General features: G+C 69.0%; 58 protein-coding genes and 2 riboswitches (2 of these 60 running past the window's edge). Of the genes, 22 read left to right on the top strand and 36 right to left on the bottom strand.

The window, feature by feature from the left end; translation table 11 throughout:
* Positions 1–967 carry the 3' portion of a beta-ketoacyl-ACP synthase III gene (locus tag ASC65_RS07505; protein WP_056451264.1) on the top strand. Its footprint begins 176 nt before the window's first position, so the window shows 967 of its 1,143 coding nt (coding positions 177–1,143); the start codon falls outside the window, past its left edge; its stop codon occupies positions 965–967.
* Positions 968–1,015: 48 nt separating this feature from the next.
* On the opposite strand, the gene ASC65_RS07500 is transcribed toward ASC65_RS07505, so the two are convergent.
* A complete protein-coding gene (locus tag ASC65_RS07500) occupies positions 1,016–2,236 on the bottom strand; it encodes a M48 family metallopeptidase (protein WP_056451262.1) in 1,221 nt (406 codons plus the stop codon).
* Positions 2,237–2,406: 170 nt separating this feature from the next.
* Between ASC65_RS07500 and ASC65_RS07495 the strand changes: the two genes are divergently transcribed.
* Positions 2,407–4,692, top strand: coding sequence for a TonB-dependent hemoglobin/transferrin/lactoferrin family receptor (locus ASC65_RS07495; protein WP_056451259.1), 2,286 nt, complete (start codon positions 2,407–2,409; stop codon positions 4,690–4,692).
* 48 nt (positions 4,693–4,740) lie between these two features.
* The gene (locus tag ASC65_RS07490) at positions 4,741–5,736 is read left to right on the top strand and encodes a DUF6607 family protein (RefSeq protein WP_056451255.1); all 996 of its coding nucleotides are present in this window, start codon (positions 4,741–4,743) and stop codon (positions 5,734–5,736) included.
* A 46-nt stretch (positions 5,737–5,782) separates the two neighbouring features.
* Here ASC65_RS07490 and ASC65_RS07485 read toward each other — a convergent pair whose 3' ends face one another.
* From ASC65_RS07485 to petA, 9 genes are all read right to left on the bottom strand, one after another.
* Positions 5,783–7,423, bottom strand: coding sequence for an SDR family oxidoreductase (locus ASC65_RS07485; protein WP_056451252.1), 1,641 nt, complete (start codon positions 7,421–7,423; stop codon positions 5,783–5,785).
* On the bottom strand, positions 7,420–7,848 hold the full coding sequence (locus ASC65_RS07480) for a thiol-disulfide oxidoreductase DCC family protein (protein WP_056451249.1): 429 nt from the start codon (positions 7,846–7,848) through the stop codon (positions 7,420–7,422). Before ASC65_RS07480 ends, ASC65_RS07485 begins: the two co-directional genes overlap by 4 nt.
* A 78-nt stretch (positions 7,849–7,926) precedes the next feature.
* Positions 7,927–8,313: a RidA family protein gene (locus tag ASC65_RS07475; protein ID WP_056451247.1), complete on the bottom strand. Its 387-nt coding sequence runs from the start codon at positions 8,311–8,313 to the stop codon at positions 7,927–7,929.
* On the bottom strand, positions 8,313–9,938 hold the full coding sequence (locus tag ASC65_RS07470) for a M28 family peptidase (RefSeq protein ID WP_056451244.1): 1,626 nt from the start codon (positions 9,936–9,938) through the stop codon (positions 8,313–8,315). Before ASC65_RS07470 ends, ASC65_RS07475 begins: the two co-directional genes overlap by 1 nt.
* Before the next feature lie 92 nt (positions 9,939–10,030).
* Complete coding sequence (locus ASC65_RS07465; RefSeq protein WP_056451451.1) at positions 10,031–11,704, bottom strand: M28 family metallopeptidase; 1,674 nt, start codon at positions 11,702–11,704, stop codon at positions 10,031–10,033.
* A gap of 86 nt (positions 11,705–11,790) precedes the next feature.
* Positions 11,791–12,372, bottom strand: a complete 582-nt coding sequence (locus tag ASC65_RS07460; protein WP_056451241.1) for a hypothetical protein — start codon at positions 12,370–12,372, stop codon at positions 11,791–11,793.
* A gap of 120 nt (positions 12,373–12,492) precedes the next feature.
* Complete coding sequence (locus ASC65_RS07455) at positions 12,493–13,365, bottom strand: cytochrome c1 (RefSeq protein ID WP_235561429.1); 873 nt, start codon at positions 13,363–13,365, stop codon at positions 12,493–12,495.
* Positions 13,366–13,373: 8 nt separating this feature from the next.
* Positions 13,374–14,702 (bottom strand): cytochrome b, encoded by a 1,329-nt coding sequence (locus tag ASC65_RS07450; protein ID WP_056451240.1) that lies wholly within the window; start codon positions 14,700–14,702, stop codon positions 13,374–13,376.
* 17 nt (positions 14,703–14,719) lie between these two features.
* Positions 14,720–15,262: a ubiquinol-cytochrome c reductase iron-sulfur subunit gene (petA, locus tag ASC65_RS07445; protein WP_056451238.1), complete on the bottom strand. Its 543-nt coding sequence runs from the start codon at positions 15,260–15,262 to the stop codon at positions 14,720–14,722.
* A gap of 195 nt (positions 15,263–15,457) precedes the next feature.
* Between petA and ASC65_RS07440 the strand changes: the two genes are divergently transcribed.
* The 3 genes from ASC65_RS07440 to ASC65_RS07430 are packed head-to-tail and all read left to right on the top strand — an operon-like array spanning position 15,458 to position 17,697.
* Complete coding sequence (locus ASC65_RS07440; protein WP_056451236.1) at positions 15,458–15,898, top strand: tRNA (cytidine(34)-2'-O)-methyltransferase; 441 nt, start codon at positions 15,458–15,460, stop codon at positions 15,896–15,898.
* Between the two features lie 57 nt (positions 15,899–15,955).
* Positions 15,956–16,750 carry an aspartyl/asparaginyl beta-hydroxylase domain-containing protein gene (locus tag ASC65_RS07435; protein ID WP_082525920.1) on the top strand — a complete coding sequence of 265 codons (795 nt, stop codon included), beginning with the start codon at positions 15,956–15,958 and terminating at the stop codon, positions 16,748–16,750.
* On the top strand, positions 16,738–17,697 hold the full coding sequence (locus ASC65_RS07430) for a hypothetical protein (protein ID WP_056451233.1): 960 nt from the start codon (positions 16,738–16,740) through the stop codon (positions 17,695–17,697). Before ASC65_RS07435 ends, ASC65_RS07430 begins: the two co-directional genes overlap by 13 nt.
* Before the next feature lie 3 nt (positions 17,698–17,700).
* Here ASC65_RS07430 and ASC65_RS07425 read toward each other — a convergent pair whose 3' ends face one another.
* A complete protein-coding gene (locus tag ASC65_RS07425) occupies positions 17,701–18,966 on the bottom strand; it encodes a dipeptidase (protein ID WP_056451447.1) in 1,266 nt (421 codons plus the stop codon).
* A 173-nt stretch (positions 18,967–19,139) separates the two neighbouring features.
* Here ASC65_RS07425 and ASC65_RS07420 point away from each other — a divergent pair, with 173 nt between their 5' ends.
* Positions 19,140–19,967 carry an outer membrane beta-barrel protein gene (locus ASC65_RS07420; protein WP_056451231.1) on the top strand — a complete coding sequence of 276 codons (828 nt, stop codon included), beginning with the start codon at positions 19,140–19,142 and terminating at the stop codon, positions 19,965–19,967.
* 70 nt (positions 19,968–20,037) lie between these two features.
* A complete protein-coding gene (gene hemF / locus ASC65_RS07415; protein ID WP_056451228.1) occupies positions 20,038–20,910 on the top strand; it encodes an oxygen-dependent coproporphyrinogen oxidase in 873 nt (290 codons plus the stop codon).
* Position 20,911: 1 nt separating this feature from the next.
* Here hemF and ASC65_RS07410 read toward each other — a convergent pair whose 3' ends face one another.
* Together ASC65_RS07410 and ASC65_RS07405 are read right to left on the bottom strand one after the other, a co-directional pair.
* Positions 20,912–23,419 (bottom strand): hybrid sensor histidine kinase/response regulator, encoded by a 2,508-nt coding sequence (locus tag ASC65_RS07410; protein ID WP_056451222.1) that lies wholly within the window; start codon positions 23,417–23,419, stop codon positions 20,912–20,914.
* A gap of 62 nt (positions 23,420–23,481) precedes the next feature.
* Positions 23,482–24,177 carry a type 1 glutamine amidotransferase gene (locus ASC65_RS07405; RefSeq protein ID WP_056451221.1) on the bottom strand — a complete coding sequence of 232 codons (696 nt, stop codon included), beginning with the start codon at positions 24,175–24,177 and terminating at the stop codon, positions 23,482–23,484.
* A 75-nt stretch (positions 24,178–24,252) separates the two neighbouring features.
* On the opposite strand from ASC65_RS07405, the gene ASC65_RS07400 reads away from it, so the two are divergent.
* Complete coding sequence (locus ASC65_RS07400) at positions 24,253–24,561, top strand: antibiotic biosynthesis monooxygenase family protein (RefSeq protein ID WP_056451220.1); 309 nt, start codon at positions 24,253–24,255, stop codon at positions 24,559–24,561.
* 10 nt (positions 24,562–24,571) lie between these two features.
* On the opposite strand, the gene rlmJ is transcribed toward ASC65_RS07400, so the two are convergent.
* Complete coding sequence (rlmJ, locus tag ASC65_RS07395) at positions 24,572–25,393, bottom strand: 23S rRNA (adenine(2030)-N(6))-methyltransferase RlmJ (protein ID WP_056451217.1); 822 nt, start codon at positions 25,391–25,393, stop codon at positions 24,572–24,574.
* 87 nt (positions 25,394–25,480) lie between these two features.
* Between rlmJ and ASC65_RS07390 the strand changes: the two genes are divergently transcribed.
* The 3 genes from ASC65_RS07390 (at position 25,481) to ASC65_RS07380 (ending at position 27,288) form a co-directional block, all read left to right on the top strand.
* The gene (locus ASC65_RS07390; RefSeq protein ID WP_056451213.1) at positions 25,481–25,825 is read left to right on the top strand and encodes a hypothetical protein; all 345 of its coding nucleotides are present in this window, start codon (positions 25,481–25,483) and stop codon (positions 25,823–25,825) included.
* Positions 25,822–26,823: a DNA topoisomerase IB gene (locus ASC65_RS07385; protein WP_327019505.1), complete on the top strand. Its 1,002-nt coding sequence runs from the start codon at positions 25,822–25,824 to the stop codon at positions 26,821–26,823. Before ASC65_RS07390 ends, ASC65_RS07385 begins: the two co-directional genes overlap by 4 nt.
* A 72-nt stretch (positions 26,824–26,895) precedes the next feature.
* Positions 26,896–27,288, top strand: coding sequence for a hypothetical protein (locus ASC65_RS07380; protein WP_056451206.1), 393 nt, complete (start codon positions 26,896–26,898; stop codon positions 27,286–27,288).
* Here the strand turns inward: ASC65_RS07380 and ASC65_RS07375 are convergent.
* The 6 genes from ASC65_RS07375 to ispH are packed head-to-tail and all read right to left on the bottom strand — an operon-like array spanning position 27,285 to position 32,238.
* Positions 27,285–27,740 carry an opioid growth factor receptor-related protein gene (locus tag ASC65_RS07375; protein ID WP_056451204.1) on the bottom strand — a complete coding sequence of 152 codons (456 nt, stop codon included), beginning with the start codon at positions 27,738–27,740 and terminating at the stop codon, positions 27,285–27,287. The two genes, ASC65_RS07380 and ASC65_RS07375, sit on opposite strands and share 4 nt — an antisense overlap.
* A gap of 11 nt (positions 27,741–27,751) precedes the next feature.
* Complete coding sequence (gene tdh, locus ASC65_RS07370; protein ID WP_056451202.1) at positions 27,752–28,804, bottom strand: L-threonine 3-dehydrogenase; 1,053 nt, start codon at positions 28,802–28,804, stop codon at positions 27,752–27,754.
* On the bottom strand, positions 28,804–29,055 hold the full coding sequence (locus tag ASC65_RS07365) for a hypothetical protein (protein WP_056451200.1): 252 nt from the start codon (positions 29,053–29,055) through the stop codon (positions 28,804–28,806). Before ASC65_RS07365 ends, tdh begins: the two co-directional genes overlap by 1 nt.
* Before the next feature lie 23 nt (positions 29,056–29,078).
* Positions 29,079–30,272 carry a glycine C-acetyltransferase gene (locus tag ASC65_RS07360; RefSeq protein WP_056451197.1) on the bottom strand — a complete coding sequence of 398 codons (1,194 nt, stop codon included), beginning with the start codon at positions 30,270–30,272 and terminating at the stop codon, positions 29,079–29,081.
* Between the two features lie 49 nt (positions 30,273–30,321).
* Complete coding sequence (locus ASC65_RS07355) at positions 30,322–31,212, bottom strand: DUF4232 domain-containing protein (protein WP_056451445.1); 891 nt, start codon at positions 31,210–31,212, stop codon at positions 30,322–30,324.
* 54 nt (positions 31,213–31,266) lie between these two features.
* Complete coding sequence (gene ispH / locus ASC65_RS07350) at positions 31,267–32,238, bottom strand: 4-hydroxy-3-methylbut-2-enyl diphosphate reductase (RefSeq protein ID WP_056451194.1); 972 nt, start codon at positions 32,236–32,238, stop codon at positions 31,267–31,269.
* Between the two features lie 163 nt (positions 32,239–32,401).
* Here ispH and ASC65_RS07345 point away from each other — a divergent pair, with 163 nt between their 5' ends.
* Positions 32,402–33,097: a hypothetical protein gene (locus ASC65_RS07345; RefSeq protein ID WP_056451191.1), complete on the top strand. Its 696-nt coding sequence runs from the start codon at positions 32,402–32,404 to the stop codon at positions 33,095–33,097.
* On the top strand, positions 33,097–34,899 hold the full coding sequence (gene argS, locus ASC65_RS07340; RefSeq protein WP_056451188.1) for an arginine--tRNA ligase: 1,803 nt from the start codon (positions 33,097–33,099) through the stop codon (positions 34,897–34,899). The genes ASC65_RS07345 and argS overlap by 1 nt, the downstream gene beginning before the upstream one ends.
* A gap of 15 nt (positions 34,900–34,914) precedes the next feature.
* Here argS and ASC65_RS07335 read toward each other — a convergent pair whose 3' ends face one another.
* On the bottom strand, positions 34,915–35,598 hold the full coding sequence (locus ASC65_RS07335) for a hypothetical protein (protein ID WP_056451185.1): 684 nt from the start codon (positions 35,596–35,598) through the stop codon (positions 34,915–34,917).
* Positions 35,599–35,645: 47 nt separating this feature from the next.
* Entirely contained in the window at positions 35,646–36,284 is a 639-nt protein-coding gene (locus tag ASC65_RS07330) for a hypothetical protein (RefSeq protein WP_056451182.1), read from the bottom strand.
* A 107-nt stretch (positions 36,285–36,391) separates the two neighbouring features.
* Here ASC65_RS07330 and ASC65_RS07325 point away from each other — a divergent pair, with 107 nt between their 5' ends.
* The 7 genes from ASC65_RS07325 (at position 36,392) to ASC65_RS07295 (ending at position 43,436) form a co-directional block, all read left to right on the top strand.
* Entirely contained in the window at positions 36,392–37,015 is a 624-nt protein-coding gene (locus ASC65_RS07325; RefSeq protein ID WP_156459583.1) for a TetR/AcrR family transcriptional regulator, read from the top strand.
* Positions 37,005–38,018, top strand: a complete 1,014-nt coding sequence (locus tag ASC65_RS07320; protein WP_056451175.1) for an adenosine deaminase — start codon at positions 37,005–37,007, stop codon at positions 38,016–38,018. The genes ASC65_RS07325 and ASC65_RS07320 overlap by 11 nt, the downstream gene beginning before the upstream one ends.
* 29 nt (positions 38,019–38,047) lie before the next feature.
* Positions 38,048–38,145: riboswitch (glycine riboswitch) on the top strand.
* Positions 38,146–38,149: 4 nt separating this feature from the next.
* A riboswitch (glycine riboswitch) is annotated at positions 38,150–38,244 on the top strand.
* 55 nt (positions 38,245–38,299) lie between these two features.
* Positions 38,300–39,415, top strand: a complete 1,116-nt coding sequence (gene gcvT, locus ASC65_RS07315) for a glycine cleavage system aminomethyltransferase GcvT (RefSeq protein WP_056451172.1) — start codon at positions 38,300–38,302, stop codon at positions 39,413–39,415.
* 9 nt (positions 39,416–39,424) lie between these two features.
* Positions 39,425–39,790, top strand: a complete 366-nt coding sequence (gene gcvH / locus ASC65_RS07310) for a glycine cleavage system protein GcvH (protein WP_056451169.1) — start codon at positions 39,425–39,427, stop codon at positions 39,788–39,790.
* Positions 39,791–39,817: 27 nt separating this feature from the next.
* Entirely contained in the window at positions 39,818–41,161 is a 1,344-nt protein-coding gene (gene gcvPA / locus ASC65_RS07305; protein WP_056451166.1) for an aminomethyl-transferring glycine dehydrogenase subunit GcvPA, read from the top strand.
* Between the two features lie 12 nt (positions 41,162–41,173).
* On the top strand, positions 41,174–42,757 hold the full coding sequence (gene gcvPB, locus ASC65_RS07300; RefSeq protein ID WP_056451163.1) for an aminomethyl-transferring glycine dehydrogenase subunit GcvPB: 1,584 nt from the start codon (positions 41,174–41,176) through the stop codon (positions 42,755–42,757).
* 199 nt (positions 42,758–42,956) lie between these two features.
* Complete coding sequence (locus ASC65_RS07295; protein ID WP_200939806.1) at positions 42,957–43,436, top strand: DUF6789 family protein; 480 nt, start codon at positions 42,957–42,959, stop codon at positions 43,434–43,436.
* 75 nt (positions 43,437–43,511) lie between these two features.
* Here ASC65_RS07295 and ASC65_RS07290 read toward each other — a convergent pair whose 3' ends face one another.
* From ASC65_RS07290 to ASC65_RS07225, 14 genes are all read right to left on the bottom strand, one after another.
* Entirely contained in the window at positions 43,512–44,024 is a 513-nt protein-coding gene (locus ASC65_RS07290) for a F0F1 ATP synthase subunit B (protein ID WP_056451161.1), read from the bottom strand.
* Positions 44,024–44,617 carry a F0F1 ATP synthase subunit B family protein gene (locus ASC65_RS07285; protein WP_056451158.1) on the bottom strand — a complete coding sequence of 198 codons (594 nt, stop codon included), beginning with the start codon at positions 44,615–44,617 and terminating at the stop codon, positions 44,024–44,026. Before ASC65_RS07285 ends, ASC65_RS07290 begins: the two co-directional genes overlap by 1 nt.
* A 72-nt stretch (positions 44,618–44,689) precedes the next feature.
* Positions 44,690–44,914, bottom strand: coding sequence for a F0F1 ATP synthase subunit C (locus ASC65_RS07280; protein ID WP_056451155.1), 225 nt, complete (start codon positions 44,912–44,914; stop codon positions 44,690–44,692).
* Positions 44,915–44,965: 51 nt separating this feature from the next.
* Entirely contained in the window at positions 44,966–45,745 is a 780-nt protein-coding gene (locus tag ASC65_RS07275) for a F0F1 ATP synthase subunit A (protein WP_056451152.1), read from the bottom strand.
* A gap of 7 nt (positions 45,746–45,752) precedes the next feature.
* Positions 45,753–46,013: an AtpZ/AtpI family protein gene (locus ASC65_RS07270; protein WP_235561428.1), complete on the bottom strand. Its 261-nt coding sequence runs from the start codon at positions 46,011–46,013 to the stop codon at positions 45,753–45,755.
* Between the two features lie 337 nt (positions 46,014–46,350).
* On the bottom strand, positions 46,351–46,833 hold the full coding sequence (locus ASC65_RS07265; RefSeq protein WP_056451147.1) for a hypothetical protein: 483 nt from the start codon (positions 46,831–46,833) through the stop codon (positions 46,351–46,353).
* Between the two features lie 78 nt (positions 46,834–46,911).
* On the bottom strand, positions 46,912–48,822 hold the full coding sequence (gene dxs / locus ASC65_RS07260) for a 1-deoxy-D-xylulose-5-phosphate synthase (protein WP_056451144.1): 1,911 nt from the start codon (positions 48,820–48,822) through the stop codon (positions 46,912–46,914).
* Positions 48,823–48,986: 164 nt separating this feature from the next.
* Positions 48,987–49,541: a demethoxyubiquinone hydroxylase family protein gene (locus ASC65_RS07255; protein ID WP_200939805.1), complete on the bottom strand. Its 555-nt coding sequence runs from the start codon at positions 49,539–49,541 to the stop codon at positions 48,987–48,989.
* Between the two features lie 2 nt (positions 49,542–49,543).
* A complete protein-coding gene (locus ASC65_RS07250) occupies positions 49,544–50,413 on the bottom strand; it encodes a polyprenyl synthetase family protein (protein WP_056451443.1) in 870 nt (289 codons plus the stop codon).
* A gap of 35 nt (positions 50,414–50,448) precedes the next feature.
* A complete protein-coding gene (locus tag ASC65_RS07245; RefSeq protein ID WP_056451138.1) occupies positions 50,449–50,814 on the bottom strand; it encodes a tRNA-binding protein in 366 nt (121 codons plus the stop codon).
* A complete protein-coding gene (locus tag ASC65_RS07240; protein ID WP_056451135.1) occupies positions 50,814–51,065 on the bottom strand; it encodes an exodeoxyribonuclease VII small subunit in 252 nt (83 codons plus the stop codon). Before ASC65_RS07240 ends, ASC65_RS07245 begins: the two co-directional genes overlap by 1 nt.
* Before the next feature lie 46 nt (positions 51,066–51,111).
* A complete protein-coding gene (locus ASC65_RS07235; protein ID WP_082525918.1) occupies positions 51,112–51,765 on the bottom strand; it encodes a histidine phosphatase family protein in 654 nt (217 codons plus the stop codon).
* A gap of 34 nt (positions 51,766–51,799) precedes the next feature.
* Positions 51,800–52,720 (bottom strand): histone deacetylase family protein, encoded by a 921-nt coding sequence (locus ASC65_RS07230; protein WP_056451132.1) that lies wholly within the window; start codon positions 52,718–52,720, stop codon positions 51,800–51,802.
* A complete protein-coding gene (locus ASC65_RS07225; RefSeq protein ID WP_056451129.1) occupies positions 52,717–53,094 on the bottom strand; it encodes a winged helix-turn-helix transcriptional regulator in 378 nt (125 codons plus the stop codon). The genes ASC65_RS07230 and ASC65_RS07225 overlap by 4 nt, the downstream gene beginning before the upstream one ends.
* A gap of 84 nt (positions 53,095–53,178) precedes the next feature.
* Here ASC65_RS07225 and ASC65_RS07220 point away from each other — a divergent pair, with 84 nt between their 5' ends.
* Positions 53,179–53,977 carry the 5' portion of a zinc-binding alcohol dehydrogenase family protein gene (locus ASC65_RS07220; protein WP_056451126.1) on the top strand. The gene runs 206 nt beyond the window's last position, so 799 of the gene's 1,005 nt are visible here — the first part of the coding sequence; the start codon lies at positions 53,179–53,181; its stop codon lies off the right edge, out of view.

The following is a 53,977-nucleotide window of genomic DNA, read 5'->3' as shown; positions in this document are numbered from 1 at the left end:
GAAGGCCTCGGGCATCAAGTCCCGGTTCGTCCTCGAGAAAACGGGCATCCTCGACCCCGAGCGCATGGTCCCGCACCTGCCCGAGCGCTCCAACGACGAGCTGTCGATCCTGGCCGAGATGGCCGTGAAGGCCGCCGAACAGGCGATCAAGGCCTGGGGCAAGCCGGTGTCGGAGATCGGCGCCGTGCTGTGCGCCGCCTCGAACATGCAGCGCCCCTACCCGGCCATGGCCATCGAGATCCAGCAGGCCCTGGGCATCGAGGGCTTCGCCTTCGACATGAACGTGGCCTGCTCCTCGGCCACCTTCGGCATCAAGACGGCGGCCGACTTCATCGCCTCGGGCTCGGTCAAGGCCGTGCTGATGGTCAATCCCGAGGTCTGCTCGGCCCATCTGAACTTCAAGGATCGCGACAGCCACTTCATCTTCGGCGACGTGGCCACGGCCGTGATCGTCGAGGCCGAGGATCAGGCCGCGCCGGGCGGCTGGGAGATCCTGGGCACGCGGCTGAAGACCGTGATGTCGAACAACATCCGCAACAATTTCGGCTTCCTGAACAAGGCCGCCCTGCCGACCGACGCGGTCGAACCGCTTCAGTCCAACGGGCTGACCGACAAGATGTTCGTCCAGCAGGGCCGCAAGGTGTTCAAGGACGTGGTGCCGATGGTCGCGGACATGATCGTCGACCACGCCGGCGAACTGGGCCTCGATCCGACGAGCCTGAAGCGGATGTGGCTGCACCAGGCCAACATCAACATGAACCAGTTCATCGGCCGCAAGGTGCTGGGCCGCGAGCCCGAGCCGCACGAGAACGTCATCATCCTGGACGAGTACGCCAACACCTCCTCGGCCGGCTCGATCATCGCCTTCCATCTGCACCACGACGGCTTCCAGCCGGGCGAGGTCGGCCTGATCTGCAGCTTCGGCGCGGGCTATTCGGCGGGTACGGTGTTCGTCAGGAAGCGCTAGCCGCCAGGCCCCTCCCCATCGCGAACCGCGACGGGGAGGATGCGACGATTACTTCGCGGGCGGCTGGGCCGCCTCAGGCGCCGGGGCCGGGGTCCCCGCGGGCGGATGCGCCGCTTTCCACTCCATGGCGCGGCGGATGCGGTTCTCCACCGACGGATGGTCGTAGAACAGGATCTCCTCGATTGCGGAGGGCGACGGAGCCCGGTACTCGGCCGTCTTGATCAGCGCCTTTGACAGGCCGTCCGGCTCGTTGGCGTGAACCAGCGAGAAGTGGTCGGCGTCGGCCTCGACGGTGCGGACCATGGTGTTGACGACCGGCGCGCCCAGCAGACCCAGGACCGAGAAGATCGCCGCCAGCACCGGCAAGCCGGCGGGATCGGCGATCTCGCCGACCCGGTTCGCGCCCAGCAGCCGGCGCGCGACCGGATAGAGCCGGTCGACCAGGAAGAAGCCTATAGCGCTGAGGATGATGATGATGCCGGTCATCCACAGCGAGTGCATGTGGACGTAGTGGCCCATCTCGTGGCCGACGACGCCGCGCACCTCGGCGATGTCGGCGCCCTTGGCGAACATGACGTCGCTCATGGCCACCCGGGCCGAACCGCCCAGGCCCGAGACGTTGGCCGTGTAGCGGTCCGACTGTTTGGAGCCGTCGTAGATATAGATCTTGTCGTCCGGGGTGCCGGTCTTGTGGGCCAGGTCGACGACGGCGTCACGCACCGGGCCGTTGGGCGCCGGGGTGTAGGTGTTGAACAGCGGCTCGATCAGGATCGGCGAGATCAGCAGGCCGAAGATGACGAACAGGGCGGTCAGGCCGGACGCCCAAGCCCACCACAGCCGCCGCGCCCGCCGGATCAGGAAGTAGATGCCGACGATCAGCAGGCCGGTGAAGGCGATCGAGATCGCCCCGCTCAGCACCGCCTCGCCCAGCCATCCGGTCAGCGGCTGCTCGGTCAGACCGTACTGTTTCTCGCGCCACCAGCTCTCGTAGATCGACCACGGCAGGGTCAGGACGAAGCTGAGCGCGAGGTAGACCACGCCCACGATCAGCGAGACCAGCTTGGGCCGGGGTCGATTGGCCTCCAACCGGTCGCGAATGGCGCTCAGCCACCCCAGCCGGATGATGATCCACGACACGACGACGCCGACCACGGCGCCCCACAGCAGTAGCCAGTGGCCGCCCCGGGTGTAGGCGACGGCCCGCGCCGTGTCTTCGGGCGACAGCGTCGCCAGCCAGCGTGCGGTCTCGGCCGCGACATCGATGGTCATTGGGGTCCCTCCCTTTAAGCTGCCAAGCTGGACCGGGCCCTGAACCCTGTCAGCTAAAATCGATGACAGGATGCCGCTCCCGCCGAACGGCGTTGCCTCTAGTTGCAGTTGATTCTGATAATCGTTCGCAGTAATTGCCCCCGCGACTCTCCAAGCGGGGCTATAAGCACATGCGTCTTCTCCTCCTCTCGGCCAGCCTGTCGGCGCTGGCCGCCGCCAACCCGGCCCTGGCCGAAGATCCGGCCGGCGCCCCTTCGATCGCCCCCGCGACCCAGCTCCCGCCGGTCAGCGTTCTGACGACCCGGACCCGGACTCCCGTCGACGAGGTTCCGGCCACGGTCACTGTCTTCACCGACGAACAGATCGAGGAGCTCCTGGTCACCGACATCAAGGACCTGATCCGCTTCGAACCGGGCGTCAGCGTCGTCAGCCAGCCCGCCCGCTTCGGCGCCGCCCTGGGCACGGCGGGCCGGGCCGGGAACGAGGGCTTCACCATTCGCGGCCTCGGCGGCGACCGGGTGCTGATGGTCATCGACGGCACGCGCATCCCGGACGGCTTCGTTTTCGGCGCCCAAAGCGTCGGCCGCGGCGGCTACGCCGATCTGGATCTGATGAAATCCGTCGAGATCCTGCGCGGCCCGTCATCGGCCCTCTACGGCTCGGACGGCGTCGCCGGCGCGGTCAGCTTCACGACCAAGGATCCGGCCGAACTGATCGGGGCGGGCGAGACCTTCGGCGCCCGCGCCCGTGTCGGCTACAATTCCGCCGACGACGGCCTGACCAAGTCGGCGGTCATCGCCGGTCGAACCCGCGATATCTCGGCCATGCTGGCCTGGACCGCCCGCGACGCATCGGAGACCGAGACCCAGGGCGACGTTTCGGGCCTGGAGGTCCGTCCGGTCGCCATCGGCGGGGTCACCGCTCCCGGCTACAACTACGCCCTGCGCACCGAGGCCAATCCGCAGGAGATCAGCTCCGACGCCTGGCTCGCCAAGCTGATGTGGGACTTCGCGCCCGGTCAGAGCCTGCGTCTGAGCTACGACCTCTATGAAATGGACATGCAGGCCAATGTCATCAGCGGCCGCGCGTCCCACTTCGTGGGCTCGCCGCCGCCTTCGGCCACGAGCGTGCTCAATCTGGTCGCCACTGACTCCACCGAACGCGAGCGGATCGGCCTCGACTGGCGCCTGGGCGACGCCCTCGGCCTGGACAGCGCGCAGGTGTCGGTGTTCCGCCAGGATGCGACCACCCGCCAGCACACCTTCGAGGATCGCGTCGGGACCGACCGCATCCGCGACAACCAGTTCAACAACGAGGTCTTCGGCGTCGCGGCCTTTGCCGTGAAGACCCTCGGCGACCATCGCCTGACCTTCGGCGGCGACTGGTCCGAGACGACCCAGGAAGGCATCCGCGACGGCACGGCGCCGCCCTTCGGCGAGACCTTCCCGACCAGCCCCTTCCCGCGCACCGACTACACCCTCGCCGGCGCCTTCATCCAGGACGAGATCAGCCTGCTGGACGGCGCCCTGAAGATCGTCCCGGCGGCCCGCTGGGACGCCTATGAGCTGTCGACCGCCAACGACCCGCTCTACGTCGGCGCCCGGGCCGACCAGAAGGACGACCGCTTCTCGCCCAAGGTGGGCGTGGTCTGGTGGGGTTCGGAGCAGGTCGGCGTGTTCGCCAACTGGGCTGAGGGCTTCAAGGCCCCGACGCCGAGCCAGGTGAACAACGGCTTCTCCAACATCGCCTCCGGCTACCTTTCGATCCCCAACCCGGACCTGCGGCCGGAGACCAGCGAGAGCTTCGAACTGGGCCTGCGCGTGCGCGAGGTCCCGCTGCTGGGCGGCCGCCTCGCCGGCCAACTGGTCGGCTTCCAGTCCGACTACTCCGACTTCATCAGCCAGCAGCAGGTCGCCGGCGACTTCACCCCGACCGACCCGGCCGTGTTCCAGTTCGTCAACTTCACCGACGTCGAGATCGAAGGCCTCGAGGCCAAGGCTGACATCTGGTGGGCCAACGGCTTCAGCGCCCGCTTCGCCGCCGCCTATGCTGAAGGGACCTCGACCGAGGCCGGCGTGACCACGGCGCTGGAGACCATCGACCCCATCAAGGTCGTAGCCGCGGTCGGCTACGACGACCCGGCGGGCCGGTTCGGCGGCCAGGCCATCGTCACCTGGTCGCAGGCCAAGGATCCGGCCGACACCGACGGCCTCAGTTGCTTCAACGCCAATCCGGCCCTCGGCTGCGCCGTCGGCGACGACTTCGTCCTGCTCGACCTGACCGCCTACTGGATCGTCAACGACCAGGTCACCGCCCGCGTCGGCGTCTTCAACGTCTTCGACGAGACCTACAGCTGGTGGAGCGACATCCGCGGCGTGTCCAACAGCTCGGCGGTCAAGGACGCCTACACCCAGCCCGGCCGCAACATCGGCCTGTCCCTCGCCTTGCGATACTGAGCCAGAAAGCCGATGACGAGAATGAATCGCATATCCAGGATCCGCCCCATGCGCAGCTCCCTTCTGCTCGCCTCGGCGCTCGCCGCCCTGGCCGTCCCCGTCCCGGCCCTAGCCCAGGCTCCGACCGCTCCGGCTTCGGTTTCGGCCGAAGCCGCCCGGTTCGAACGCGACCGTCAGTCCATCCTGGCGCAGGCCGGCCAGTGGCGCGTCCGCTTCGACATGCGCGAGAACGTCAGCTTCCGCGAAGGCTATGAGCCGCTGGAAGAGAAGCTGTCGGCCGGGGACGAGATCGTCCGCGTCGTCTACGACGACGGGACCCGCATCAGCCTCCAGCACATCCTCGTCATGGATGACGACATGGGGAACCACTTCATCATCAAGCACTGGCGTCAGGACTGGGCGTACGAGCCCGAGACCGTCCTGACCTACGCCGGTCCGAACCAGTGGACCCTGACCCCGGTGCCGGCCGCCGAACGCCGCGGCGCCTGGGCCCAGACTGTCTGGCAGACCGACGACAGCCCCCGTTACGGCGGCGTCGGCCGCTGGGACTACGGCCATGGCCTGGCCGAGTGGACCTCGGGCGCGACCTGGCGTCCGCTGGCTCGCCGCGACGCCATTCGTGACGTGCCCTACGACCGCTACCTGGGCTCGAACCGCCACGCCCTGACCCCGGCCGGCTGGGTGCACATCCAGGACAATATGAAGATGGGTCCCGCCCAGGGCGACGAGGGCGAGCCCGTCGCCATCGTCCAGGAGGACGTGGTCAACACCTACCGCAAGGTCGACAACTACGATCCCAAGCCGGGCGACGACTACTGGGCCGCGACGAAGGAGTATTGGGCCGGCGTCCGCGCCGCGTGGGACCACCGCATCAACGCCTCCGGCGGCCTGTGGCTGGAAGAAGAAGCCAACCGCGGCGCCGTCACCGGCAAGCCGCTGATGGACTGGGCGGAAGAGGTCCAGGCCGGCACGTTGACGACCGAAGAGGCGATCCCCAAGGCCCAGGCGCTGATCGCCCAGGCCACGGTCGCCCCGACGAACTGACGTCCGTCCAATGCGGATGGGGGAGGTCCCAAAGGCCTCCCCTTTTTCAGTTCCGGCGTGTCAGCCAGCCGCGGTAGCGAACCAGCCGCCCCAGCAGGGGAACCAAGATCGTCACGTCGAAGACGAAGCGGCCGTCGTCGTCAATCTCCTCGAACGCCTCGGTCGACGGGCCCAGCGCCCTGGGCAGGGGTAACGGTCCGAGCCGCCAGCCCTCGACCCGATAGACGAGGCGACCGCCTTCCGGCGTCAGCGTCAGGTCCATGGTCAGCGGCCCGAACCGTTCGCTGACCCGTCCGCCGGCCCTCGGCCGCGACAGGATGCTGGCGAAGGCGTGCCCGCCGATCTGTCGTCGCCAGATGGACCGCTCGCCGTCCGCGTCGATGGCCACCTCGGCAGGGCAGCGCGCCTGGGTCGGCGGGAAACCCACGACCCGCGCCACCAGGGCCGCCACCAGCCCGGACGCCCCCTCGGTCATCGCCTCGCCGCGCCAGAGCGACCGCCCCGGCGTTTCGTGCAGCGCCCGGATCGACGCCGGCAGGGCGTCGAAGGCGGGCCCGATGGCTCGGGCGTAGATCGCGCCGCGCTCCACGGCCGTCTCGGTGGCCAGGCCGTGCGGCCTCATCTCCTCCGCGATCGCTTCCAGCGGCAGAACGCCGACGCAGGCCCGCGCCCCGGCCGCAACCTGTCCGGCGAGGATCGCTCGGATGGCGGCCAGGGCCGGCAAGGTCGGGGTCACCGGCCCCTCCCCTGGCTGGGCGACCAGGCGCCAGTTCGACCGGGCCGCCCGCCCCTCGCCGTTCACGCCATAGGCCTCGACGCGCATGGCCCCTCGATCCGATCCGGTTGCCGACGCCCAGCCGGACACCCCGACCAGCAGCCGCGCCAGCGGGACGGGATCCAGGCGGAACAGGCGCACCAGCAACCCCAGTCCCCACGCGCCCAGGTGCGCGACCAGAGGCTCCAGGCCGGCGAGGAACAGGGCCCGGTCCGTCGGCGCAAAGCGGGCCGGCAGCAGGTCCAGGTCGGGGGTCTCGCACAGCGACACCGTCCGTCGGCCTGCGGCTCCGAAGTCCCGGCGATGCAGGCCGCTCCATCCGGGCCGGGTCGTCCAGGCGCCGCCCTCGAACACCCGCACCGGGCGGCCCAGCCAGGACAGGATGGCCTGCATCACCGACAGGCCGCGCGGCGCCCGCGCTCCCGGCGAGATGGCCGCCTCCACCGCGGTGACCTCGCGCCAGCCGTTGGTCAGCCGATCCAGCACGGCGTTGGAAAGGGCCGGCGTCGAGCTGCAACCGGTCAGGGCGACCACGCCCGCCGCCTTTGCCGACGCGTCCAGCGCCGGGAAGGCCGCCACGAAGTCGCGGGCGTCGGCGAGGTCGACATAGTGCATGCCGGCCGCGACGGCGGCCCGGGCCGTGGTCGGCTCGGCGCCCTGGAAGGGCCCGGCCATGTCGGCGACGACGGCGCAGCCGGCGGCCTTGAGCATCTCCGGCGTCAGCGTCGCAGTGTCCAGGACGGCGACCTCGATCCGGCGGTCGGGCCAGGCCGAACGCAGCCGACTCGCGACGCCTTCCGCACGCTCCCAGTGCCGCCCCGCGACCACGACATCGAAGCCGCTGCGCAACAGGCCTTCCGCCAGCCGCGAGCCGAACACCCCGCCGGCCCCGATCACCAGCACGCGGGTCATGCCCGGAAGCGGTCCCGGTCCTCCGCGGAGGGGATCATGCAGGCGTCCGTGCGTCCGAAGATCCGGTAGCGGTTCCGCGCGATCCCGTCGTAGGCCGCGTCCCGCAGGAAACGAGGCGCGGCGCGCAGGGCGCCCAGCCGGCGCGTCGACGGCAGCTGCGCCAGCACGGTCAGGGCCGCATCCGACTTGAAATGGATCCGGCCGTTCCAGATCACCGCATTGGTCTGCGGGGCCTCCGGATCGATGCCGAAGCGCTCGGCCAGGGCGCGGCCGAGTTCGGACTGAATGGCGGTGAAGCTGAAGCGCCGCTCAGGGTCGCGATCGATGACGAAGCGCGCCCAGCGCGAACAGAAGACACAGACCCCGTCGAACAGGATCAGGCCCTCAGGTTCATCGGGGGCGGGCTGCGGCGACCAGCGGCTCATCGACGGACACTGCTGCGCTTGGTCGAGCGCCACAAGGCGACAATACGCCCTGTCGCGCCTTGCCTGGGGGCGAAGGGATCAGGCCGCCGCGACGGCCTCGATCTCGACCAGCCAGGCCTCGTCGAAAATGCCGGTGACGATGACGGTCAGGGCCGGCTGACGCCCGGCCAGGCGGCGGATGCGCACCTCACGGTTCTCCAGGGCATAGCGGCGATCGGAGAGGAAGGTGGTCACCTTGACCAGGTTGTCCAGCGTCATGCCGGCGGCGGCAAGCTGGGTCTCGATATTGTCCCAGACCTGATCGCACTGGCCGGTGAAGTCCGCGGCCAGGGAGCCATCGGGCGCGACCGGGATCTGGCCGGAAAGATAGAGCCAGCGGCTCGGGGCGGTCACTTCGACCGCCTGGGGATAGGCCCCCTCGACCGGCGGCGAGCCGTCGCCGGTGAGGGGGCGTATCTTCGTCATCAGCGGCGCGCGGCGTCCGACCGGGCCCGCACGACGGCGAACTCCGAAGTCGGCTTCCAACCCGGCCAGTCCGAGCTGTTCGCGAGGTCCAGGCCCAGGTGATACAGCAGCGTCAGGTTCTCGGTCGCCGAGGTCAGGTTCCAGTCGGCCGACCATTCATCCGACGGCTTGTGGTAGTCGGCGCCGAACTTGGCCTTCCAGGCGGCCTCGCCGGCCTCCTTGCCGCCGTCGACCCAGTCCCAGCCGTGCCAGGGCATGATCGCCGGCACGCCCATGCGGGCGAAGGGGAAGTGGTCCGAGCGGTAGTAGAAGCCCTGCTCGGGCATGCTGTCGTCAGTGACGTAGCGGCCTTCAGCCTGGGCCAGGACCTGCAGGCGGTCCTCCAGGTCGTTCTGGCCCTTGCCGAAGATCGGCACGTCGCGGGTTGGGCCCGACAGCGGCAACATGTCGATGTTGATGTCCGCGACGGTCGTCTCAAGCGGCCAGACCGGGTCCGCGGCGTAGCCATAGGCGCCCATCAGGCCCATTTCCTCGGCCGCCATGTGGGCGAAGACGATCGAGCGCTTGGGACGCGGCGCCGCGCTGATCTGGCGGGCCATCTCGACGACGCCTGCGGTGCCCGAAGCGTTGTCCCAGGCGCCGTTGAAGATCTTGTCGTCGCCCGGGGTTTCCGGGTGCTGGGCCTCGCCGCCGACATGGTCCCAGTGCGCCGAATAGATGATGGTCTCGTTCGGGCGCTCGGTCCCCGGAATGCGGGCCAGCAGGTTGTGGGTGACCAGGGCCTCGACGGTCTCCTCGGCGTTCACCGACAGGGTCACGCCCGGCAGGGCGACGGCCTTGAACTGACCGTTACCGATGTTCGGCAACTGGGTGATGTCGAGCCCGGCGGCGGCGGCCCACTGCTGGGCGACGTCGTGGTTCACGCCCATCGAGAACTCGAGATCGGCGGCGCCCGGCGTCAGGGTGCGGGTGCGGGTCGAGCCGGCGACGGCGCGCTGCCACACCGGCGAGCCGGCCGGCTGGGCGACCAAGGTGACGATGCCCACGGCGCCGCGGCGGAAGGCTTCGTCGGCCTTGTAGGCGCTGGACTCATAGTTGGTGCTGTACGGCCCGTTGAAGACGTCGCCTTCCGGTTCGCCAGCGACGACGACCACGACCTTGCCGCGGACGTCCATGTCGCCGTAGTCGTCCCAGTTCCGCTCGGGGGCCGTAATGCCGTAGCCGACAAAGACGATCGGAGCGTTGCTCACATACGCCTTGCCGTCATTGGTGACGGCGCGAAGGGTCACGTCCGAGCCGACGGCCAGCGGGTGGTTGGCGCCGTCCGGGCCGGTCCAGCTGGCGGTCCCGCCGGCGACCGGGGTGAAGCGCTTCAGGGTCACCGGCTGCAGCCATTCGCCGTTCGGGCCGCCCGGCTCCAGGCCCATGGCCTCGTACTGGGCCTGCAGCCAGGCCAGGGTCAGGCGCTCGCCTTCCGTGCCCGGATAGCGGCCCTGGAAGCTGTCGGCGCTGATGGTCCGGATGTCGTTGCTGATCCGGTCCGCCGAGAAGTCCTGGGCCAGGGCCGAACCGGCCGCGAGCAGCAAGGCGGCGGCCGCGACGCCGCCGGTGAAAGCACGAAACATTTATGGACGCTCCATCCCGATAGGTGGCGCACTCTAGGGCGGCCCCGCAGGACCGCCCATTAAGTTTTAGTCATGAAGCGTCGGGCTCGGGATCAGCGGCGCGCCGCGGCGCTGGGCGCCCGGGCCGGGCCGAATTCGGAGCCGGCTTTCCAGCCCGGCCAGTCGCGGCTGTTGGCCAGGTCCAGGCCGATCCAGTAGGCGACCTCCAGGTCCTCGACCTGACCGGCCAGGTCCCAATCCGCCGACCATTCGTCGTCCGCCTGGTGGTAGCGGCGCGAGCCGTACTCGTCGCGCGCGGCGTTGCGGGCCGCGCGCGGCTCGTCGCGGAACTCGCCGCCGCCCTCGGCGTAGGCCATCGGCACGCCGCGCTTGGCGAGCGGGAAATGGTCGGAGCGGAAATAGCTGCCCGCGGCGGGGTTGCCGTCCGGCTCGACCGTGCGGCCCTGGCGCTGGGCCGCGGCGGCGAGGCGCTCGTCCAGCTCCGACTGGCCATAGCCGATGATCCCCAGGTTCGAGACCCGGCCGTAGACGTTCATGGCGTCCATGTTGAAGCCGGCGACGGTCGTCTCCAGCGGATAGACCGGATTGGCGGCGTAGTACTCCGAGCCCAGCAGGCCGCTTTCCTCGGCGGTGAAGCTGATCATGACGATGGAGCGCTCGGGACGCGGGCCCGCGCCGAAGACGCGAGCCAGCTCAAGCAGGCCGGCGGTGCCGGTGGCGTTGTCGACGGCGCCGTTGAAGATCGCGTCGCCGTTGGCGTCCGGCTCGCCCACGCCGATGTGGTCCCAGTGGGCGGTGAACAGAACGGTCTCGTCAGGGTGGGTCGCGCCGGGCAGACGGGCGATGACGTTGCGCGTCGTCACCTGGCTGGTGGCGACGTCGAACTCGGCGTTCAGGCTCGCGCCGGCCAAGGTCACCGGCCGGAAGTCGCGGCTGCGCGCCTGGGCCTTCAGCGCCTCGAAGTCGAGGCCGGACTTTCTGAACATGTCTACAGCGACGTCGCGCTGGATCCAGCTCTCCACCGGCACGCGCTCGGCGGCGGCGTTCTGGCGGACGATGTCGAACTGCGGGCCCGACCAGCTGTTGTTGACCGTGGCCCAGCCGTAGGAGGCCGGGGCGGTCTCATGCACGATGATGACGCCGGCGGCGCCCTGACGGGCGGCCTCTTCATACTTGTAGGTCCAGCGACCGTAGTAGGTCATGGCCCGGCCGTTGAAGGTGTCGAGCGCCGGCTCCTCGAAGTCGGCGTCATTGACCAGCACGACCAGGATCTTGCCGCGCATGTCCTGGCCCTTGAAGTCGTCCCAGTTCCGCTCCGGCGCCTTGATGCCGTAGCCGACGAAAACCAGCGGCGCATCGGCCAGCGAAACGTGGCTGCCCGGCAGACGGGTCGAGATGACGATCTGCTGGCCCTGGTTCAGGGGGATGGTCTCGCCCCCGGCCTTCAGCGAAGCGCGGATGTTGGAGGCGGTGAAGCGGTTCAGGGTCACGTCCTGGGTCCACGACCCGTTGCGGCCGCCGGGCTCGAAGCCGGCGGCGGCGTACTGTTCGCTCAGATAGCGGACCACCAGGTCCTCGGCCGGCGTGCCGATGCCGCGGCCCTGGAAGCTGTCATCCGACAGGACGCGCGTGTGTTCCGACAGACGCGTCGCTTCGAAGGACGGCGGCAGCGGCGCTTGCGGAGAAGGTGCGCCGCCCTCGGTCGTGGCGCAGGCCGAGAGCAGGGCGCCGGCGGCGAGCGCAGCGGCGGAGACAAACAGACGCATGGACAGGATCACCCTCGGCCCTTGAACGGAAGCGCGACGTTAGGGCGGCGTCCTCACGCTGTCGACCGGGGTGCGACGGATCGACTTCAGGGCGCGACGGGATCGGCTGCCGGCCAGCCGGAATCCCCCACCCGCGTCAGGCGCATCTCGATCATGCGGCGTGGAGGCTGGCCCTCGACCACATAGTCGCCGACCTCGTGCCAGGTCCCGTCCTTGACCACCGCCACATACTGGATCCTGGCGTCCGGCCCGGCCGGTGTCTCCCAACGGAAACCGTCATCGGTGCGCTCGAACTGATAATCGCCCGAATAGCCGTTGGCGTAGGAGCGGAAACCGTACCGGTTGTTGCGGGCGTCCCACGACACGGTCGCCATGGCGTTGAACTGGGTCGAGCCGTCGGCGGCGTAGCCACGACCCTCGATCACCTTGATCGAACCGCCCAGCATCGGCCCGACGCGCTCGGTCTGGGTCAGGGTAGTCGTCCCGCCAGGGCCGTGCACGACGGCCTCGCCGCGCCATTCCCCGTCCAGAAAGTCGAGGGCGCCGACCGCCTCGCGCTGGGCCGCCGTCCCCGCGGGCTGCATCGGGACCTGCGCGAGGACCGCCGGCGGGGCGGCGGCGAGGGCGACGGTCACAAGAGCCAGACGCAGATGACGAGAGACCGACATGACAACCTCCTGAACGTTTACTTTGCGTTGTAAAGTTCTTTTCCGAAATTGCAATCGGCCACGAAAAACCCGCCGGCGCTGGGCGCCGGCGGGTCGTTCGATCTCGGTTGTCGGGGCGCCTTAGTGGGCGACGCCCTTCCAGATCCGGCGGTAGCTCAGATAGGTGATGCCGGCGAACAGGGCCAGGAAGATCATCACGCCCAGGCCGGTCTGCTTGCGCTGGACCTGACGCGGGTCGGAGGCCCAGGCGATGAAGGCGGCGACGTCCTTGGAATATTGGTCGACCGTCTGAACCGTGCCGTCGTCGTAGGTCACTTGGCCGTCGCGGAGCGGAGCCGGCATGGCGATGAAGCCGCCGGCCGGGACGTGGCCTTCGCCGGTCCAGTAGGAGCTCAGGTCGCCTGCGAAGTACGGGTTGTAGTGCTGGCCGGCGCCGACCTTCAGGCCCGCCGGCGGAGCCCGGTAGCCGGACAGCAGCGAGTAGATGTAGTTGGCGCCGTCGTGACGGGCCTTGGCCATCACAGACAGGTCCGGCGGCGGGGCGCCGCCGTTGCCCGCAGCCGCCGCCGTGGCGTTCGGATACGGGTTCGGGAATTTGTCGGCCGGGACGCCTTCACGCATGACCGGCTCGCCGGTCTCGGTGTCGATGTCCGCGATCTGCGCTTCCTTGGCCAGCGCCTTGACGAAGCGGTTCTCGGCCGGATTGGCCTGGTGCGGATCGAAGAACGGACCGCCCGGCTCGGCCAGGGTGCGGAAGTGCAGCAGGTCCATGCTGTGGCAGGACGCGCAGACCTCGCGGTAGACCTTGTAGCCGCGCTGCAGCTGGCCTTGTTCGAAGGTGCCGAACGGCCCTTCGAAGCTGAAGCCGCCGCTGCGCGGGTGTTTGGCGCCGCCCGCGGCGAGGGCCGGCGAGGCGACGAGAGCCAGGCCGGCGGCCGCGGCGATCAGGACCAGGGTCTTTTTCATCGACTTGAGATTCGTCTTGAGGGTCATGGTCCCGATCAGCCCTTCTTCTCGGCGGACGCAGGAGCCGCGGCGTTCATCGCGTCGCCGCCCGACAGGACGGGCTCCGAGATGGTGGCCGGGATCGGCTTCGGCGTTTCCTTCAGGCCGAGCAGCGGCATGATGATCAGGAAGAAGGCGAAGTAGTAGGCGGTGAGCAGGCGGGTCAGCCACAGGTAGCTGTTCAGGTCTCCGTCCAGCAGGACGAAGGTCTTGAAGGTCCCGACGACCGGCGAGTCCGGCAGCTGCGCGCCGCACCAGCCGAGGCCGAGGCCGACCAGCACGAAGATCACGAAGAAGGTCCGCATCGTCGGGCGGTAGCGCATCGAGCGCACCTTCGAGGTGTCGAGCCACGGCAGGATGAACAGCACGCCGATCGCGCCGAACATCGCCAGCACGCCGCCGAACTTGTCGGGGATGGCGCGCAGGATCGCGTAGAAGGGCAGCATGTACCACTCGGGCACGATGTGCGTCGGGGTCTTCAGCGGGTCGGCCGGGATGTAGTTGTCGGCGTGGCCCAGGGCGTTCGGCATGTAGAAGACGAACACGGCGAACAGCATCAGGAACAGGATGATGGCGAAGCCGTCCTTGACCGTGAAGTACGGGTGGAACGGAACCATGTCCTTCTTCTCCCGATCCTTCGGGATCAGGATGCCGACCGGGTTGTTCTGGCCTGCGTGGTGCAGGGCCCACAGGTGCAGGACCACGCAGCCGGCGATGACGAACGGCAGCAGGTAGTGCAGCGAGAAGAAGCGGTTGAGCGTCGCATTGTCGATCGCCGGGCCGCCGCGCAGCCAGATCAGCACCGGCTCGCCGACGACCGGAATGGCGCCGATCAGGTTGGTGATCACCTCAGCGCCCCAGAAGGACATCTGGCCCCACGGCAGAACGTAGCCGAGGAAGGCAGTGGCGATCATCAGGAAGAAGATCACGCAGCCGACGATCCAGATCATCTCGCGCGGGGCCTTGTACGAGCCGTAGTACAGCCCGCGCAGCATGTGCAGGTAGACCGCGATGAAGAACATCGAGGCGCCGTTGGCGTGCGTGTAGCGGATCAGGTCGCCGCCGTTGACGTCGCGCATGATGCGCTCGACCGAGGCGAAGGCCAGGGCGGTGTTCGGCACATAGTGCATGGCCAGGATGACGCCCGTGGCGATCTGCACGACGAGGCAGAGGGCCAGGATGCCGCCGAAGGTCCACCAGTAGTTGAGGTTCTTCGGGGTCGGCAGCGACATGTAGTCAGCGCCGAAGCGGACGATCGGCAGGCGGCTGTCCAGCCACTTCTCGACGCCGGTCTTGGGGACGTAGGTGGATTCGTGATCGCTCATCGTTCTCTCGTCCGTCCTCAACCGATCTTGACGCGGGTGTCGGACACAAATTCGTAGGTCGGCACGCCGAGGTTCCGGGGCGCCGGTCCCTTACGGATGCGGCCCGAAGTGTCGTAGTGCGAGCCGTGGCAGGGGCAGAACCAGCCGCCGAACTCGCCGGCGCCGAAGGTCGGCACGCAACCCAGGTGGGTGCACGAGCCGAGCACGATCAGGAACTGGGCGTGGCCCGCCTTGACCCGGTCGGCGTCCGACTGCGGATCTTTCAGGTCGCTCATCGGCGTCGCGACGGCTTCCTGGATCTCGCGCTGGGTGCGGTTCCGCACGAAGACCGGCTTGCCCTGCCACTTGATGACGACTTGCTGACCTTCCTGAACCTTGGTCAGGTCGAACTCGATGGTCGACAGCGCCAGGGTGTCGGCGGCCGGATTCATCGAGTTGATCAGCGGCCAGGCGACCATGACGCCCGCGCCGACAGCGGCCGCCCCGGCCGCAATATGGATGAAGTCCCGACGGGTGGCGTCGCCGCCCTCACCGTGCTCGTTCACGACCGATTCGGTCACGTCTCACTCCTCGTACGCCGCTTTCCACGCCCGAAAGGGAGCGTGGCGATCACGGTTGGATGCTTTAGCGAAAACCCGGCAGAGTCGCCCGGCCCGGCTTTGCGGCTCATCGCCGCAAGACGCTGCCGCCTCTTGAGAAACGGTCGCAATTCGGGCCGCGACAAGCCTCCGGGCTACGCGTATGAGGGCCTTAGAATGCGTCTCGCCCTTTTTCAACCGGCCATTCCGCAGAACGTCGGCGCTTGCATCAGGCTAAGCGCCTGTTTCGGGGTGGAACTGCACGTCATCGAGCCTACCGGCTTCCGTTTCGACGACCGCGCCATGAAGCGCGCAGCGCTGGATTACGGGCCTTTGGGCCATATGACGCGGCACGCAGACTGGGACGCCTTCCAGCAGAACCGGACGGGCGGACGGCTGGTGCTTTTCACCACCAAGGGCGCGACGCCGCTGGATTCCTTCCGGTTCGAGCCCGACGACGTGTTGCTGTTCGGCAGCGAGCCGTCGGGCGCGCCGGAGCATGTTCATGAGGCTGCGGACGCGCGGGTGGTGATTCCCCTCAAACCCGGGGCGCGCTCGCTGAACCTGTCGGTCAGCGCAGGGATCGCCCTGTGGGAAGCCATTCGCCAGAACCGCTGACCGAACATCGTCCGGCGGACGCTGGACGGGAGGGATCGCGCCCGGCAAGCTTGGCCGATGGTCGACCGCCTGAAGCTGCCCCTCGCCTTCGATCCCGCCGGGCTGCAGGCGGATCTGGATCGGCTGTCGGCCGAGGGCTGGCTGCCTCATTTCAACCGCGACCGCTACGACGGCGACTGGAGCGGCCTGGTGCTGCGCGGCCCCGTCGGCGGTGGCGAGAGCCTGTATTCCGGCGGCGAGGCGTTCGAGGATCAGCCCCTGCTGGACCGCTGTCCGGCGTTCCGCGCCGTGATGGCGGCCCTCCCCTGCCCCTTGCGCAGCGTGCGCCTGCTGCGGCTGGGGCCGGGCGCGGTGATCCGTGAGCACCGCGACTACGACCTCGGCCTGGATCGCGGCGAGGTGCGCCTTCACGTGCCGGTGCGCACGCATGCCGACGTCGATTTCCGCCTGCGCAACCGCCGCGTCGACATGGCCGAGGGCGAGCTCTGGTACCTGGACCTGTCGCAGCCGCACCGCGTGGCGAATCGCGGCGAGCGCGACCGCATCCATCTGGTGCTCGACGCGGAGCTCGACGACTGGCTCCGCGAGCTTATCGCCTGCGACGGCCCCGAGCCTCCGCCCCTCCGCGAGATCGAGCCCATCGCGGCGGCGGAGGCGCTGGCCGGCTTCCGCGCCCTGGTGGCCAGCCGACCTGACCTGCACGCCGAACTGCGCGACATCGCCGACCGGGACCTGTTCGCCGACGAGACGGTCCGCCTGGGCGCCGAGCACGGCTTCCTGTTCGACGCCCGCGCCGTCTCGGAGAGCGCCGCGGCCGAGCGCCGCCGCTGGAACGCCGCATGGCTACGCTGAACCTGACGGGCTGGATCCCGGGCCGCATCTTCTGGAACGACGCCGACGTCGAGGCCTCGACCGTGGAGTGGCTTCATTCGGACGAGCCGGACTTTCCGGACGCCTTTCTGGACGACACCTTCGCCCGCCTGCGGCAACGGCCGGCCAATGTCCTGTTCACCCGGACGACGACCTTGGCGGATCTCGAGGCCTGGGCCGAGGCCAGCCCCGGCATTTCGCCGACCGGCTTCGTCTTCCACGTCTCGCGCTGCGGCTCGACCCTTCTGGCCGCCCTGCTCGGGCGCCTGCCTGGCGCCCTGGTGTTGTCCGAACCGGGCCCGGTCGACAGCGTCGTGCGGGCGGGGTCGCGGCTGGACCGGGCGCGGCGGGTTCGGCTGCTGCGGGCGATGATTTCAGCCCTGGGCCAGGCCCGGGCGCCGGGCCAGGACCGGCTGTTCGTCAAGTTCGACGCCTGGAACACCCTGCAGCTGCCGCTCATCCGGGAGGCCTTCACGGACACGCCCTGGGTCTTCCTGCGGCGCGAGCCGGTCGAGGTTCTGGTCAGCGCCCTGGCGCGTCGGGGGGTGCACGTCTCCCCCGGCATGCTGCCGGCGGACCTGTTCGGCCTGACGGAGACGGACCTCGCCGACGCGGACGCCTATGCGGCCAAGGTGCTGGGAACGATCTATCGGGCAGGAGAGGCGCATCAGGCGCTCGGCGGCGGCCTTGTGCTGGACTACCGCGACCTGCCCGAGGCGGCATGGTCGACGGTCGCCGCCCACTTCGGGGTCACGCCCGATCCAGAGACGATCGAAGCCATGAAGGCGCTGTCGGGCGACGACCCCAAACGGTCAGGTCAGCCGTTCCAGCCGGACGCGGCAGCCAAGCGCGCCGCCGCCTCCGCGGAAGTTCAGGCTCTGGCCGACCGCTGGATGCGGCCGGCGTATTCGGCGCCCAGCCCGGCGTGAAGGCTATTCCGGCGCGCCGTCGGCGGGCAGGGCCGCCAAGTTCGGCCGCTCGGCGCGCTGGCCCTGCGCCACCGCTTCGACCTGGCGCATGACGCGCAGGACGTTCTCGCCGGACAGTTTGCGGATGTCGGCCTCGGTCCAGCCCTTGGCCAGCAGGGCGGCGAGGATGCCCGGATAGGCGTCGACGCCCTCGACCCCGACCGGCAAGGCGCCGACCCCGTCGAAATCGCCGCCCAGGCCGACATGGTCGACCCCGGCTACGTCGCGGACATGCTGAATGTGGGCGACGACGTCGTCGATCGACGCGCGCGGCGTCGGATGGGCGGCGGTCCAGGCGGCGACGCCGTCGGTGACCGCCTTGGGGTCGCCCGGGTGCAGCGACTTCAGCCGGGCGTCCTCGGCGGCGCGAGCGGCGCCCCAGGCGCGGACCTCCTCGCTGATGAAGCCGGGCACGAAGGTGACCATGACCACTCCTCCGTCCTCGGGCATCAGGCGCAGCACGCTGTCGGGCACGTTGCGCGGATGATCGGTCACCGCCCGCGCGGAGGAGTGAGAGAAGATCACCGGCGCCTCGGACACCCGCATGGCGTCCAGCATGGTCTCTTCGGAGACGTGACTGAGGTCGACCATCATCCCGAGCCGGTTCATCTCCTTGACCACCTGCTCGCCGAAGGGCGACAGGCCGCCCCACTTGGGCGCATCGGTGGCGCTGTCGGCCCAGGTCGTGGTCTTGGAGTGGGTCAGGGTCATGTAGCGGGCCCCGGCATCGTGGAACTCGCGCAGCAGACCCAGGGAGTCGTCGATCGAATACCCGCCCTCCATGCCGATCAGCGAGGCGATCTTGCCGCGGCGGTGGATGCGCTGGATGTCGTTCGCGGTCGTCGCCAGTTCGAACACGTCCGGATGGGCGGCGACGATGCGCTTGACCGTGTCGATCTGTTCGAAGGTGGCCTTGGCGGCCTCGACGGGCGCCAGAGTGGCCGGGACATAGACCGACCAGAACTGACCGCCGACGCCGCCTTCGCGCAGGCGCGGGATGTCGGTGTGCAACTCGGTCGAGGCGTCCAGATTGGTGGTCAGGTCCACGCGATAGGGATCGTTGCCGTAGGTCTGGCGCAGGGCCCAGGGCAGGTCGTTGTGGCCGTCGATCAACGGCGTGCGCTCCAGGATGCGCCGAGCCCGCGCCTCACCGGCGTCGTCGGAATTCTGGGCCAGCGCAGGAGTGGCGGCCAGCAGGGCGGCGGTGGTCAGCAGGGCGGCGCGAAGCATGAGGAACTCCCGGTCAACGAAGCGGGACAGTGGCAGACGCGGCGGCGTCGTCAAACCCGCCTTGTGCATCGGAGCCACGACGGGACCGCATCGCCTTTGTCTCCGGGTTTCGCCTGATACCGGCGTTCGGACGGCGGCGTATCCTTTGCTTCGCCGCCTAAGGAGGAGAGCCAATGAGACTGGCCAAGGGGATCGTATTCGGAGCGGCGGGGGCCGCCATCGTCTGCATTGCACAACCTGCCGCCGCCCAGGCGCTGGACGACCGGGCCTGGATCCAGATCGCCGGCTATTCGGCGGATATCGACACCCACGCCCGGGTGAACTCGGTGCTGGGACAGCAGGTCGGCACGGAGATCGACTTCGAGTCCGATCTCGCCATGGACGACAACAAATTCCTGCCCTCGGTCAGCGCAGGTTGGCGCGTCACGGACCGCTTCATCATCGGGGCGGACTTCTATTCCCTGGACCGGGACGCTTCGACCACGATCGGCCGCGAACTCGTCTTCGACGACGTCGTCTTCCCGGCCTCGGTCACCGTCGACAGCGAGATGAACACCGACGTCTACCGGCTGACCCTCGGCTATTCCTTCGTCAAGAATGACGTCTGGGAAGCCGGCGCTTCGCTGGGCCTGCACGCCACCGACTTCGACCTGCGGCTGCAGGGCGAGGCGCGCGTCGGCAATGCGGCGATCAACACCGAACGGCGCCAGAAGCAGTTCCTCGCGCCTCTGCCGACCGTCGGCCTCTACGCCAACTGGGAAATCTACCCCAAGGTCACCGTCAACGGCCGGGTCGATTATATGTCGCTGTCCTACGGCGACTACGACGGCGACATCACCAACGCCCAGGTCCAGGTCTCCTATCGCTTCCACAGGAACGTCGGCATCGGGGCGATGTATCGCTTCGTCGACTATGGCGTGGACGTGACCAAGGACGACTGGACCGGACGCATGGACTACGAGTTCAGCGGTCCCGCGGTCTATCTCGAGTTCGCCTTCTAGGGCGGACACGTGAGCGACGGGGCGTCGCAGGGAGGTGACGGCGCGCGCCTGGCATGGTTCAAGCGCGACCATGTCCGACGCCGTCACCCTTGATCAGAAGAAGACCGAGACCCGGGCCTGGTTCGAAAGCCTGCGCGACCGCATCCACGCCGGCTTCGAAGCCCTTGAGGACGCCGCCCCCGCCGACCTCTTCCCCGGCGAGCCCGGCCGCTTCGTGCGCACGCCCTGGGACCGGCCTGAGGGCGGCGGCGGGGTGATGGGGATGATGCACGGCCGCCTGTTCGAAAAGGTCGGCGTGCACGTCTCGACCGTTCACGGCAGCTTCCCGGCGGACTACGCCAGGTCGGTGCCCGGCGCCGCCGAGGACCCGCGCTTCTTCGCCACCGGCATCAGCCTGATCGCCCATCCGGTCAGCCCGCGCGTGCCGGCCGTGCATATGAACACCCGCTTCATCGCCACGACCCAGAGCTGGTTCGGCGGCGGGGCCGACCTGACCCCGGTGCTCGACGTCGACCGCCGCCAAGACGCGCCCGACACGATCGACTTCCACGCCGCCCTGCAGGCCGCCTGCGACGCCCACCACCCGGACTGGCATGCGAAGTTCAAGGCCTGGTGCGACGAGTATTTCTGGCTGGCCCACCGCAAGGAGCCGCGCGGCACGGGCGGCATCTTCTACGACCACCACGACAGCGGCGACTATCAGCGGGACTTCGCCTTCACCCGCGACGTCGGCGAGGCCTTCCTGGCCGCGTACAGCGCCATCGTCGGCCGCCGCATGACCGAAGCCTGGACGCAGGAAGAGCGCGAGGAGCAGCTCGTGCGGCGCGGCCGCTACGTGGAGTTCAACCTGCTCTACGACCGCGGCACGATGTTCGGGCTCAAGACCGGCGGCAACGTCGATTCGATCCTCAGCTCCATGCCCCCGGTGGTGAAGTGGCCCTGAGCTAGGCCGCCTCGCGCGCCTCGACGTCGAGGGCGTTGCTGATGGCGGCGAACAGGCTGGCCAGGGTCACCGGCTTGGTGACGTGGCCGTCGGCGCCGGCGAAGCGGCCGGCCTCGACGTGCTCGGCCATGGCGTTGGCGGTCAGCATCAGCACCGGCGTGCGCGCCAGGCCGAGGGTCGCCTCGTGCTCGCGGATCTTCCGGGTGGCGGTCAGGCCGTCCATGACCGGCATCTGCATGTCCATCAGGACCACGTCGAAGCCGCCGTCGACGAAGGCGTCCAGCGCCTCCGCACCATTCTCGACGGCGACCATCTCCATGGCCGTGGCCGACAGCATGATCTCAACCACCTTGCGGTTCGCGGGATGGTCATCGGCCAGCAGGATGCGCAGCGGAGCCGCGGCGACGTCGGCCGTCGTCGCTTCGGCCTCGACCGGCGCCGCGGGAGCGTCGGCCGCCGGCAGCGGAATGTCGAACCAGAAGGTCGAGCCTTCGCCCGGGGTGCTGTCGCAATCCAGCGTCCCACCCATCAGCTCCACCAGGGCCGCAGAGATGGTCAGGCCCAGACCGGTGCCGCCAAAGCGCCGCGTGATCGACCCGTCGGCCTGCTGGAAGCGGCCGAAGATGCGGCTCTTGGTGTCCCCGTCGAACCCCAAGCCGGTGTCGCTGACCCGGAATTGCACCCGCCCATCGGGGGCGGACGAGACCGTCAGGCGCACCGCGCCCTCGGAGGTGAACTTCAGTGCATTGCTGACCAGGTTGGTCAGCACCTGGCGCAGGCGCACGGCGTCTCCCTCGACATGGCCGGCCAGCGCTCCGTCGAAGTCGACCTCGAGCGCCACATGCTTGTCCTCGGCCTTGACCCGCCACAGCGCGGCGACGTCGCCCACGGTCTGCTCCAGGTCGAAGGCGACCGGCTCGATCGCCACCTGGCCGGACTCGATCTTGGCGCTGTCGAGGATGTCGGACAGCAAACGCTCCAGAGTCGCCCCGGACGACCGGATGAGGTCGACCATCTCGTGTTCCTGGGCGTCGAGCTCGCGCCGGGCCAGGGCGTCGGCCATCGACACCACGCCGTTCAGCGGGGTGCGGATCTCGTGGCTCATGTTGGCGAGGAACTCGCTCTTCGCGCGGTTGGCCTCCTCGGCGCGGCGACGGGCAGCGCGGAGCTGGGCGGCCTGGCGCCACAGCCAGGCGACGGTCGCGCCGGCCGAGAGCAGGAAGATCACCCCGATGCCGATTACGATCTGCTGCAGGCGGGTGTTGGACCGCGCGGTCTCCAGCTGGCTGCGGCGCTCGGTCAGCTGCTGCTGCATGTTGCCGGTCACCTGGTGGATGCCCGTGCTGAAGCTGCGCGCCGCGTCGGTCTCGCTCTCCAGCATGTGGGCGCGCAGCAGGCGGTAGGCTTCCTCGGAGCGGCCCTCCGCGAACAGCACCTCGGCCTCGACGTGATTGACCTCGGACTGGATCGCGGCCTCGTCCTGCAGGCGGCGCAGCGCGGCCAGGTCGCGGCGGGCTCCGGTCAGGTCGCCGGTGCGGGCGCGGGCGATGGCGCGCAACGGCAGGGTCTCGGCGGCCAGATAGGCTGCCTCCCCCAGGTCCTCGCCGAAGGGCGCCAGACACGCCAGCACGGCCCGCGGCTCGGCCCGGGCGTTGGCCACCGTGGCGCACAGGCTGGCGTCGTAGATCGACAGGGTCGTCAGGCCGGCGCGCTGCGCCAGTCGGTGGTGGGCGTCATAATAGACGGCGGCGCGGCGATGATCGCCGACCTGCACGGCCATCATGGTCAGGTTGTAGAGGCTGTCGAAGTCCGGACGGGGATAGGCCGGGTTGGAATAGTCGATCTCGAACTTACGGAAGGCGGTGGCGGCGCCCTGGACGTCGTTGAGGTCCTTCAGCCCCATGCCGGCGACCTCCCAGATGCCGGCCCGGGCGGTGGCGGCGAAGGGGTCGTGGTCAGGAATGTCGGCCTCGGCGCGGGCCAGGACCTCCAGGCCCTCGCCGATACGGCCGCGGTCCATCAGCCCCAGGGCGGTCAGGCGGGCGGCGTGGGCGCGCACGAACCAGTCGCGGCCCGAGGTCGCCATCTGGGCCATCTGGGCGCTGACGCCGGTTTCGCCCTGGTCGTAGCGGATGGTCAGCGCATTGAGGTGGGCGATGTCGATGTAGCGGTCGTCGCGCTGGGCGCGTGCGCCCGCTGCGAGGCGGTCGTTCCACTCGGTGGCCGCTTCGAAATCGCCCTGGTTCAGGATGGTCCAGGTGACGTGATAGAGACGGTTCAGGCCTTCGCGATCGCTGCGGTACGACGCCGCCCGGCCAAAGGTATCGAGCGCCCGGAAGGTGGTGGCGCCGGCGCGACGCTCGACGAAAAGGGCCAGGCGCGCGGCGTCGTCGACCCGTTCGCCGTTCGCTCCGGCCGGCTCGGCGTGGTTGGCGAGAGCGGGCGCCGCCAGGCCGAACAGGGCGGCGGCGGCGAGGCTCGCGAGGACGATGCGGCGGATAAACGACATGAAGGGCCCGACTTGACCCGCCTACGTCGCACGACATTCGTTTCGTAAGGTTTACGCCGGCGTCAACGCGGCGCGGACAGGAAGCGACGGATCCATTCGCCGGCCAGGGCCCGGTCGTCCGGCTCCTTGAGGCTGGCCAGGGCCTCGTCGACCAGGGCCGGGTCGATGCGATCACGGCGCCCGCCGGTCAGCGCCGACGCATAGGCCGGCGTGAACTCCGGATGGCCCTGCATGGTGATCAGGTCGTCGCCCCAGGCCAACCCGGCCAGGGGCGCGAAGTCGCTGGTCAGCCAGACCCGGGCCTCGGGCGGCTTCTCGACCACCTGGTCCTGGTGCGAGGCGGGCATGGCGAGCGAGATCCCCGGCGGGGTCATCCATGGCTCGTCGGTGATCACCTCATAGCGGTGCAGGCCGACGCCCCAACCGAGATCGGATTTCTCGACCCGGCCGCCCAGCGCCTGAGCCATGGCCTGGTGGCCGAAGCAGACCCCGACCATGCGCAGCTCGCCGCGGGCCATGCGGATCCAGTCCAGCAGAGCCTCGATCCAGGCGTCCTTTTCGTAGACCCCCGCCGAGGAGCCGGTGATGATCGCCCCGTCGAACGCCACCGGGTCCGGCCACTCGTGCGCCTGGACGTCGAAGGCGGTGTAGCTGAAGCCATTGCCGAGCAGGGTCCGGAACATGGCCGGGTAATCGCCGTGGGCCTCGGAAAGGGCGGGCGGCGGTCCGCCGGTCTTCAGGATGGCGATGCGGGTCATGGCGTGCTCCTCGATCCGCCCCGATATGGGCCGTCACACAAGACGCGCAAAGCCTGATCCGTTAGAGGAGCCGCCATGACCGAAGCCGAGCTTGCGCCCGTCGTCCTCATCAACGTCTATCGCTGCCAGCCCGAGAAGCTGGACGCGCTGATGGAGCACCTGACCCAGATGCTCCAGGCCCAGAGAGCGTTGGACGGCTTCGTCTCGGCCACCGTGCACCGCGGGCTGAACGGCCGGGTGGCGGCCGTGCATTCGATCTGGCGCTCGCGCGAGGACTGGAAGGCCATGGCGCGCCATCCGTCCGTGATGCAGATCATGGAGCCGATAACCGCCATCGCGACCTTCGAACCGCACCTCTATGAGCCGGGCGAAGTGATCGATTAGGCGGCCGGGCCTAGCCCGTGGTCCAGACCTCGGACCGCGCCCCCGACTCGCCGAGCGTACCGGCGACCCAGCCGCAGATCTCGGCCGCGGCCGCTTCCGCGCCGGCGGGTGCATTGAGCACCACCATGGCGCAGCCGTTCATCTTCATCGGATTGGTCAGCGGCCGCAGGCGCGCCTCGGCCACCAGCACCCGTTTGGCCCCCTGCTGGTCCAGCCGGCGCAGGAAGCCGTCGAAGGTCTCCATGTCCTTCAGCGGGGTCCAGATGGCCACCAGGGCGCGCGGGTCGGCGCGGACGATGGCGGCGCCGGTCTCGGCGGCCCGCATGTAGTCGTCGGGGCGCTCGAACGGCGGATCGATCAGCACGAAGCCGCCCTTGGTCCGCGCCGCCTCCGCCTGGGCCTGGTCATAGCCGTCGCCAGCCCTCGCCTCGGCCGCCGGGAAGGGCGCCAGCGCCTCCTCCAGCAGCTCGACCACCGGCGGGTTCAGCTCGAAGCCGACGTAGCGGTCGTCGCGGCGCAGACGGCCGGCGACCAGCAGGGGCGAGCCCGGATAGAGGCCGACCCCGCCGCGGGGGTTCAGCTTGGCGACCTCGGCGGCCAGGGCCTCGATCAGCGGCGGACGGCCCTCGGCGGCCATAAGGCGGGCCACCCCCGCCTCGGCCTCCTTGGAGCGCACGGCGTCGCCGGTCAGGTCGTAGACGCCGGCCCCGGCATGAGTGTCGATGACGGTCACCGGGCCGGAGGCCTGGCGGCGCTCCAGCAGCCACAACATCAGGGCGTGCTTGACCAGGTCGGCGAAGTTTCCGGCGTGGAAGCTGTGGCGATAATTCATGCGTCGCTCTCCCCCGCGCCGGGCGCGGGGTCAAGCCGGAACCGGCGGGGACCTCCTGTCGTTGCGCAAGCCCGACGAGAGCCGACGATGATCGACCACCCCGCCCTGTCCGACGAAGACCGCACCCCGCCCGCGACCGTGGCGGCCCAGGCGGCGCGCGGGCTGGCGCTGCGCGAGGAGCACGGCCGCGGCGGCACCGAGGTCGGCGAGCGCCGGGCCGAACAGCTGAGCGATCGGCGCACGGTCAGCGATCGCGACATCAAGTCGATGTACAGCTATTTCGCCCGCCACGCGGTCGACAAGCACGGCCGAGACTGGGCCAACCCCAAGAAACCGTCGGCGGGCTACATCGCCTGGCTGCTGTGGGGCGGCGATCCGGGCCGCGAATGGATCAACGGCCTGAGGGCCCGGCTGCGCGAGGCGCAGGGGTGACCGTCCTCGACCCGGCCGACATCCCCCAGGGCCTGACCTGGTGCAGCGACGAAATGCCCGGGATCAAGCGCACCGCCTCGGGCAAGGGCTTCGCCTACCACGACAAGAACGGCGACCTGATCCGCGACGAGAAGGTGCTGGACCGCATCCGCGCCCTCGCCATCCCGCCGGCGTGGACGGACGTCTGGATCTGCCCGCGCGCCACCGGGCACATCCAGGCCATCGGCCGGGACGTGAAGGGCCGCAAACAGTACCGCTACCACCCGGGCTGGAGCAGCCACGCCGCCGAGACCAAGTTCGACCGCCTGTCCGACTTCGCCCGCGCTCTTCCGAAGCTTCGCAAGCGGGTCGAGGCGGACCTCAACAAGCGAGGTCCGTGCCGCGACAAGGTCCTGGCCACGGCGGTGCGGCTGCTGGAGATCAGCCTGATCCGGGTCGGCAACGCCCAGTACGCCAAGCAGAACCGCTCCTACGGCCTGACCACCCTGCACAAGCGGCACCTGGAGATGGACGGAACGGCTCTGAACTTCTCGTTCCGCGGCAAGAGCGGAGTTGAGCACGAGGTGCGGGTGCGCGACCGGCGGCTCGCCACGGTCGTGCGCGGCCTCAACGAACTGCCGGGACGGCAGCTGTTCAAATATCGGGGGCCCGACGGCGACCTGTGTCCGATCACCTCGGACGACGTGAACGCCTACATCCGCGAGGCCATGGGCGAGCAGTTCTCGGCCAAGGACTTCCGCACCTGGGCCGGCACCGTGTCGGCGGCGCGGGCCTTGCGCGAAATGGAGCCGCCGACCTCGCCCACCGATGCGAAGAAGAAGATCACCGTCTGCGTGAAGGCCGTCGCCGGCCTGCTCGGCAACACGCCGACGGTGTGTCGCTCGTCCTATGTCCACCCTAAGGTCTTCGAGCTGTTCGAGGCGGGAGACCTTCCCGGCGCCCTGCCCGGCCCCGAGGCCCAGAGCTTCGAGAAAGCCCTGATCAAGACATTGAGCTAACGCTGTTGTAACTTGAGTCCCGGGGAGAACGGCGGTCTACGAGCCGCCCGAAATGTCGGAGGGACCCAAACCATGTCGGTATCGAATAATTTTCTGCGTCTCGGTGTGCTGTCCGCCCTGGTGGGCATGAGTCTCGGTGTCTGGATGGGCGCCAACCAGGATTTCGTGCTGCGTCCGGTGCACGCCCACATCAACCTGCTCGGCTTCGCGTCCATGATGCTGTTCGGCCTCTTCTACCGCTCGTTCCCGGCCGCGGCCGAGGGCTGGCTGCCCAAGCTGCATTTCGGCCTGTCGGTGCTCGGCTTCCTGATCTCGATGCCAATGCTGGCCCTGATCCTGCTGGGCAAGCCGGTGCTCATGCCGCTGCTGCCGGTCTCGGAGGTCATGCTGGTCGGCTCGATGTTGCTGTTCGTCATCATCGTCTTCATGGCGACGATGAAGAAGAACGAAGCCGCGGCCGCTTAAGCGGTCTGCCAGTAACCGCGGCTGCGGGCGCTCACGGGCGCCCGCGTCGCTTCCACCCGCGCCAGGATCTGGGCCTTGAAGGCCTCGGCCTCCACGTCGCCGCGCAGGATCCGCAATGAACGGATGATGCGGGTGATGCGCAGGTGGTTGTGGTCGTTCGGCATGAGCCAGTCGTGGGTCATGCGATAGAAGGCGTCCATCCGGTCCGAGGCCGCGGCCAGGGCGCACTGGGCCGTGACCGAGTCGTGGATCGCCTGCACGTCGTCCGCGCTCAGGACCGGCGCGTCCGGCACGGCCGACGACGGCTCCGGCAGCGGGAACAGCCACTGGATGAAGTCGTGCGTCCGCTCCAGCGCCGCATTGTCCATGCCCAGCACCTGGAACAGGGTGCGCCCGCGCGAGTCGGGCCCCTCCCCCTCCAGAAAGGCGACAATGGGCGACCGTTCGGTCATGAGACGGCGGACTAGGCCGCCTTGCTCCAGTCCAGCACGACCTTGCCCGACTGACCCGACCGCATGGCCTCGAAGCCCTCTTCGAAGCGCTGGTAGCTCATCTGGTGAGTGATGAGCGGCTGCAGGTCCAGGCCGGCCTTGAGCAGGCCCAGCATCTTGCGCCAGGTGGTGAACATCTCGCGCCCGTAGACGCCCTTGATGGTCAGGGCCTTGAGGATGATCGTCCCCCAGTCGGTCTCCATCGGCTTGGACGGAATGCCCAGCAGGGCCATGCCGCCGCCCATGATCAGGGTGTCGACGCACTGCTTGAAGGCGATCGGCGAGCCCGACATCTCCAGCGCCACGTCGAAGCCGACCTTGAGGCCCAGCTCGTGCATGACGTCCTTAAGGTCTTCCTTGGTGGTGTTCACCGTGCGGACGCCGGGCGCGACCTTCTGGGCCAGCTCGAGGCGGAAGTCGTTGATGTCGGTCAGGACGACGGTGCGGGCGCCGGCGTGGCGGGCGACGGCGGCGGCCATCATGCCGATGGGCCCCGCGCCGGTGACCAGCACGTCCTCGCCGAGCAGGTCGAACTGCTGGGCGGTGTGCACGGCGTTGCCGAACGGATCGAGGATCGAGCCGATCTCATAGGGGACGTCGTCGGGCAGTTCGATGACGTTGAAGGCCGGGGCCACGACGTATTCGGCGAAGGCGCCCTGGCGGTTCACGCCGATGCCGCGGGTGTCCGGGTCGAGGTGGAAATGGCCGGCGCGGGCCGCTTCCGAGTTCAGGTCGATGACGTGGCCTTCGGCCGAGACGCGCTGGCCGACCTTCAGGCGGCGGTCGACATCCTTGCCGATGGCGACGATCTCGCCGGCGAACTCGTGGCCGGTGATCATCGGCACCGGGACGTTCTTCTGGGACCACTCGTCCCAGTTCCAGATGTGGATGTCGGTGCCGCAGACGGCGGTCTTGTGCACCTTGATCAGCACGTCCTCGTCGCCGGCGACCGGGATGGGGGCGTCGATCAGCTCCAGCCCCACGCCGGGCTTGGTCTTGGCCAGGGCCTTCATGGTGTCGATCATCACATACTCCCGTCGAACATTCGCGCCTTGCCGGTCGCCTTATTCACAAACACCGCAACGGCGCCATCAACCAACGTCCCTTCGGGACTGTAGGTGTCGAAGACCACCGTGTACTCGCCAGTCAGGGACATAGACGCGTCGTGAACATCGCCAGCCTCATAGCGCCATCCCTTAAGATCGAGAGACGCTACATACGCCTCAGCGATCGCCTGAGCGTCTTTCTCTGTAAGCCTGAGCCCCTTGTGGCCCATATCAACTCCGGTCGCGAACGGCCTTAGCCGATCACGCCCAGTTCCTTGCCGGCCGTCGTGAACGCCGCGACCGCTTGATCAATCTGTTCGAAGGTGTGCGCCGCCGACATCTGGGTGCGGATGCGGGCCTGGCCGCGGGGCACCACCGGGAACGAAAAGCCGATGACGTAGACGCCCAGCTCCAGCAGGCGGGCGGCCATGTCCTGGGCCAGCTTCGCGTCGCCCAGCATGACCGGGATGATCGGGTGCTCGCCCGGCTGCAGGGTGAAGCCGGCCTCGGTCATGGCGGCGCGATAGCGGGCGGCGTTGGCGAACAGCTGCTTGCGCAGGGCGTCGCCCTCTTCGCCCGCGGCGATGCGGATGGCCTCCAGCGACGAACCGCAGACGGCGGGGCTCAGGGCGTTGGAGAACAGGTACGGGCGCGCCCGCTGCTTGAGCAGGGCGACGACATTGGCCTTGGCGCAGATGAAGCCGCCCATGGCCCCGCCCAGGGCCTTGCCGAAGGTGCCGGTGACGAAGTCGACCTCGACGTCGTTCCAGGCGTAGGAGCCGCGGCCCTGCGGGCCGAGGAAGCCGGTGGCGTGGCAGTCGTCGACCATGATCAGGGCCGAGTACTTGTCGGCCAGGGCCCGGATGTCCTTCAGCTTGGCGATGTAGCCGTCCATCGAGAAGGCGCCGTCGGTGGCGATGATGATCTCCTTGGCGCCGTCGGCCCGGGCCTGCTTCAGCTGGGCCTCGAGGTCGGCCATGTCCGAGGTGGCGAAGCGGTAGCGCTTGGCCTTGCACAGGCGGACGCCGTCGATGATCGAGGCGTGGTTCAGGCTGTCCGAAATGATCGCGTCCTCGGCCCCGAACAGGGGCTCGAAGATGCCGCCGTTGGCGTCGAAGGCCGCGGCGAAGAGGATGGTGTCCTCGAAGCCGAGGTAGTCGGCGATCGCGCGTTCGAGTTCCTTGTGGATCTCCAGCGTGCCGCAGATGAAGCGCACCGAGGCCGTGCCCGCGCCCCACTTTTCCTGGGCCCGGATGCCCGCCTGGGTCACCCGCTCGTCGCCGGCGAGGCCGAGGTAGTTGTTGGCGCAGAAGTTGAGCACATCGCGCCCGCCGACCTTGATCACCGGTCCCTGTCGGGAAGCGATGACCCGTTCCGGCTTGGTCAGGCCCTGGGCGTCGATGTCGGCGAGTTCCGCGGAGACGCGGTCATAGAAGGTCGCTGTCATGCGCGCTCCGCTACGCCGTTTTGGCGACGGTTTGAACCCCTGCCGAGGTTCACGTCGCCGGTTCGGCCTCCGAGCGGAACGGACTCACGTCGATCCGGCCGCCGCAGGGCGTGAAGACCTGGGCGAGGCTGACCGGCGCGGTGTCGCCCGGGGCGGTCATGCGGATGCGGCCGGCGGTCGGGCAGGTCTTTTCGCCTTCCGCCTCGTTCGGAACGACGGTCCAGGCGAGGTCGAAGAAGGCCTTGGCCTGCGGGGCCAGTTCGACCGGCGCGGGCGCCTCGCCTGAGTGAAGGTAGCTGCCGGGTTTCTGGTCCGAACGGACTGTGGTCAGATTGCGGTTCTGGCGATCCTGCAAGGCGACCGTCGGATAGCCGGTCAGGCTGCACGCCTGGGTCCCGATGTTCTGGACGCCGACGATGGTCACCCGGTGGCCCATGCCGGCGTCGCCGCCGTCGGTCGACAGGCGCAGCTGCGGGCCCTTGCACGGGGCGGCCACCGGCTTGACGCCGCCGGCAGGGGGGACCGCGCCCGGCGGCAGCACGTCCGGCGTGGCCGACGGCCGGCTGCACCGCTCCAGCACCGTGGTGCCGATCTCTTCGTTGGGGCCCAGCCGGCTCAGCGTGCCGCTCTCGACGCCGTTGCGGTTGGCGGTCCACCACTCCAGACCATTGCCGGTGTAGCGCGCGCCCGAAGCCGAGCGGGCGACGGTCATGTCGTGGGTCTGGCCCTTGTAGGTGACGCGGGCGGTGGACTGGTCCGCATAGACCGCGGTGACCGACTGGCCGCTCTCGCAGGCGTAGGTCACGGGCGGCGCGGCCGGGGTGGTCGCTGCCGGCGCCACCGGTTCGACGGGAGCCTCGGCGGGCGGTTCAGCCTCCTGGGTGCAGGCGCCGAGCAGGGCGAGAACGGAAACGACGGCGCAAGCGGACTGAAGACGCATGGACATCCCCTGTTGTGTCGGCCACCTAACGTATCCGAACGGCAAAGGCTCCGCTTAGGCGGTCAACACCCGCGGCAGCTTGAAGGTCACGGTCTCGCGCTCGCCGTCGTCCTCGACCACCGTGGCGTCGAAGCGCTCGCGCACCGCGTCGATCAGGTCCTGGATCAGCTTCTCGGGCGCCGAGGCCCCCGCCGTGATCCCCAGCGTCTGAACCCCGTCCAGCCAGGCCCAGTCCACGTGCCCCGCGTCATCGATGAGCCGGGCGTCGCGGGCGCCGGCTCTCAGGGCGACCTCGACCAGCCGGGCGGAGTTGGACGAGTTCTTCGATCCGACCACCAGCACCAGTTCGCAGCCCGCGCCCAAATGCTTCACCGCCTCCTGGCGGTTTGTCGTGGCGTAGCAGATGTCTTCCTTGTGCGGGTCGGGCAGTTCCGGGAAGCGGCGCTTCAGGGCGGCCAGGATCTCGGCCGTGTCGTCGACCGACAATGTGGTCTGGGTGGCGTAGGCCAGGGGCGCGTCGCCGGGGCGCTGGAAGGCCTCGGCGTCCTCGACCGTCTCGACCAGGCTGATGGCGCCCGCGGGCAGCTGGCCCATGGTGCCGATCACCTCGGGGTGGCCGGCGTGGCCGATCAGGATGATGTGCCGGCCGGCGGCGTGGTGGCGCTCGGCCTCGACGTGGACCTTGGAGACCAGAGGGCAGGTGGCGTCGAGGAACAGCATCTCGCGGGCCCGGGCCGTGGCGGGAATCGCCTTGGGCACGCCGTGCGCCGAGAACACCACCGGACGGTCGTCCGGGCATTCGTCCAGCTCCTTGACGAAGACCGCCCCCATCGCCTTCAGCCGGTCGACGACGTGGCGGTTGTGGACGATCTCGTGCCGCACATAGACCGGGGCGCCGTACTTCTCGATGGCCCGCTCGACGATCTGGATGGCCCGATCCACGCCCGCGCAAAAGCCGCGCGGCGTCGCCAAGCGGACAGTCAGGGGGCGCTTTTGGTCAGGCCGGATGGGCGTGTGCAGGGTCATGCCGGGAACCTAGTCGTTCGCCCCGCCGCCCGCCACCGCGCTGTGCATACGAACACGGTGTTCGCGCGGGTTTGCCGCGCCTCGCTTTAGCCGCTATCAGCGGTGAGCGTGCGCGCCGCGTCGGGGTGTGGCGCGCCTCCTCCGTTCGTGGAAAAATCCTTCGATGCGTCGCGTCTTCAAGACTTCCCTGGCCTCGGTGGCCGCCGTCGTCGCCGTCTCGGCCGCCATGGTCCCCCTGGCCGCACAGGCCCAGTCCCAGAATCGCCCGCAGCAGCAGGAGCGCGGCCAGACCGCCGACGGGGCCGAGGCCAACACCACGGCCCGCCGCCCTCGCATCGCCCCGCTGCGCCGCGCCGCGGCGGCAGGCCCCTGCCCCTATGTCAAAATTCTCTACGACGCCGCCCGCTACGTCGAACTGACCGGCGACCGGGTCGCCGCCTCGAACGTGGGCTTCACCGGCGAGATCGAGGGTCTGGTGTCGAACTGCGGCTACCAGGACGACCAGCCGATCACGGTCGAGACCCGCGTCCTGTTCAACCTCGGCCGCGGCCCGCAGGCCCAGGGCGATCAACGCACCTATCGCTACTGGATCGCCGTGACGGAGCGGAACAAGGCTGTGCTGGCCAAGCAGTATTTCGACCTGCCGGTCAATTTCGAAGGCGCCCAGACCGCCTCGGTGACGCAGGACCAGACCATCGTCATCCCGCGCGCCAGCGCCACCACCAGCGGCGATAATTTCGAGATTCTGGTCGGCTTCGACGTCACGCCGGAAATGGCCGACTTCAACCGATCGGGCAGCCGCTTCCGCGTCAACGCGGGCACGACCCAGCCGCCCGCCGCCCAGCCCCCGGCCCAGTAATGACCGATCTCAGGACTATTCTGGGCGAAGCGGTCGGGGCCGCCTTCGCCGCCGAAGGCGTGGAGGCTTCGCTTGCCCGCGTCACCGCGTCGGACCGGCCGGACCTGGCCGACTTCCAGTCGAACGGCGCCCTGGCCGCCGCCAAGGCGCTGAAGGCCAACCCGCGCGAACTGGCCGCCAAGGTCGCCGCCAGGCTCGAGGGCGATCCGCGCCTGGCCTCGGTCGAGATCGCCGGCCCGGGCTTCATCAATCTGAAGGTCGCCGACGCCGCCCTGGCCGCGCGCGCCGCTCAGGTCGCCGCCGACGCCGATCATTCGGGCGCCGCCCTGGTGGCCGAGCCGCGCAAGGTGGTCATCGACTACGCCGGGCCGAACGTGGCCAAGCCGATGCACGTCGGCCACCTGCGCTCGTCGATCATCGGCGAGAGCCTGAAGCGCCTGTATCGCTTCCGCGGGGACCAGGTGTGGGGCGACGCCCACTTCGGCGACTGGGGCTTCCAGATGGGCCTGCTGATCACCGCCCTGGGTGACGAGGGCAAGGCCGACGCCTTCATGGTCGCGGGCGACGGCCCCTTCCCGGCCGAGAGCCCGGTCGCGCTGGAGGACCTCGAGCGCCTCTATCCGGCCGCCGCCGCCAAGGCCAAGGAAGACCCCGCCTTCCGCGACCGCGCCCGCAAGGCGACCGCCGAGCTGCAAGGCGGCCGCCCCGGCTACCGCGCCCTGTGGAAGCATATGCACGACGTCTCGATGAAGGCGCTGCAGCGTGAGTTCAGCGCCCTCGGCGTCACCTTCGATCTGTGGAACGGCGAATCCGACGCCGATCCCCTGATCCCGGGCATGGTCGAGGAGCTGAAGGCCAAGGGCCTGCTGGTCGAGGACGCCGGCGCCCAGGTCATCCACGTCGCCCGCCCCGGCGAGACGCGCAAGAAGAAGCTGCCCGACGGCTCAACCGCCGAGGTCCCGAGCCCGCCGCCGTTGCTGGTGGTGTCGTCGGAAGGGTCTGCCATGTACGGCACGACCGACCTGGCCACGATCAAGCAGCGCCGCCGCGACCAGGACTTCGACCTCGTCCTCTATGTCGTCGACGAGCGCCAGGCCGAGCATTTCGAACAGGTGTTCCGCGGCGCCTATCTGGCCGGCTACGCCGCCGAGGGCCAGCTGGACCACCTCGGCTTCGGCACCATGAACGGCCCCGACGGCAAGCCCTTCAAGACCCGCGCGGGCGGCGTGCTGAAGCTGCACGACCTGATCAGCCAGGCCACCGACAAGGCGCGCGAACGGCTGCACGAGGCCAAGCTGGGCGAGTCCCTGCCCGAGGCCGAGTTCGAGGACATCGCCCGCAAGGTGGCCGTCGCCGCCCTCAAGTTCGCCGACCTGTCGAACGCCCGGACCACCAGCTACATCTTCGACCTTGATCGCTTCATGAGCTTCGAGGGCAAGACCGGCCCCTACCTGTTGTACCAGGCGGTGCGGATCAAATCCCTGCTGCGCAAGGCCGCCGACCAGGGCGCCGACTTCGCCCCCGTCGTCATCGCTGAGCCGGCCGAACGCGACCTGGCCCTGACGCTGGACGCCTTCTCCCAAGCGGTTGCGGAAGCCTACGACAAGAAGATGCCGCACCTGGTGTCCGAGCACGCCTACCGGCTGGCCCAGACCTTCTCGAAATTCTACGCCGCCTGCCCCGTGCTGGTCGCGCCGGACGAAGCGACCAAGGGCTCGCGCCTGACCCTGTCCAAGGCGGTGCTGGATCAGCTGGAGACGGCCTTGAACCTGCTCGGCATCGACACGCCGGAGCGAATGTAGGGTCAGGCCGCTCGGCTAGCGCCAGCCGTCGCGAATCCAGCGGAACCGGGCGCGCTGCCGCGGGTCAGGCAGGAGCATCTCGGTGGCCGTCGCGGCGGCGCGCAGGGCGGCGACGTCGTCGGCGACGCAGTACTCGCCGACGACAGTCAGTCCGGGGAAAGGCTTGTTGGTCACGTTGGGGTTGCCCTCGCCTTGGGCGGGTTGCGGCCCGCACCAGATCGGCCAGGTAGTGAAGGCGACGATGCGCCCGTCCGCGTCGAGCGCCTCCGCGCGCAATGCGGCGTAACAGTAGACCAGACGGCTGACGGCCTCGTCGACCGCCGACGATTCCGGGCTCTCCTCCGCCTCCCGGAGACCATGAGGCTCACCGCAGGCCCGTTGGTTGATGCGCAGCTCGCCCGCGGTCAGGACGAAGGCTTCGCTCGACCAGTTATAGTCGACCCGATCCCCGCCGCCACTGCGGTTCAGGTTCAGCTCTTCACCGCCGCGGACAATCCGGCGCTGGGCGCAGTCCGGCCATTCCTCCAGCGCCAGGTGAGTATCGAAGGCGCACTCCGGATCGACGGCGGCCCAGACGCCGTCGCGCAAGGCGGGCGCCCCAATCGCATCGGCGGGACCGAACCAGGGCGTCTCGGAACGCACCATGTTGGTGCAGGCGCCGAGCAGCACAAACGAGACCAGCAGGACGAAAGCGCGCACCGAACCACCTCATCACGGATCCGTGATGATTGCTCTCGTTTCCGTGATCACGCAACTAGGCAGTCGTCCGACAGGCTGCGCTGCGCCAGCGCGGCCATGATGCTCCAGATGGCGCTGGCGGCGACGACGATCAGCACGCTGTGCACGTCCGCGCCCCAGTGCCCGCTCGCCAACCAGACGAGGAATCCCGCCGCCAGCAGCAGGCCGCCGTACTTCAGGCCGCGATCCTCGGCGCGGTTGGGCCAGGCCCAGGCGAACAGGCCGATGCCGAGCGCCAGCAGGACGTAGTGCACCGTGGCGAAGCCCTGGTTGATCCAGAAGGTGATGTGGCGCAGCGCATCCAGCGTCTCCGGCCCGAACTCGCCCTCCTGCGTCGCCTCGGCGACATCGGCCATGACCAGACCGCTCATGGTCGCGGCGCCCATGCCGGCGATCAGGCTGGCGACGAGGGTGCAGACGGCCAGCAGCACGATCGGACGGCGCAGGTCGAGGCTGCGGCCCAGTTCGATATAGCCGTACAGCAGCGCCGGCAGGATCAGCAGGGCGGTCCAGTGCACGGCGTCGTTCAGGGTTACATGGCCCAGCGCCGGTCCGCCCATCCGCGTCGGATGCACCATCATCAGCGCGACGTAGAACAGCCAGCCGCACACGAGGGCGGCGGCGCAGGCCTTGCGGTTGGCGGACATGAGCTTCCCTCCCGAAACATTCCCCGGCCTTGTCGATCGCATGGTTCGGCGCGAAAACCAGCGGGGGTCCCGCGCCGAAACGCGGATACGGGACAGAGAGGCCGCAAATGTCCGGAAACGGCTCGGGAACGATGGACCAGCGCGCGGCGCGGACACGTGGCCGACTGGCCCAAGCCCTGATGACCCTCGGCCAGGCCCAGGACATCGACGCCATCCGCGTCGGCGACCTGGTTCGGACAGCGGGCGTGGGCCGGTCGACCTTCTACGCCCACTTCGAGGACCGAAACGACTTCCTGGGCCAGTCCTTCGCGGGAATGATCTCGATCTGCGACGCCCTGGCGCGCCGGGAAGGGCTGTCGACCGACGTCCTGCCGGTCGCCCATGTCGTCATGCACATCGCCGGCAACCAGGCCTTCTCGCGCCGCGTCGGGCCGTCGCGGTCGATGGAGGTGATGCTCGGCGCGGGAGAACGGAAGCTGCGGCAGATCGCCGAGGCGAACCTGGACGCCCTCGCCCCCCAACTGCCGCCCGAGGAACGACGCCAGACGGCGGCCTTCCTGGCGGGGGCCTTCGTGGGCCAGCTGCGGCTGTGGCTGCAGCACGACTTCCGCACCTCGCCCGACACCCTTATCGTTTCCTACCGTCGGCTGGCGGCCGGCGTTCTGGAGTCTCTCCGGACGACGCCGTCCTCGGCCGCCCCCCTGGACCGGATGCCCGCCCATGTCCCTTGACGCCTACATCGCCGGCCTGCCCAAGGCAGAGCTGCACCTGCATATCGAGGGCAGCCTCGAGCCCGAACTGATGTTCGAGCTTGCCCAGCGCAACGGCGTCTCCATCCCGTTCGACAGCGTCGAGGCGGTGCGGGCGGCCTATGACTTCTCGAACCTGCAGGACTTCCTCGACATCTATTACGCCGGGGCCGCCGTCCTGCAGACCGAAGCCGACTTCCACGACTTGGCCATGGCCTATTTCCGGCGCGCCGCGGCCGACAATGTCCGCCACGCCGAGATCTTCTTCGACCCCCAGACCCACACCGACCGGGGCATCCCCTTCGGCGTCGTCGCCGAGGGCCTGCTGGCCGGGATGAAGCGCGCGGAGAGCGAGCTGGGGGTGACCTCCGAGCTCATTCTCTGCTTCCTGCGCCACCTGGACGAACACGCCGCCTTCGAGACCCTGCACCAGGCCGGGCCGTGGCTGGGCAAGATCGCGGGCGTGGGGCTGGACTCCTCCGAGGTCGGCCACCCGCCGTCCAAGTTCGAGCGCGTCTTCGCCCGGGCCGGCGAGCTGGGCCTCAAGCGCGTCGCTCACGCCGGCGAGGAGGGCCCGCCTGCCTACGTCTACGAGGCTCTGGACCTGCTGCACATTGACCGCATGGACCACGGCAACCGCTCGATGGAGGACGAGGCCCTGATCCAGCGGCTGGCCGCCTCGCAGATGACGCTGACGGTCTGCCCGCTGTCGAACCTGAAGCTCTGCGTCGTGAAGGACCTGAAGGATCACCCCGTGCCCGAGATGCTGCGCCGGGGCATCCATGTGACGCTGAACTCGGACGATCCGGCCTATTTCGGCGGCTATGTGAACGACAACTACCGCCGGCTCGCCGAGGCCGTCGGCCTGACCCGCGAGCAGGTGACCCAGATGGCCATCAACAGCTTCGAAGGCAGCTTCCTCGACGAGACGGAAAAGGCCGCCCGCATCGCCGAGGCGAAGGCTTACGCGGCCGCCCACGCTTGACTTCACGGCGGAGTCGGGGCCTAGGTCCGCTCGCTCTCGCGGGAGAGATCGGAGCCTTCTCGGAGGGTCCGGAGCCGAAGGCGCAACCGCCCCGGAAACGCTCAGGCAAACGGACCGCGAGGGCATACGGACGCTGGAAAGTCGCCTAGGGACCTCGGTCCTGGGGGCGCGCCGACGGAGCAAGACGCCTACTTGGCGTCGGAATCTCTCAGGCTTCAGGACAGCGGGGGCGCGAAGACGGCGGAGCCATCCGCTTCAACACGCGACCGCGAGAGTCTGACATGAGCGACGAAACCCTGAAGATCACGCCGTTGAACGCCGCGCACCGCGCCGCGGGCGCCCGCATGGTCGGCTTCGGCGGCTACGACATGCCGGTGCAGTACGAAGGCGTGCTGGCCGAGCACCGCTGGACGCGTGAGCACGCCGGCCTGTTCGACGTCTCCCACATGGGCCAGTGCAAGATCACCGGCGACGACGCCATCGCCCAGTTCGAGCGCTTCGTCCCCGGCGACTACGCCATCCTCAAGACCGGCAAGCAGAAGTACAGCCTGCTGCTGAACGCCGAGGGCGGCATCATGGACGACCTGATGGCCGGCAAGCCCGACCACGACGGCCTCTATGTCGTGGTCAACGCCGGCAACAAGGACGCCGACTTCGCCTATCTGCAGGCCAATCTGGCCGGCGACGCCAAGCTGACCATCCTGGCCGACCGCGCCCTGCTGGCCATCCAGGGCCCCGAGGCCGCCGAGGTCATGGCCGCCCACGAGCCGCTGCTGGCCGAGATGGGCTTCATGGAATGCGCCCGGCTGATGCTGTTCGGCGCCGACTGCTACATCTCGCGCTCGGGCTACACCGGCGAGGACGGCTACGAGATCTCCGTCCCGGCCGACCAGGCCGAGCGCATCTGGAACACCCTGCTGCAGGACGCACGCGTCAAGCCGATCGGCCTGGGCGCCCGCGACAGCCTGCGCCTCGAGGCCGGCCTGCCGCTGCACGGCCACGACATCGACGCCTCGACCAGCCCGGTCGAGGGCGCCCTGACCTTCGCCCTCAGCAAGTCGCGCAAGGAGCGCGCCGACTTCAACGGCGCCGAGCGGGTGCTGAAGGAGCTGGCCGAGGGCCCGTCGCGCGTCCGCGTCGGCCTCAGCGTCAAGGAAGGGGCCCCGGCCCGCGAAGGCGCCGAGATCGCCGACGCCGACGGAAACATCATCGGCAAGGTCACCTCGGGCGGCCCGTCGCCGACCCTGGGCCGCAACATCGCCATGGGATACGTGCCGCCGGCCTTCGCCGAGCTGGGCACGGACCTGAAGGTCGTCGTGCGCGGCAAGCCCGCCGCCGCCGAAGTCATCGCCACGCCGTTCGTGGCGCAACGCTATTACCGCAAACCCAAAGCCTGAGAGGCCGTCATGAAGTTCACCAAGGATCACGAGTGGGTCAGCCTCGACGGCGACATCGCCACCGTCGGCATCTCCAAGCACGCCGCTGACGCCCTGGGCGACGTGGTGTTCGTCGAAACCCCGGACGCCGGCAAGGCCGTGTCGCAGGGCGACAGCTTCGCCGTCGTCGAAAGCGTCAAGGCCGCCTCGGACGTCTACGCCCCGGTCTCGGGCGAAGTGGTCGAGGGCAACGCCGCCCTGGCCTCGTCCCCGGAAACCGTCAACGCCGACCCGGAAGGCGAAGGCTGGTTCGCCAAGATCAAGATCTCGGACGCCTCGCAGCTCGACGCCCTGATGGACCGCGCCGCCTACGACGCCTTCCTGGCCACCCTCTAAGTCCTCTTACGCACGGACCCTCCCCCCATGCGCTACCTCCCGCTTACCCCTGACGACCGATCCGCCATGCTGGCGGCCATCGGCGCCAAGTCGATCGACGACCTGTTCGTGGACGTGCCGGAAGCGGCGCGCCGCGACGGCTTCGTCGACCTGCCCCGCGTCGCGGGCGAGCTGGAGGTCGAGCGCGCCCTGTCGGCCATGGCGTCCAAGAACGCCAACGCCGGCTCGGTGCCCTTCTTCTGCGGCGCGGGCGCCTACAAACACCACGTGCCGGCGACAGTGGACCACGTGATCCAGCGGTCGGAGTTCCTGACCAGCTACACGCCCTACCAGCCGGAAATCGCCCAGGGCACGCTTCAGTACCTGTACGAGTTCCAGACCCAGGTCGCGAACCTGACCGGCATGCCGGTGGCCAACGCCTCGCTCTATGACGGCTCGACCGCCATGGCCGAGGGCGTGCTGATGGCCACCCGCGTGACCCGCCGCAACAAGGCGGTGATCTCGGGCGGGGTGCATCCGCACTACGTCCGCGCCACCGAGACCGTCGTGCACGCCGTCGGCGTCGAGACCGAGGCCCTCGCCGCCGCGGTCGACGCCGAGGCCGCCGTCATCGACGCGATCGACAAGGACACGGCCTGCGTCGTGGTCCAGACCCCCAACGTGTTCGGGACCGCCACCGACGTCACCAAGATCGCCGAGGCCGCCCACGCCGCCGGCGCCCTGCTGATCGTCGTGGTCACCGAGGCCGTGTCGATGGGCCTGCTGAAGTCGCCGGGCGAAATGGGGGCCGACATCGTCGCCGCCGAGGGCCAGTCGATCGGCAACGCCCTGAACTTCGGCGGCCCCTACGTCGGCCTGTTCGCCTGCCGTGAGAAGCTGATCCGTCAGATGCCGGGCCGCCTGACCGGCGAGACCGTCGACGCCGACGGCGAGCGTGGCTTCGTCCTGACCCTGTCGACCCGCGAGCAGCACATCCGCCGCGACAAGGCGACGTCGAACATCTGCACCAACTCGGGCCTGTGCACCCTGGCCTTCACCATCCACATGAGCTTGCTGGGCGAGACCGGCCTGCGCAAGCTGGCCCTGCTGAACCACGAGAAGGCCCTGGCCACCCGCGACGCCCTGGCGGCGATCCCGGGCGTGGAGGTGCTGACCCCGCGCTTCTTCAACGAATTCGCGATCAAGCTGCCGAAGAACGCCGCCGAGGTGGTCGAACAACTGGCCCAGCATCGCATCCTGGCCGGCGTGCCCTACAGCCGCCTGGCCCCCGAGGCCGGCATGGACGACGTCCTGCTGGTCGCGGCGACCGAGACCACGCTCGACGCCGACATCTCCATCCTGGCGAACGCGCTCGCCAAGGCCTGCGCGTAAGGAGCCGCGATCATGAGCAGCATGAACTCCGTCGGCCGTCCGACCGCCCCGTCGCCGCACCAGCCGACCCACGACTACAAGCACCCCACCCTGACCGGCGGCCGCGGCCTGCTGCAGGACGAGCACCTGATCTTCGAGAGCGACGGCTGGGGCAAGACCGGCGTCGACCTGCCGGAGCCCAAGACCGACGGCTCGGACCTGGGCGACCTGGTCCGCAAGGATCCGATCGGCCTGCCGGGTCTCTCCGAGCCCGAGACCATGCGCCACTATGTGCGCCTGTCGCAGAAGAACCACGCCATCGATCTGGCCATCTATCCGCTGGGCTCGTGCACGATGAAGCACAACCCGCGCCTCAACGAGAAGATGGCGCGCCTGCCCGGTTTCTCGGACATCCACCCGCTGCAGCCGGTCTCGACCGTGCAGGGCGCGCTGGAGCTGATGGACCAGCTGGCCCACTGGCTGAAGACCCTGACCGGCATGCCGGCGGTGGCCCTGTCGCCCAAGGCGGGCGCGCACGGCGAGCTGTGCGGCCTGATGGCCATCCGCGCCGCCCATGAGGCCAAGGGCGAGCACGAGCAGCGCCGCAAGGTGCTGGTCCCGACCTCGGCCCACGGCACCAACCCGGCCACCGCCGCCTTCGTCGGCTATTCGGTCGTCGAAGTGGCCCAGACCGACGACGGCCGCGTCGACGTGGCCGACCTGGCCGCCAAGCTGGGTCCGGACGTGGCCGCCATCATGGTGACCAATCCGAACACCTGCGGCCTGTTCGAGCGCGACATCCTCGAAATCAGCCGCCTGACCCACGAGGCCGGCGCCTATTTCTACTGCGACGGCGCCAACTTCAACGCCATCGTCGGCCGGGTGCGCCCGGGCGACCTGGGCGTCGATGCGATGCACATCAACCTGCACAAGACCTTCTCGACGCCGCACGGCGGCGGCGGGCCGGGTGCGGGTCCGGTGGTGCTGTCGGAGGCCCTGGCCCCCTTCGCACCGGCTCCCTGGGTCGTGGCGGGCGCCGAGGGCTACAAGCTGATCGAGCGCGAGGAAGACGAGGCCGCCCAGGCCTTCGGCCGCCTGTGCGCCTTCCAGGGCCAGATGGGCATGTATGTCCGCGCCCTCAGCTACATGATGAGCCACGGCTCGGACGGCCTGCGCCAGGTGGCCGAGGACGCGGTCCTCAACGCCAACTACATCAAGGCCCGCCTGTCGGACCTGATGAGCCCGGCCTTCCCGGACGGTCCGTGCATGCACGAGGCCCTGTTCGACGACGAATGGCTGAAGGGCACGGAGATCACGACGCTCGACTTCGCCAAGGCGATGATCGACGAGGGCTTCCACCCGATGACCATGTATTTCCCTCTGGTCGTCCACGGGGCCATGCTGATCGAGCCGACCGAGACGGAGTCCAAGCAGGAGCTGGACCGCTTCATCGAGGCGATGCGCCTGCTGGCCCAGGCCGCCAAGGCCGGGGACGTCGACCGCTTCAAGGGCGCGCCCTTCCACGCGCCCCTGCGCCGCCTGGACGAGACCCGCGCCGCCCGCTCGCCGGTGCTGCGCTGGACCGCGCCGGAAGGCTCCAATATCGCGGCTGAGTAGCCGCCGAGGCCAGGCCCCGGGCGTCTTCTGACGTCCGGGCCTGCGCCCGTCCTGGGGGCCGCCTCGCCCCGCCTCTCCCAAAGCCCTCTCCCTGCGCACGGCAATGTGAACGACGTCCTCTTCCAGAGGCGTATGCTCGTTTTTGCGTAGTCAGAACCACCAAGGAGCGTTGGGAGGCGCTGAGGTTATGAAGTCACGCGTGCAAAAGGGTATCGTCGCCGGCTTTGCAGCCACGGTCGCGGTATCGGTGCTTGAGATCGCCAACCTGATCGTAGGCCCCTGGGCAGTCAGCTTCCCTCGACTGCTCTCGGTGATGCTGCAGTCCCCGAACAACATGGCCGTCGGATGGGTCGCCCACATCGTCGTGGGGACCGTGGTCCTCGGCGCGTTGTTCGCCATCCTGTGTCCACGTCTGCCGACCGATACGGCCGAGTCCAAGGGCATTCTGTTCGCCGTTGGAGCCTTCGTCGTCATGGGCCTGACGATCGCGCCCATGGCCGGCGTCGGCATGTTCTTCATGAAGGCCGGCTTCGGCACTCTTGTCTGGATGATCGCCACTCACGCGGTCTACGGCGCGGTGCTCGGCAATGTGTACGGTCGCCTGGCGGGTCACGGCAAGGAAGGCCATGACCTGATCTACGGCAACGGCCACCACCGTCACGGCCCCTACCACGCCTGACGGAGCGACGCCCCAAAAGGAAAAGGCCCCGCTGTCGCCAGCGGGGCCTTCTTCTGTTTCGATGGCCGGAACCGATTAGTTCAGGCGAGTGCCGATCTGGGCGATGGCGGCGTCGAGGAGCGGGTCGCTCTTCTGGCCGGCCACCCGGGCGGTCAGGATCTGTTCGGCGGCCTTGGCGGCCAGGTCGGCGGCGGCGGCCTTCACCTCGGCGGCGGCCTGGGCCTCGGCCTGGGCGATGCGGCGCTCGGCCAGAGCCTGGCGGCGCGCCAGGGTCTCTTCGAGCTTGGCCTTCGATTCTTCCTCAAGGCGACGGGCGTCCGTCTCGGCGGCCTTCAGCATTTCTGCGGCCTGGGCCTCGGCCTCGGCCTTCTCAGCGCGGATCTGGGCCAGCAGGGCTTCGGCTTCAGCGCGCAGGCGGGCGGCTTCGTCGAGTTCGGCCTGGATCTTGGCGGCCTTGGCGTCGAGCACACCGGCGATCAGCTTGGGCACGCCGGCCAGGACGACGATCACGAAGAAGGCGATCAGGCCGACGGCGACCCAGAGTTCCGGGTTTTCGGCGTCGTAGAGGTGGGGGTTGAAGAATTCCATCAGGCGGCGCCCTTCACGGCAGCGGCGGCTTCAGCAGCGGTCGGAGCCTTGCCGGTGAGGCGCTCGACGATGGCCGAAGCGGTGTCGGAGGCGATTGCGCCGACGTTGGACATTGCGGCGTCGCGGGTCTCGGCGATGGCGGCTTCGGCCTCGGCGATGCGAGCCGAGACGACAGCCTCTTCCGCAGCGGCGCGAGCGTTGGCTTCCTCGGTCACGCGAGCCTTGGCGGCGGCGGCCGTGGCGCGCGAGGCGGCGCGAGCCTCCTCGACTTCACGCTTGGCGGCTTCGGCCTGGCCGGCGGCCTCGGCCTGGACCTGACGGGCGGTGTTGACCGCAGTCGAGATGGTCGAGGCGCGCTCGTCGAACACCCGGCGCATGCGCGGGGCGAAGACCTTGGCGATCAGCAGGTAGAGAACGACGAACAGGAAGACCAGATAGACGATCTGGCCGAACCAGTGCTGGAACTCGAACTGGGGCAGGCCGCCAGACTCGTGTTCGCCGCCGTGAGCGGCTTCGGTCGTGGCGTGCGTGTCCTCGACCGCGACCGGAGCGGTCGCGTCCTCGGGCAGGACGGGTTGGGCGGTGGTGGTCATCTGGCGCCTGTCGGGGAGAACTGGATAAGCATCAACCGGCGGCGCGGGGGTCCGCGCCGCCGACGGAGGCGATTACGAGATCCAGATCAGGATGCCCATGACGAAGGCCAGGATGCCCAGGGCTTCAGCCAGAGCGGCGCCCACGAACAGGTTGCCGATTTGCGAGCCGGCGGCCGACGGGTTGCGCAGGGCGCCCGACAGGAAGTTGCCGAAGATGTTGCCGACGCCGATGCCGGCGCCGATCATGCCGCACATCGCGATGCCGGCGCCGATGAGTTTGGCGGCTTGAGGATCCATGGTCGTAAGTCCTGTTGATCTAGGTTTGGGTTGGAATGGACTGGTCCGGCCCTAGTGGGCGTGGTCCAGGTTGACCACATCGTTGAGGTAGATGCAGGTCAGAACGGCGAAGACGAAGGCCTGAAGGAAGGCCACGAGGAATTCGAGCGCGGTCAGGCCGATCGTCATACCCATCGCGAGCGGGAAGATCAGCACGCCGAACCAGCCGGCCGCGCCGATGACGGCGGTGGCCACGAAGCCGGCGAACACCTTCAGGGCGATGTGGCCGCCCATCATGTTGCCGAACAGACGAAGGGTCAGGGTCAGCGGGCGCAGCAGGAAGGAGAAGAACTCAATCAGACCGACAACCGGGCGCATCACCAGCGGGGCGCCGGTCGGCCAGAACAGCTTCAGGAAGCCGACGCCGTTCTTCATGATGCCGATGATCACGACGAGCGCGAAGGTGATCAGGCCGAAGGTGGCGGTCACCGCCAGCTGCGACGTGGCCGTGAAGCTCAGGAACATGCCCAGCAGGTTCATGCCGAGGATGAACAGGAAGACGGTGAAGACGAACGGGAAATACTTCTTGCCGTCGTGGCCGATGATCGAGCTGGTCAGCCCGTCGATCATGCCGAACAGGGTCTCGCCGACCGCCTGCAAGCGCCCAGGGACGACCTTGGCGCCCGCGGTGACGAGCGACAGGAAGCCGACCACCACGACGAAAGCGATGGTCATCGCCAGGTGCGAGTTGGTGAACGCGAGATGCACAGTGCCGACGATCGGCAGGGTGACTTCGCCGAAGTCGAGGCCCGGAAGGGGCGTAACCTGAAACTGGTGTAGCGGATCGGCCATTGGTCGATCAGGCTCCTTCGTCTTCGTCGTCGAAGGGAACCGACTTCGGCTCCCCATGCTTGTTGGCTTCGGCCATCAGTCGCTGCGCCGTGCGCCACGCCATCCAGACCGAAATGGCGAAGCCCAGGAGGACGCCGCCGATGATCCCCACCGGCGAGGTGCCGGCGAAATGGTCGATCCCGAAGCCGATGGCCAAGCCGACGAAGACGCCGCCGAACAGGTCGGCGATGATCTTCCAGGCCTGACTGGCCGCCGCCTGCCCCGCCATCTCGTGAGAAAGCGGCGGAGCCGTGCGTGTCTCAAGATCAGATGCGCTCTTCTGGAGACGAGCGATCGCCTCTTCGCGCGATTCTGGATCTTGGGACATGGTGGCCTCAGCACTCCAGTCTGCGTCCGAGAACGCGCGCCGGAGGGGGTCTGAATTCGGCGCGGAACCTACAGACGGGACCCCCGCAGGTCAAGGCGGCGCAGAATTGCCGTACCCCGTTGATTTGCCGCACGTTTGTTTCGCCTTCGAGGGGGCGTGGCGAACGGTCGCTGGAAGACACCCGGGATTCGCGCATGCGCGACGAACCGTCGCTGTTTATCGAAGGCGTCCCGCGTCGCTATTGCGGCCGGGGCGATGGGGTCGGCGGGGCCGTCACGGCCGGGGCCGTCGGCGCCGCCGCATTCGGGACGGGCTCGGCCTGCTCGGTAGCGGCGGGCGTCGGATTGTCCATGCAGCCGCGACCTGAATAGAGGCCGTTCAGATAGAACCAGCGATTCATCTGGGCGAGGCGTTCGATGGCCCGGCGCTGGCGGTCGCCCTGGGTCAGGGCGTCGGCCCCGGCGATCAGCAGGCCCGCCCCCGGAATGAAGGTCGCAGCGCCGGCCTTGGCCACATCGGTCAGGGCGCCGATGGTGCTGTTGCCGGGCGAGCCGCCCATGGCCTCGCTGAGCTGGGCCGCCTCGTCGGCGATCTGGACGCAGGTCAGCGTCGAATCCGAATCACGGATGACCTGCCGGGCCGGCGTCGGCGCCGGATCCTGGGCGGCCGCGGTCCCTGCCAGGAGCGTGGCCGCCGCAAGCGTTGCTAGAGCTGTCTTCATAACGGTTCTCCCGAACCGCCCCACCTGTGCGGGTCACAACGGCGCCGGACGCAAACGGGTTGCGCCCGAAACGCCGTCTCAGGCGCGAACCGCCCGGCTCGCCTCGACGCCCAAGGCCTGGAGAGCCGCTGCGGCGATGTGCTCGGCGTTGAGGCCGGCCGTCGCATACATGGCGTGCGGGCTGTCCTGATCCTGGAAGATATCCGGCAGGTGCAGGGTGCGGACCTTCAGGCCCGCATCGAGTGCGCCCTTCTCGGCCAGCATCTGCAGCACGAAGCCGCCGAAGCCGCCCATGGCGCCCTCCTCCACCGTGATCAGGCACTCGTGCTCGCGGGCCAGGCGCAGGATCATCTCCTCGTCCAGCGGCTTGGCGAAGCGGGCGTCGGCGACCGTGGCCGAGACGCCGCGCGCCGCCAGGGCCTCGGCGGCCTTGAGCGATTCCTGAAGACGGGTGCCGAGCGACAGGATGGCCACGGCCGTGCCCTCGCGGACGATGCGGCCCTTGCCGATCTCCAGCGGAGCCGCGAACTCGGGGATCTCGACGCCGACGCCGTCCCCGCGCGGATAGCGGAAGGCCGAGGGACGGTCGTCGATCGCCAGCGAGGTGGAGATCATGGCGGCCAGGTCGGCCTCGTCGGCGGCGGCCATCAGCACCATGCCCGGCAGGGCGCCCATGTAGCCGATGTCGAAGGAGCCCGCGTGGGTCGCGCCGTCGGCGCCCACCAGACCGGCGCGGTCCATGGCGAAGCGGACCGGCAGCTTCTGGATGGCGACGTCGTGGACGACCTGGTCGTAGCCGCGCTGGAGGAAGGTCGAATAGATGGCGCAGACCGGCTTCATGCCGTCCGCGGCCAGGCCGGCGGCGAATGTCACCGCATGCTGCTCGGCGATGCCGACGTCATAGGTGCGGTCCGGGAAGGCTTGGCCGAACAGGTCCAGCCCCGTGCCCGAGGGCATGGCGGCGGTGATGGCCACGACCTTGGGGTCGCGCTCGGCGTGCTTGATCAGTTCGGTCCCGAACACCTTGGTGTAGCTGGGGGCGTTGGATACCGGCTTGGACTGCTTGCCCGAGACGACGTCGAACTTGACCACCGCATGCAGCTTGTCGGCGCTCGACTCGGCCGGGGCGTAGCCCTTGCCCTTCTGGGTCACGACGTGGACCAGCACGGGGCGGTCCGTGATTGCCGCCGCGTTCTTCAGGATGGGCACCAGGTTGTCCATGTCGTGCCCGTCGATCGGACCGACATAGTAAAAGCCCAGCTCCTCGAAGAAGGTGCCGCCGACGATCATGCCGCGGGCGTATTCCTCGGCCTTGCGGGCGGCGTTCTTGAACGGGCGCGGCAGGTGCTCGACGAATTTCTTGCCGATGTTGCGGACCTGGCGATAGGCGCCGCCCGAGACCTGGCGGGCCAGATAGGCGCTCATACCCCCGACCGGCGGGGCGATCGACATGTCGTTGTCGTTGAGGATGACCATCAACTGGCCGTTGGTGGCCTCGGCCGCGTTGTTCATGGCCTCATAGGCCATGCCGGCCGAGATGGAGCCGTCGCCGATGACGGCCACGACCTTGTTGGTCTCGCCCTTCTGGTCGCGGCCGGCCGCGAAGCCGAGGGCGGCGCTGATCGAGGTCGAGGCATGGGCCGCGCCGAACGGGTCGTATTCGCTCTCGCTGCGCTTGGTGAAGCCCGACAGGCCGCCGGCCTGACGCAGGGTGCGGATGCGGTCTCGACGGCCGGTCAGGATCTTGTGCGGGTAGCACTGGTGGCCGACGTCCCAGATCAGGATGTCTCTGGGAGTCTCGAAGACGTGATGCAGGGCGACCGTCAGCTCGACCACGCCGAGGCCTGCGCCGAGGTGGCCGCCGGTCGTGGAGACGGCGTCGATCGTCTCGGCCCTCAGTTCCTCCGCCAGCTGCTTCAGCCGCGGGATGTCGAAGTCCCGCATGTCGGCGGGGACGTGGACCTGGTCGAGAAGGGGCGTGTCGGGCATTCGGGGGACTGTACCTAAGCCTTTGGTCTTCCAACACGCTGTAGAGCATTTCGCTGCGCGTCGGGTCGATCCGGTCTGAAAAAACCGTGCAGGAACGATGCATCTAGCGCGCGAGCGGCGCCCCGGCGAGGGTCATTCTTGTCGCCCCCGCGGCGGCCGGACCGTCAGGCCACGGCCAGTTCCTGCGCCAGTCGCCGGGAATCGCCGCGCGTGGAAATCCAGATCAGGCCGTCGGTGAGGTGCTCGATGAGCGCAGCGAGCCAACGGAAGCCGCGCCCGCGTCGCCCCTGGATCGCCCAGTCGATGTGCGCGACCTCCTCCCGCTGGATGTCGGCGATGGTGCGGCGGAGACCGTCATCGCGCCCTTCGGCCCAGCGGATCTGGTCGTCGAGGTGACGGTGCACCGTAGTTTCGACAGCTTCGGTGCAGGCCAGGATGGCTTCGCGGCCCATCAGTCCCGCGATCAGACCCAGGACGCCGCCCCCGACGCCCCAGATCCACATCATCCGGCACGGCTTGGCCTCGCGCGTCGGCATCAGTTCGCGGAACCGACGCCGATGCGTACGCTCATGCTCCAGCGCCTCGCGCAGGAAGGGCAGCAGATCGGGCGCGCGCAGACGCGCGGCCAGGATCTGGGCGGAATAGATGCTGATGGCGCCGTGCTCGCCCCCATGGTTGACCCGCAGGATGCGCGCCGGGATGGAGGTGTTGAGCGCCACGCTCAGGACCTGCGTTGCAGCACGTAATCCACGCTGGCCTTCAGGATGTCGGCGTCGGGTCCGAAGATGTCGAGATGGGCGCGGGCCTGGTCGGCCAGGTGCGAGACCCGGTGCCGCGCCGCCTCGACGCCCAGAAGGGTGACGAAATTGGTCTTGCCCTGCGCGTGGTCCTTGCGCGCCGCCTTGCCCAGGATGTCCTCGTCGCCCTCGACGTCCAGCAGGTCGTCGACGATCTGATAGGCCAGGCCGATGTCGTGGGCGAAGCTGATCAGGGCCTGGCGGTGGATGTCGCGGGCGTCGGCGATGATCAGCGGAATCTCGAAGGCGTAGGTGAACAGGGCGCCGGTCTTGAGCCTCTGCATGCGGGCCACGCCGCCCAGGTCGTCGCGCACGCCGAGCAGGTCGATCATTTGGCCGCCGGCCATTCCGCGCGCGCCCGAGGCCATGGACAGCCGCGCCGCCAGTTCGCAGCGCACGGCCGGGTCCTCGTGGGTGTCCTCGTGCAGGACGATATCGAAGGCCGCCGTCTGCAGGGCGTCGCCGGCGAGGATGGCGGTCGCTTCGTCATAGGCGCGATGCAGGGTCGGACGGCCGCGGCGCATGTCGTCATTGTCCATGGCCGGCAAGTCGTCATGGACCAGGCTGTAGGCGTGGACGCATTCGAGGGCGCAGGCGGCGCGCAGCACCGGCCGCTCCTCGATGTCGAACAGATTGGCGGCCTCGAGGGCGAAGAAGGGGCGCAGCCGCTTGCCCGGTCCCAAGGCCGCATAGCGCATGGCCTCGGTCAGCCGGGACTCGGGGCCCTCGGCGCGCGGAAGCAGTTCATCAAGGGCGACGGTGACGAGGTCGGCGACCTCGGCGACGCGATCGATGACGCCCTGTTCGGGGGAGTTGGCGGCGAGCACGATCAAAACAGCCTCCCGCCGACCGGAACCTCGCGGTCGACGCCGACCAGCACAACCTCGCCGGCGTCGTCAGGGAAGCCGAGGGTCAGGACCTCGGACATGAACGGCCCGATCTGGCGCGGCGGGAAATTGACCACCGCGGCGACCTTTCGGCCGACCAACTCTGCAAGGGTGTAGTGTTTGGTGATCTGGGCCGAGGACTTCTTCACCCCGATGCCGGGGCCGAAGTCGATCGCCAGTCGATAGGCCGGCTTGCGCGCCTCCGGGAAAGGCTGGGCGTCCACCACCTCGCCGACCCGGACATCGACCTTGAGGAAATCATCAAAGACGATCGGATCGGCGACGCCCTGTCGATCGGAGCCGCTCATCAGCCAAACTCGGCCGGTTCGACGCCGCGGGCCTGGCCGTCCGCGCCGACGACGATCTTGTCGACGCGCAGCTGAGCGGCTTTCAGCCTTTCCTCGCAGTGAGCCTTCAGGCGCGCGCCCTCTTCGTAGAGCTTGATCGACTCCTCGAGCGGCGCCTGGCCGGATTCGAGCTTCTGGACGATTTGCTCGAGGCGCTGCAGGGCGTCCTCGAAGCTCAGGTCGGTGGCGGGGGCGGGGGCGGCGTCAGTCATTCCGGGCGACCCTAGAGGGGCCGGAACTTCGCTTCAACGGGGAAGATCAGCGACGCTCGTAGCGGCGCTGGGACCAGTATTTGAAGCCCTGGTTGTGCACCAGCTTCCAGCCGTCGGCCTTCAGGCGCTTGCCGACCATGTGGTTGAAGTAGCCGTGAGCCAGCACCAGCACGTCCTGACCGCTCTCGGCGCGCGCGATCAGGGCCTGGGCCGCCTTTTCCGAGCGGGCCTCGGCCTCGCGGCGGGTTTCCTGGCCCTCGTGATGGTTGAAGGCGTGCCACCAGAAGCGGGCCACGCCGCCCCAGTATTTCGGCGGCAGCTTGAACCATGCGGGGAAGCGCGGCGGCGGCAGGGGCGCCTCGATGAACAGGGCGTCGGTCATCACCTCGCGGCCGGCGGCGATGGCGGCGGCGGTCTCCTGGGCCCGCGGACGGGTCGAGGCGTAGATGGCGCCGGCGCCCTCGGCCGTAGCCAGAAGCTCCGGGGGCGGGGTCTGGCCGGCCAGCAGGCCGCCGACTTCGTACTTGGCCCACCAGTCACGATACTGATCGGATGTGAGCAGGCATTTGCGCGACAGCGCCGGCTCGCCGTGGCGGGCCAGAATGATGGCGCCGGGGCGCACGGAGACCAGCGACGCCGAGCGCGGTACGGGCGCCGGGGCGGGCTGGTCGATCAGGGGTTCGCGGGCAGGTGACGACATGAGCGACGGGCGGAATCCTACTGGCAGTCCGACCCTAGTCCTCCCCCAAAGCCTGGACATGGGCGACCGCCGAGCGGCCGAGCCCTTCTAGGTCGTAACCGCCCTCGAGCGTCGAGACAACCTTCCCGCCGCAGACATCGCGCGCGACCTCGACCACGGCGCGGGTGGCCCAGGCGAAATCCTCGGCCTCCAGGCTTTGGTGCGCCAGGGGATCGCGCCGGTGGGCGTCGAATCCCGCGGAGATCAGGATCAGGTCCGGACGGAAGGCCTGCAGAGCCGGCATCAGCCCGCCGGCGAAGGTCCCGCGCCAGGCCTCCCGCGCCGCGTGGGGCGCGACCGGGACGTTGACGATGTTGCCGACGCCGGTCTCCGAAACCGCGCCTGTACCGGGGTACAGGGGCATCTGATGGATCGAACCGAGGAACAGGCTGTCGTCCGATTCAAAGGCCGCCTGGGTTCCGTTGCCGTGGTGGACGTCGAAATCGATGACGGCGACGCGGGCCAGACCCTCGGCCTGGGCCACCCGGGCGGCGACCGCGACGTTGGAGAACAGGCAGAACCCCATGGCCTGGTTGGGCTCGGCGTGGTGGCCCGGCGGGCGCACGGCGGCGAAGGCGCGAGTGGTCTCGCCACGGGCGATGGCGCGGACAGCGTCAACCACCGCACCGGCGGCGAGGCGGGCGGCGCGGATGCTGCCGGGCGACAGGATGGTGTCGGCGTCCAGCTGGTTCAGGCCGGTGGTCGGCGAGGCGTTCAGCAGGCGGGCCACGTAGTCGGCCGGGTGCAGGCGTTCGAGGTCCGCGACGGCGGCCTCGGTCGCGGCGCGGCGGTCGAGGGAGAGGCCGGAATCTTCGAGGGCGTCGAGCACGGCCAGCAGCCGCTCCGGGCGCTCGGGGTGACCGACGCCGGGACGGTGCTCGATCATGTCCGGATGGGTGAACAGGGCGACGCTCACGTCGCATCCTCCGTCGCCCGCAGCCGCAGGTGGGTTTCGCCCCAATCCCTGAGGGCGGCGACCACGGGCGCAAGGCCGCGTCCCGCTTGGGTCAGCCGATATTCGACCCTGGGCGGGACCTCCGCATAGACCGTGCGCGACACCAGACCGGCGTCCTCCAGCTCGCGCAGTTGCTTGGTCAACATCCGCTGGGTGATATCGCCCACATGACGCTTGAGGGCGTTGAAGCGCAGCGATTCCGCCGACAGCAGCTGATAGACGATCATCCCCTTCCACTTGCCGCCGATCAGATCCAGGGCGGCGTCGACGACGCATTCGCCGGCCTGCACGCGGCGGTCGACCGGGTGGAAATGGTGGTGCGAGGCGGTATCCATTTAGGTAGTACATCCCGAAAAGTGTCGTACTTGTCGTCAACGACAGGGTGCATCAGATGGGTCGGGACCACAACGGAGCCCGTCATGAAAGCCATCGGAACCACCGGCCCCCGCCCTGCCGACGACCCTGCCGCCCTGGTCGCCTTCGAGGCGCCCGAACCCGAACTGCGCCCGCACGACCTGCTGGTCGACGTCAGGGCCGTCAGCCTGAATCCGGTCGACGCCAAGGTGAGGCGGCGGCTGACCCCGGCCGACGGGCGGCCGGCCATCCTCGGCTATGACGCCGCTGGCGTTGTGCGCGCGGTCGGCGAGGCGGTTTCGCTGTTCAAAACGGGCGACGAGGTCTTCTACGCCGGGCAGATCGACCGCCCCGGGTCGAATGCGGAGCGCCACGTCGTTGACGAGCGCATCGTCGGTCCGAAACCACGGTCGCTGACCTTCGTCGAGGCCGCCGCCCTCCCCCTGACCGTCATCACCGCCTGGGAGCTGCTGTTCGACCGGATGAAGGCCGGGCCCGCGGAAGCGGAAACCCTGCTGGTCGTCGGCGGCGCGGGCGGCGTGGGTTCGGCCCTGATCCAGATCGCGCGCGCGAAGACGGCCCTGAGGGTCGTTGCCACCGCCTCCCGGCCGGAGACGGCGAAATGGTGCCTCGACCTCGGCGCCCACGCTGTTATCGACCACAGCGGCCCCATCGACGAGGCCCTGACGGCCGCGGGCGAAGCCCCGCCCCGGTACATCGCCGCCCTGACTCACACCCCTCGCCATTTCGAGGCGCTGGCCCGCGCCTTGGCGCCGCAGGGCGTGATCGGAGTGATCGACGATCTGGCCGGCGTCGACGCCAATCTTCTGAAGGACAAGAGCGCCGCCCTTGTCTGGGAGATGA

It is taken from the genome of Brevundimonas sp. Root1279, from assembly GCF_001425945.1.
Taxonomy (GTDB): Bacteria; Pseudomonadota; Alphaproteobacteria; order Caulobacterales; family Caulobacteraceae; genus Brevundimonas.
Note: the sequence above shows the minus strand (reverse complement) of the source record. Positions and strands in the feature narration are given on the sequence as shown.

Excerpts from the sequence above, each read along its gene's own strand:
- ASC65_RS07345 (WP_056451191.1), top strand. The coding sequence starts at position 32,402 with ATGCGTCGCGTCTTCAAGACTTCCCTGGCCTCGGTGGCCGCCGTCGTC.
- ASC65_RS07500 (WP_056451262.1), bottom strand. The coding sequence starts at position 2,236 with ATGACCATCGATGTCGCGGCCGAGACCGCACGCTGGCTGGCGACGCTG.
- rlmJ (WP_056451217.1), bottom strand. The coding sequence starts at position 25,393 with ATGAATTATCGCCACAGCTTCCACGCCGGAAACTTCGCCGACCTGGTC.
- ASC65_RS07285 (WP_056451158.1), bottom strand. The coding sequence starts at position 44,617 with ATGACCACCACCGCCCAACCCGTCCTGCCCGAGGACGCGACCGCTCCG.
- ASC65_RS07390 (WP_056451213.1), top strand. The coding sequence starts at position 25,481 with ATGATCGACCACCCCGCCCTGTCCGACGAAGACCGCACCCCGCCCGCG.
- ASC65_RS07275 (WP_056451152.1), bottom strand. The coding sequence starts at position 45,745 with ATGGCCGATCCGCTACACCAGTTTCAGGTTACGCCCCTTCCGGGCCTC.
- ASC65_RS07405 (WP_056451221.1), bottom strand. The coding sequence starts at position 24,177 with ATGACCCGCATCGCCATCCTGAAGACCGGCGGACCGCCGCCCGCCCTT.
- ASC65_RS07490 (WP_056451255.1), top strand. The coding sequence starts at position 4,741 with ATGCGCAGCTCCCTTCTGCTCGCCTCGGCGCTCGCCGCCCTGGCCGTC.
- ASC65_RS07475 (WP_056451247.1), bottom strand. The coding sequence starts at position 8,313 with ATGACGAAGATACGCCCCCTCACCGGCGACGGCTCGCCGCCGGTCGAG.
- ASC65_RS07485 (WP_056451252.1), bottom strand. The coding sequence starts at position 7,423 with ATGACCCGCGTGCTGGTGATCGGGGCCGGCGGGGTGTTCGGCTCGCGG.
- ASC65_RS07320 (WP_056451175.1), top strand. The coding sequence starts at position 37,005 with ATGTCCCTTGACGCCTACATCGCCGGCCTGCCCAAGGCAGAGCTGCAC.
- ASC65_RS07435 (WP_082525920.1), top strand. The coding sequence starts at position 15,956 with ATGGTCGACCGCCTGAAGCTGCCCCTCGCCTTCGATCCCGCCGGGCTG.
- ASC65_RS07270 (WP_235561428.1), bottom strand. The coding sequence starts at position 46,013 with ATGGCGGGGCAGGCGGCGGCCAGTCAGGCCTGGAAGATCATCGCCGAC.
- ASC65_RS07380 (WP_056451206.1), top strand. The coding sequence starts at position 26,896 with ATGTCGGTATCGAATAATTTTCTGCGTCTCGGTGTGCTGTCCGCCCTG.
- ASC65_RS07450 (WP_056451240.1), bottom strand. The coding sequence starts at position 14,702 with ATGAGCGATCACGAATCCACCTACGTCCCCAAGACCGGCGTCGAGAAG.
- ASC65_RS07480 (WP_056451249.1), bottom strand. The coding sequence starts at position 7,848 with ATGAGCCGCTGGTCGCCGCAGCCCGCCCCCGATGAACCTGAGGGCCTG.
- ispH (WP_056451194.1), bottom strand. The coding sequence starts at position 32,238 with ATGACCCTGCACACGCCCATCCGGCCTGACCAAAAGCGCCCCCTGACT.
- ASC65_RS07430 (WP_056451233.1), top strand. The coding sequence starts at position 16,738 with ATGGCTACGCTGAACCTGACGGGCTGGATCCCGGGCCGCATCTTCTGG.
- hemF (WP_056451228.1), top strand. The coding sequence starts at position 20,038 with ATGTCCGACGCCGTCACCCTTGATCAGAAGAAGACCGAGACCCGGGCC.
- ASC65_RS07420 (WP_056451231.1), top strand. The coding sequence starts at position 19,140 with ATGAGACTGGCCAAGGGGATCGTATTCGGAGCGGCGGGGGCCGCCATC.
- ASC65_RS07245 (WP_056451138.1), bottom strand. The coding sequence starts at position 50,814 with ATGAGCGGCTCCGATCGACAGGGCGTCGCCGATCCGATCGTCTTTGAT.
- ASC65_RS07460 (WP_056451241.1), bottom strand. The coding sequence starts at position 12,372 with ATGTCGGTCTCTCGTCATCTGCGTCTGGCTCTTGTGACCGTCGCCCTC.
- gcvPA (WP_056451166.1), top strand. The coding sequence starts at position 39,818 with ATGCGCTACCTCCCGCTTACCCCTGACGACCGATCCGCCATGCTGGCG.
- ASC65_RS07240 (WP_056451135.1), bottom strand. The coding sequence starts at position 51,065 with ATGACTGACGCCGCCCCCGCCCCCGCCACCGACCTGAGCTTCGAGGAC.
- ASC65_RS07365 (WP_056451200.1), bottom strand. The coding sequence starts at position 29,055 with ATGGGCCACAAGGGGCTCAGGCTTACAGAGAAAGACGCTCAGGCGATC.
- gcvPB (WP_056451163.1), top strand. The coding sequence starts at position 41,174 with ATGAGCAGCATGAACTCCGTCGGCCGTCCGACCGCCCCGTCGCCGCAC.
- dxs (WP_056451144.1), bottom strand. The coding sequence starts at position 48,822 with ATGCCCGACACGCCCCTTCTCGACCAGGTCCACGTCCCCGCCGACATG.
- ASC65_RS07325 (WP_156459583.1), top strand. The coding sequence starts at position 36,392 with ATGTCCGGAAACGGCTCGGGAACGATGGACCAGCGCGCGGCGCGGACA.
- ASC65_RS07400 (WP_056451220.1), top strand. The coding sequence starts at position 24,253 with ATGACCGAAGCCGAGCTTGCGCCCGTCGTCCTCATCAACGTCTATCGC.
- ASC65_RS07355 (WP_056451445.1), bottom strand. The coding sequence starts at position 31,212 with ATGCGTCTTCAGTCCGCTTGCGCCGTCGTTTCCGTTCTCGCCCTGCTC.
- ASC65_RS07495 (WP_056451259.1), top strand. The coding sequence starts at position 2,407 with ATGCGTCTTCTCCTCCTCTCGGCCAGCCTGTCGGCGCTGGCCGCCGCC.
- ASC65_RS07330 (WP_056451182.1), bottom strand. The coding sequence starts at position 36,284 with ATGTCCGCCAACCGCAAGGCCTGCGCCGCCGCCCTCGTGTGCGGCTGG.
- ASC65_RS07360 (WP_056451197.1), bottom strand. The coding sequence starts at position 30,272 with ATGACAGCGACCTTCTATGACCGCGTCTCCGCGGAACTCGCCGACATC.
- ASC65_RS07375 (WP_056451204.1), bottom strand. The coding sequence starts at position 27,740 with ATGACCGAACGGTCGCCCATTGTCGCCTTTCTGGAGGGGGAGGGGCCC.
- ASC65_RS07440 (WP_056451236.1), top strand. The coding sequence starts at position 15,458 with ATGCGTCTCGCCCTTTTTCAACCGGCCATTCCGCAGAACGTCGGCGCT.
- ASC65_RS07410 (WP_056451222.1), bottom strand. The coding sequence starts at position 23,419 with ATGTCGTTTATCCGCCGCATCGTCCTCGCGAGCCTCGCCGCCGCCGCC.
- tdh (WP_056451202.1), bottom strand. The coding sequence starts at position 28,804 with ATGATCGACACCATGAAGGCCCTGGCCAAGACCAAGCCCGGCGTGGGG.
- ASC65_RS07465 (WP_056451451.1), bottom strand. The coding sequence starts at position 11,704 with ATGCGTCTGTTTGTCTCCGCCGCTGCGCTCGCCGCCGGCGCCCTGCTC.
- ASC65_RS07290 (WP_056451161.1), bottom strand. The coding sequence starts at position 44,024 with ATGGAATTCTTCAACCCCCACCTCTACGACGCCGAAAACCCGGAACTC.
- ASC65_RS07265 (WP_056451147.1), bottom strand. The coding sequence starts at position 46,833 with ATGAAGACAGCTCTAGCAACGCTTGCGGCGGCCACGCTCCTGGCAGGG.
- ASC65_RS07470 (WP_056451244.1), bottom strand. The coding sequence starts at position 9,938 with ATGTTTCGTGCTTTCACCGGCGGCGTCGCGGCCGCCGCCTTGCTGCTC.
- gcvT (WP_056451172.1), top strand. The coding sequence starts at position 38,300 with ATGAGCGACGAAACCCTGAAGATCACGCCGTTGAACGCCGCGCACCGC.
- gcvH (WP_056451169.1), top strand. The coding sequence starts at position 39,425 with ATGAAGTTCACCAAGGATCACGAGTGGGTCAGCCTCGACGGCGACATC.
- ASC65_RS07235 (WP_082525918.1), bottom strand. The coding sequence starts at position 51,765 with ATGTCGTCACCTGCCCGCGAACCCCTGATCGACCAGCCCGCCCCGGCG.
- ASC65_RS07425 (WP_056451447.1), bottom strand. The coding sequence starts at position 18,966 with ATGCTTCGCGCCGCCCTGCTGACCACCGCCGCCCTGCTGGCCGCCACT.
- ASC65_RS07455 (WP_235561429.1), bottom strand. The coding sequence starts at position 13,365 with ATGACCCTCAAGACGAATCTCAAGTCGATGAAAAAGACCCTGGTCCTG.
- argS (WP_056451188.1), top strand. The coding sequence starts at position 33,097 with ATGACCGATCTCAGGACTATTCTGGGCGAAGCGGTCGGGGCCGCCTTC.
- ASC65_RS07225 (WP_056451129.1), bottom strand. The coding sequence starts at position 53,094 with ATGGATACCGCCTCGCACCACCATTTCCACCCGGTCGACCGCCGCGTG.
- ASC65_RS07280 (WP_056451155.1), bottom strand. The coding sequence starts at position 44,914 with ATGGATCCTCAAGCCGCCAAACTCATCGGCGCCGGCATCGCGATGTGC.